Source organism: Knoellia subterranea KCTC 19937 (assembly GCF_000768685.1).
In the GTDB taxonomy this organism is placed as follows: domain Bacteria; phylum Actinomycetota; class Actinomycetes; order Actinomycetales; family Dermatophilaceae; genus Knoellia; species Knoellia subterranea.
This window is the reverse complement of sequence record NZ_AVPK01000006.1, coordinates 167658-223513: the sequence shown is the minus strand read 5'-3', so window position 1 is coordinate 223513 and position 55856 is coordinate 167658. Positions and strand designations below refer to the sequence as shown.

55 protein-coding genes and 3 tRNA genes (2 of these 58 cut by a window edge) are annotated in these 55856 nt (G+C 69.6%); 33 read left to right on the top strand and 25 right to left on the bottom strand.

The window, feature by feature from the left end; genetic code table 11:
- Both N803_RS11970 and N803_RS11965 read right to left on the bottom strand, forming a co-directional pair.
- A protein-coding gene (locus tag N803_RS11970; protein WP_156969766.1) for a sunset domain-containing protein crosses the window boundary here: on the bottom strand, window positions 1-241 show its start. 2276 nt of this gene lie to the left of the window's left edge; 241 of the gene's 2517 nt are visible here — the first part of the coding sequence; its start codon is at window positions 239-241; its stop codon lies beyond the left edge, outside the window.
- 86 nt (window positions 242-327) lie between these two features.
- Window positions 328-1941: an AMP-binding protein gene (locus N803_RS11965; protein ID WP_035905498.1), complete on the bottom strand. Its 1614-nt coding sequence runs from the start codon at window positions 1939-1941 to the stop codon at window positions 328-330.
- Between the two features lie 90 nt (window positions 1942-2031).
- Between N803_RS11965 and N803_RS11960 the strand changes: the two genes are divergently transcribed.
- From N803_RS11960 to N803_RS11940, 5 genes are all read left to right on the top strand, one after another.
- The gene (locus tag N803_RS11960; RefSeq protein ID WP_245617222.1) at window positions 2032-2943 is read left to right on the top strand and encodes a universal stress protein; all 912 of its coding nucleotides are present in this window, start codon (window positions 2032-2034) and stop codon (window positions 2941-2943) included.
- A gap of 106 nt (window positions 2944-3049) precedes the next feature.
- Window positions 3050-3505, top strand: a complete 456-nt coding sequence (locus tag N803_RS11955) for a hypothetical protein (RefSeq protein ID WP_052112213.1) — start codon at window positions 3050-3052, stop codon at window positions 3503-3505.
- 13 nt (window positions 3506-3518) lie between these two features.
- Entirely contained in the window at window positions 3519-5114 is a 1596-nt protein-coding gene (locus tag N803_RS11950; RefSeq protein ID WP_052112212.1) for a glycoside hydrolase family 3 protein, read from the top strand.
- Between the two features lie 125 nt (window positions 5115-5239).
- A complete protein-coding gene (locus N803_RS11945; RefSeq protein ID WP_035905712.1) occupies window positions 5240-6025 on the top strand; it encodes a PIG-L deacetylase family protein in 786 nt (261 codons plus the stop codon).
- A gap of 39 nt (window positions 6026-6064) precedes the next feature.
- On the top strand, window positions 6065-6691 hold the full coding sequence (locus N803_RS11940; RefSeq protein ID WP_035905494.1) for a class II aldolase/adducin family protein: 627 nt from the start codon (window positions 6065-6067) through the stop codon (window positions 6689-6691).
- Between the two features lie 49 nt (window positions 6692-6740).
- Here the strand turns inward: N803_RS11940 and mtnA are convergent, their stop codons facing one another.
- A complete protein-coding gene (mtnA, locus tag N803_RS11935; protein WP_035905492.1) occupies window positions 6741-7772 on the bottom strand; it encodes an S-methyl-5-thioribose-1-phosphate isomerase in 1032 nt (343 codons plus the stop codon).
- A 136-nt stretch (window positions 7773-7908) separates the two neighbouring features.
- Here mtnA and N803_RS11930 point away from each other — a divergent pair, with 136 nt between their 5' ends.
- From N803_RS11930 to N803_RS11915, 4 genes are read left to right on the top strand one after another with little or no spacing between them, the layout of a single operon-like run.
- The gene (locus N803_RS11930; RefSeq protein WP_035905709.1) at window positions 7909-9150 is read left to right on the top strand and encodes a pyridoxal phosphate-dependent aminotransferase; all 1242 of its coding nucleotides are present in this window, start codon (window positions 7909-7911) and stop codon (window positions 9148-9150) included.
- A gap of 22 nt (window positions 9151-9172) precedes the next feature.
- The gene (locus N803_RS11925) at window positions 9173-9583 is read left to right on the top strand and encodes a fluoride efflux transporter FluC (RefSeq protein ID WP_052112211.1); all 411 of its coding nucleotides are present in this window, start codon (window positions 9173-9175) and stop codon (window positions 9581-9583) included.
- Window positions 9583-9933, top strand: coding sequence for a fluoride efflux transporter CrcB (gene crcB, locus N803_RS11920; RefSeq protein ID WP_035905703.1), 351 nt, complete (start codon window positions 9583-9585; stop codon window positions 9931-9933). Before N803_RS11925 ends, crcB begins: the two co-directional genes overlap by 1 nt.
- Entirely contained in the window at window positions 9930-10379 is a 450-nt protein-coding gene (locus N803_RS11915) for an MOSC domain-containing protein (protein WP_035905490.1), read from the top strand. The genes crcB and N803_RS11915 overlap by 4 nt, the downstream gene beginning before the upstream one ends.
- Window positions 10380-10389: 10 nt before the next feature.
- Here the strand turns inward: N803_RS11915 and N803_RS11910 are convergent, their stop codons facing one another.
- A complete protein-coding gene (locus tag N803_RS11910) occupies window positions 10390-10770 on the bottom strand; it encodes an MmcQ/YjbR family DNA-binding protein (protein ID WP_035905488.1) in 381 nt (126 codons plus the stop codon).
- A gap of 281 nt (window positions 10771-11051) precedes the next feature.
- On the opposite strand from N803_RS11910, the gene N803_RS11905 reads away from it, so the two are divergent.
- Window positions 11052-11402, top strand: a complete 351-nt coding sequence (locus N803_RS11905; protein ID WP_156969765.1) for a hypothetical protein — start codon at window positions 11052-11054, stop codon at window positions 11400-11402.
- A gap of 12 nt (window positions 11403-11414) precedes the next feature.
- Here N803_RS11905 and N803_RS11900 read toward each other — a convergent pair whose 3' ends face one another.
- Together N803_RS11900 and N803_RS11895 are read right to left on the bottom strand one after the other, a co-directional pair.
- Entirely contained in the window at window positions 11415-12674 is a 1260-nt protein-coding gene (locus N803_RS11900) for an acyl-CoA dehydrogenase family protein (RefSeq protein ID WP_035905483.1), read from the bottom strand.
- Between the two features lie 28 nt (window positions 12675-12702).
- Window positions 12703-14025 carry an acyl-CoA dehydrogenase family protein gene (locus N803_RS11895; RefSeq protein WP_035905482.1) on the bottom strand — a complete coding sequence of 441 codons (1323 nt, stop codon included), beginning with the start codon at window positions 14023-14025 and terminating at the stop codon, window positions 12703-12705.
- A gap of 192 nt (window positions 14026-14217) precedes the next feature.
- Between N803_RS11895 and N803_RS11890 the strand changes: the two genes are divergently transcribed.
- Window positions 14218-14877: a hypothetical protein gene (locus N803_RS11890; RefSeq protein ID WP_035905480.1), complete on the top strand. Its 660-nt coding sequence runs from the start codon at window positions 14218-14220 to the stop codon at window positions 14875-14877.
- A gap of 103 nt (window positions 14878-14980) precedes the next feature.
- Window positions 14981-15148: a hypothetical protein gene (locus tag N803_RS18565; RefSeq protein WP_169743086.1), complete on the top strand. Its 168-nt coding sequence runs from the start codon at window positions 14981-14983 to the stop codon at window positions 15146-15148.
- Window positions 15149-15350: 202 nt separating this feature from the next.
- Here the strand turns inward: N803_RS18565 and N803_RS11885 are convergent, their stop codons facing one another.
- Both N803_RS11885 and N803_RS11880 read right to left on the bottom strand, forming a co-directional pair.
- Window positions 15351-16220, bottom strand: coding sequence for a dimethylarginine dimethylaminohydrolase family protein (locus tag N803_RS11885; protein ID WP_035905479.1), 870 nt, complete (start codon window positions 16218-16220; stop codon window positions 15351-15353).
- Window positions 16221-16289: 69 nt separating this feature from the next.
- Window positions 16290-17294, bottom strand: a complete 1005-nt coding sequence (locus N803_RS11880) for a hydroxyacid dehydrogenase (protein WP_035905701.1) — start codon at window positions 17292-17294, stop codon at window positions 16290-16292.
- Between the two features lie 43 nt (window positions 17295-17337).
- On the opposite strand from N803_RS11880, the gene N803_RS11875 reads away from it, so the two are divergent.
- Window positions 17338-18135, top strand: coding sequence for a sugar phosphate isomerase/epimerase family protein (locus N803_RS11875; protein ID WP_052112227.1), 798 nt, complete (start codon window positions 17338-17340; stop codon window positions 18133-18135).
- An 84-nt stretch (window positions 18136-18219) separates the two neighbouring features.
- Here N803_RS11875 and N803_RS11870 read toward each other — a convergent pair.
- Window positions 18220-18292: transfer RNA gene (locus N803_RS11870), tRNA-Arg, on the bottom strand.
- 168 nt (window positions 18293-18460) lie between these two features.
- On the bottom strand, window positions 18461-19006 hold the full coding sequence (locus N803_RS11865; protein WP_211253510.1) for a cupin domain-containing protein: 546 nt from the start codon (window positions 19004-19006) through the stop codon (window positions 18461-18463).
- Between the two features lie 60 nt (window positions 19007-19066).
- On the opposite strand from N803_RS11865, the gene N803_RS11860 reads away from it, so the two are divergent.
- A complete protein-coding gene (locus N803_RS11860) occupies window positions 19067-19405 on the top strand; it encodes an ABC transporter ATP-binding protein (protein WP_245617220.1) in 339 nt (112 codons plus the stop codon).
- 54 nt (window positions 19406-19459) lie between these two features.
- Here N803_RS11860 and N803_RS19110 read toward each other — a convergent pair whose 3' ends face one another.
- Complete coding sequence (locus N803_RS19110) at window positions 19460-19774, bottom strand: hypothetical protein (protein WP_156969763.1); 315 nt, start codon at window positions 19772-19774, stop codon at window positions 19460-19462.
- Window positions 19775-19790: 16 nt separating this feature from the next.
- Between N803_RS19110 and N803_RS19105 the strand changes: the two genes are divergently transcribed.
- The 6 genes from N803_RS19105 to N803_RS11835 all read left to right on the top strand — a co-directional run bounded on the left by N803_RS19105 (window position 19791) and on the right by N803_RS11835 (window position 27725).
- Complete coding sequence (locus N803_RS19105) at window positions 19791-19985, top strand: hypothetical protein (protein WP_156969762.1); 195 nt, start codon at window positions 19791-19793, stop codon at window positions 19983-19985.
- On the top strand, window positions 19979-20527 hold the full coding sequence (locus N803_RS11855) for an NAD(P)H-dependent oxidoreductase (protein ID WP_035905688.1): 549 nt from the start codon (window positions 19979-19981) through the stop codon (window positions 20525-20527). Before N803_RS19105 ends, N803_RS11855 begins: the two co-directional genes overlap by 7 nt.
- Window positions 20524-21045, top strand: coding sequence for a flavin reductase family protein (locus N803_RS11850; protein ID WP_035905477.1), 522 nt, complete (start codon window positions 20524-20526; stop codon window positions 21043-21045). Before N803_RS11855 ends, N803_RS11850 begins: the two co-directional genes overlap by 4 nt.
- Before the next feature lie 343 nt (window positions 21046-21388).
- Window positions 21389-23218, top strand: coding sequence for a phosphoenolpyruvate carboxykinase (GTP) (locus N803_RS11845; protein ID WP_035905475.1), 1830 nt, complete (start codon window positions 21389-21391; stop codon window positions 23216-23218).
- A 193-nt stretch (window positions 23219-23411) separates the two neighbouring features.
- Window positions 23412-24410 carry a hypothetical protein gene (locus N803_RS17585; RefSeq protein ID WP_052112210.1) on the top strand — a complete coding sequence of 333 codons (999 nt, stop codon included), beginning with the start codon at window positions 23412-23414 and terminating at the stop codon, window positions 24408-24410.
- A gap of 285 nt (window positions 24411-24695) precedes the next feature.
- Window positions 24696-27725, top strand: coding sequence for a M36 family metallopeptidase (locus N803_RS11835; RefSeq protein ID WP_035905474.1), 3030 nt, complete (start codon window positions 24696-24698; stop codon window positions 27723-27725).
- A gap of 127 nt (window positions 27726-27852) precedes the next feature.
- On the opposite strand, the gene N803_RS19030 is transcribed toward N803_RS11835, so the two are convergent.
- Window positions 27853-28437: a TetR/AcrR family transcriptional regulator gene (locus tag N803_RS19030; RefSeq protein ID WP_035905471.1), complete on the bottom strand. Its 585-nt coding sequence runs from the start codon at window positions 28435-28437 to the stop codon at window positions 27853-27855.
- Between the two features lie 140 nt (window positions 28438-28577).
- On the opposite strand from N803_RS19030, the gene N803_RS11825 reads away from it, so the two are divergent.
- The 4 genes from N803_RS11825 to N803_RS11810 are packed head-to-tail and all read left to right on the top strand — an operon-like array spanning window position 28578 to window position 34074.
- Window positions 28578-29798 (top strand): acetyl-CoA C-acetyltransferase, encoded by a 1221-nt coding sequence (locus tag N803_RS11825; protein WP_035905470.1) that lies wholly within the window; start codon window positions 28578-28580, stop codon window positions 29796-29798.
- 47 nt (window positions 29799-29845) lie between these two features.
- Entirely contained in the window at window positions 29846-32038 is a 2193-nt protein-coding gene (locus N803_RS11820; protein WP_035905468.1) for a 3-hydroxyacyl-CoA dehydrogenase NAD-binding domain-containing protein, read from the top strand.
- Window positions 32035-32880, top strand: a complete 846-nt coding sequence (locus N803_RS11815; protein ID WP_035905466.1) for a CoA transferase — start codon at window positions 32035-32037, stop codon at window positions 32878-32880. The genes N803_RS11820 and N803_RS11815 overlap by 4 nt, the downstream gene beginning before the upstream one ends.
- Before the next feature lie 27 nt (window positions 32881-32907).
- Window positions 32908-34074 carry an acyl-CoA dehydrogenase family protein gene (locus N803_RS11810; protein ID WP_035905464.1) on the top strand — a complete coding sequence of 389 codons (1167 nt, stop codon included), beginning with the start codon at window positions 32908-32910 and terminating at the stop codon, window positions 34072-34074.
- Here the strand turns inward: N803_RS11810 and N803_RS18355 are convergent.
- The gene (locus N803_RS18355; protein WP_156969761.1) at window positions 34023-34484 is read right to left on the bottom strand and encodes a hypothetical protein; all 462 of its coding nucleotides are present in this window, start codon (window positions 34482-34484) and stop codon (window positions 34023-34025) included. The genes N803_RS11810 and N803_RS18355 overlap by 52 nt on opposite strands.
- 171 nt (window positions 34485-34655) lie before the next feature.
- On the opposite strand from N803_RS18355, the gene N803_RS11805 reads away from it, so the two are divergent.
- The 6 genes from N803_RS11805 (at window position 34656) to N803_RS11780 (ending at window position 41314) form a co-directional block, all read left to right on the top strand.
- Window positions 34656-35390 carry a response regulator transcription factor gene (locus N803_RS11805; protein ID WP_035905462.1) on the top strand — a complete coding sequence of 245 codons (735 nt, stop codon included), beginning with the start codon at window positions 34656-34658 and terminating at the stop codon, window positions 35388-35390.
- Window positions 35387-36802, top strand: a complete 1416-nt coding sequence (locus N803_RS11800) for a sensor histidine kinase (RefSeq protein ID WP_035905460.1) — start codon at window positions 35387-35389, stop codon at window positions 36800-36802. Before N803_RS11805 ends, N803_RS11800 begins: the two co-directional genes overlap by 4 nt.
- 101 nt (window positions 36803-36903) lie before the next feature.
- Window positions 36904-39072, top strand: coding sequence for a glycosyltransferase family 39 protein (locus N803_RS11795; RefSeq protein ID WP_035905457.1), 2169 nt, complete (start codon window positions 36904-36906; stop codon window positions 39070-39072).
- Window positions 39069-40343: a bifunctional glycosyltransferase family 2/GtrA family protein gene (locus N803_RS11790; RefSeq protein ID WP_084764439.1), complete on the top strand. Its 1275-nt coding sequence runs from the start codon at window positions 39069-39071 to the stop codon at window positions 40341-40343. The genes N803_RS11795 and N803_RS11790 overlap by 4 nt, the downstream gene beginning before the upstream one ends.
- A gap of 4 nt (window positions 40344-40347) precedes the next feature.
- Window positions 40348-41028: a GOLPH3/VPS74 family protein gene (locus tag N803_RS11785; RefSeq protein ID WP_035905456.1), complete on the top strand. Its 681-nt coding sequence runs from the start codon at window positions 40348-40350 to the stop codon at window positions 41026-41028.
- Window positions 41029-41224: 196 nt separating this feature from the next.
- Window positions 41225-41314 (top strand) — tRNA-Ser (locus tag N803_RS11780).
- A 172-nt stretch (window positions 41315-41486) separates the two neighbouring features.
- On the opposite strand, the gene N803_RS11775 is transcribed toward N803_RS11780, so the two are convergent.
- The 7 genes from N803_RS11775 to N803_RS11745 form a co-directional block, all read right to left on the bottom strand.
- Window positions 41487-42122, bottom strand: coding sequence for a methylated-DNA--[protein]-cysteine S-methyltransferase (locus tag N803_RS11775; RefSeq protein ID WP_425402411.1), 636 nt, complete (start codon window positions 42120-42122; stop codon window positions 41487-41489).
- 191 nt (window positions 42123-42313) lie between these two features.
- Window positions 42314-43837 (bottom strand): LCP family protein, encoded by a 1524-nt coding sequence (locus N803_RS11770; protein ID WP_035905454.1) that lies wholly within the window; start codon window positions 43835-43837, stop codon window positions 42314-42316.
- A gap of 207 nt (window positions 43838-44044) precedes the next feature.
- A complete protein-coding gene (locus tag N803_RS11765) occupies window positions 44045-44248 on the bottom strand; it encodes a cold-shock protein (protein WP_009776543.1) in 204 nt (67 codons plus the stop codon).
- Window positions 44249-44571: 323 nt separating this feature from the next.
- Window positions 44572-44961, bottom strand: a complete 390-nt coding sequence (locus tag N803_RS11760) for a universal stress protein (RefSeq protein WP_035905453.1) — start codon at window positions 44959-44961, stop codon at window positions 44572-44574.
- Window positions 44958-45800 carry an ATP-binding cassette domain-containing protein gene (locus tag N803_RS11755; RefSeq protein ID WP_052112209.1) on the bottom strand — a complete coding sequence of 281 codons (843 nt, stop codon included), beginning with the start codon at window positions 45798-45800 and terminating at the stop codon, window positions 44958-44960. The genes N803_RS11760 and N803_RS11755 overlap by 4 nt, the downstream gene beginning before the upstream one ends.
- Window positions 45797-46819, bottom strand: a complete 1023-nt coding sequence (locus tag N803_RS11750; RefSeq protein WP_035905450.1) for an ABC transporter permease — start codon at window positions 46817-46819, stop codon at window positions 45797-45799. Before N803_RS11750 ends, N803_RS11755 begins: the two co-directional genes overlap by 4 nt.
- Before the next feature lie 3 nt (window positions 46820-46822).
- Window positions 46823-47914 (bottom strand): substrate-binding domain-containing protein, encoded by a 1092-nt coding sequence (locus N803_RS11745; protein WP_035905447.1) that lies wholly within the window; start codon window positions 47912-47914, stop codon window positions 46823-46825.
- A 143-nt stretch (window positions 47915-48057) separates the two neighbouring features.
- Here N803_RS11745 and N803_RS11740 point away from each other — a divergent pair, with 143 nt between their 5' ends.
- Window positions 48058-49083, top strand: a complete 1026-nt coding sequence (locus N803_RS11740) for a LacI family DNA-binding transcriptional regulator (RefSeq protein WP_035905674.1) — start codon at window positions 48058-48060, stop codon at window positions 49081-49083.
- Between the two features lie 67 nt (window positions 49084-49150).
- Here the strand turns inward: N803_RS11740 and N803_RS11735 are convergent.
- A tRNA-Ser gene (locus N803_RS11735) sits at window positions 49151-49235 on the bottom strand.
- Window positions 49236-49382: 147 nt separating this feature from the next.
- Here N803_RS11735 and N803_RS11730 point away from each other — a divergent pair.
- The gene (locus N803_RS11730) at window positions 49383-49742 is read left to right on the top strand and encodes a hypothetical protein (RefSeq protein ID WP_035905446.1); all 360 of its coding nucleotides are present in this window, start codon (window positions 49383-49385) and stop codon (window positions 49740-49742) included.
- Window positions 49743-49744: 2 nt separating this feature from the next.
- On the opposite strand, the gene N803_RS11725 is transcribed toward N803_RS11730, so the two are convergent.
- Genes N803_RS11725 through N803_RS11710 form a run of 4 tightly spaced genes read right to left on the bottom strand, consistent with a single transcriptional unit; the run spans window position 49745 to window position 54287 of the window.
- A complete protein-coding gene (locus N803_RS11725) occupies window positions 49745-51001 on the bottom strand; it encodes a lanthionine synthetase LanC family protein (RefSeq protein ID WP_035905444.1) in 1257 nt (418 codons plus the stop codon).
- Entirely contained in the window at window positions 50998-51909 is a 912-nt protein-coding gene (locus N803_RS11720; RefSeq protein ID WP_035905443.1) for a T3SS effector HopA1 family protein, read from the bottom strand. The genes N803_RS11725 and N803_RS11720 overlap by 4 nt, the downstream gene beginning before the upstream one ends.
- A complete protein-coding gene (locus N803_RS11715) occupies window positions 51906-52829 on the bottom strand; it encodes a phosphotransferase family protein (RefSeq protein ID WP_035905441.1) in 924 nt (307 codons plus the stop codon). The genes N803_RS11720 and N803_RS11715 overlap by 4 nt, the downstream gene beginning before the upstream one ends.
- A gap of 3 nt (window positions 52830-52832) precedes the next feature.
- A complete protein-coding gene (locus N803_RS11710) occupies window positions 52833-54287 on the bottom strand; it encodes a chymotrypsin family serine protease (protein ID WP_052112207.1) in 1455 nt (484 codons plus the stop codon).
- A 248-nt stretch (window positions 54288-54535) separates the two neighbouring features.
- On the opposite strand from N803_RS11710, the gene N803_RS11705 reads away from it, so the two are divergent.
- Window positions 54536-55856: the 5' portion of a S8/S53 family peptidase gene (locus tag N803_RS11705; protein WP_052112206.1), read on the top strand. Its footprint extends 320 nt past the window's final position; 1321 of the gene's 1641 nt are visible here — the first part of the coding sequence; the start codon lies at window positions 54536-54538; its stop codon lies beyond the right edge, outside the window.

The following is a 55856-nucleotide window of genomic DNA, read 5'->3' as shown; positions in this document are numbered from 1 at the left end:
CCTCGGCCTCCTGCCGGGCGTAGGCCGCGCGCTCGTCGGCCTGCTGGGCGAGGGCCGTCTGTCCGGCGAGGGCGGCGCCGCGCTCCTCGGCTGCGGCGCGGAGGCGGGCAGCCTCGAGACGCTGTTCGTCGAGTTGGCGCTGCTTCCCCCTGGAGAGGAACCACCAGACGAGGAAGAGGATGGCAAGGATGACAAGGGCACCGATGAGGTACTTCACGAGGTCTGCTCCTGGGATCGACATCGAGTGCCGTAGCACCCGCTACGCAGACCAAACTACCTGCCGACCTGCGGCTTCGGGGGTTCAACCCCGGATGGTCTCCGAGGGGCCTACAGGCCCATCTCGGCCACGGTGATCTCGCGCATCTCCACCTTGCGAACCTTGCCCGTGACGGTCATCGGGAAGTCCTCGACGATGCGGACGTAGCGAGGAATCTTGTAGTGGGCGAGCTTCCCCGTCGCGAACTCCCGGATCGACTCGGGCGTCAACGCCTCGGCGCCGTCCCGCATCCGAATCCACACCGCGAGCTCCTCGCCGTACTTGTCGTCGGGGACGCCGATCACCTGGGCGTCGACGATGTCGGGGTGGGTGTAGAGGAACTCCTCGATCTCGCGCGGGTAGATGTTCTCGCCGCCGCGAATGACCATGTCCTTGATCCGGCCGGTGATCTGGAGGAACCCGTCGTCGTCCATGACGGCGAGGTCGCCGGTGCGCATCCAGCCGTCGACGATCGCCTCGGCGGTCTTGTCATCCTGGCCCCAGTAGCCGAGCATCACCGAGTAGCCCTTGGTCCAGAACTCGCCGGCCTCGCCCCTCGGGAGCGTTTCGAGCGAGACCGGGTCGACGATCTTCACCTCGAGATGCGGACCCACCTGGCCGACGGTCCCGACCTTCTTGTCGAAGGCGTCGTCCGTGCGGGTCTGGGTCGAGACGGGCGACGTCTCGGTCATGCCATAACAGATCGTCATCTCGTCGATGCCGGCCGCGATGAGCTTCTTCATGAGCTCGGCCGGGCAGGGTGAGCCAGCCATGATGCCGGTCCGCACGGCGCTGAGGTCGTAGTCCGCGAAGTTCGGCAGGGCCCACTCGGCGATGAACATCGTCGGCACGCCGTAGAGGCTGGTGCACTTCTCCTCCGCCGTCGCCTCGAGCGTCAGTGCCGGGTCGAACCCGGGCGCGGGGATGACCATGCAGGCTCCGTGGGAGGTGGCCGCAAGGTTGCCCATGACCATGCCGAAGCAGTGATAGAAGGGCACCGGGATGCAGATCCGGTCCTCCTCCGTGTAGCGGCAGAGCTCTCCGACGAAGTAGCCGTTGTTGAGGATGTTGCGGTGGCTCAGCGTTGCGCCCTTGGGGAATCCCGTTGTGCCGGAGGTGTATTGGATGTTGATCGGGTCATCGGGCGTGAGTTGCGAGCCGATGGACCAAAGCGTCTCCTCGCTCACGTCATCGGCGCGGGCCACCAGGTCGGACCAGCTCTCCTGACCGATCACCCAGACATGTTCGAGGTCGGGACACTCGTCGCGAACCTCCTCGATCATGGCGACGTAGTTCGACGCCTTGAACGACGCGGCCGTGAAGAGTCCACGGATCCCGGCCTGGCCGAGGACGTACTTGAGTTCGTGCGACCTGTATGCCGGGTTGATGTTCACGAGGATGACGCCCACCTTGGCGGTGGCGAACTGGACGACGGTCCACTCGGCGCAGTTGGGCGCCCAGATCCCGACCCGGTCGCCCCTCCCCATCCCGGCGGCGACGAGCGCGCGGGCGAGGCGGTCCACTTCGGCGCCGAATGCGGCATACGTCCACCGCACTCCCTGGGCGCGGTCGACCAGCGCCTCGCGGTCGCCGTGCACAGCGATCGTCGCGTCGAGGTTGGCACCGATGGTCTGGTCCAGGAGCGCCGGCTCCTGAGGCCCTGCGGCGTGGGAGAGCGTCTGCATGTCCGTCCCTTCGACATCCGAGGTGGGCTGTGGGCAGCCCTGCCGACCGAACGTACCCCGCGGACGAGGGCCGTGGGTATGGTCGGGCACATGGACGAACGCGAAGGTGACGCCATCCCCGAAGGGGCCGTCGTCGTCGGGATCGGCAACAGCGATCGCGACGCCGAGACACTGACGTGGGCCGGCAACTCCGCGCAGCGCTCGGGGAGCCCGCTGCACATCCTCCACGCCCACGACCTCAGCGCCGAGCTCGCCGCGATCGACCCGGTCGCCGGCAACCCGATCTCGCTCGGCCCGGACGGTGACCTCGGCAACGAGGGCCTCCTCCAGGAGACGCTGACCGCGGCCCGGGAACGCTGGCCCGAGCTCTCGGTCACCGGCAGCGAACCCTTCGTCCGGCCCGAGCAGGCCCTGATCGACGCCTCCGTCGGCGCCCGACTCATCGTCGTCGGCGCGGCCCGCGCGACGGCGCTGCAACGCCTCGGACTCGGCCGCCCCTCCCTCGCGGCAGCGATGCACGCGGAGTGCCCCGTCGTCATCGTCCCGCAGGGTTCACGCGCCGACGCGGACGGTGGCATCGTCGTCGCCATCGACGGTTCGAGCCACAGCGCGGCCGCGGCCGAGCGCGCCTTCTGGATCGCCGACCTGCGCAAGGCGCCGTTGATCGCCATCACGACGTGGAACGTCGAGGTCGTCGACGGCATGGTCGTCACGACACCCGGAACGGACGCGTGGAACGCCACCGAGGCGAAGTACCGCGCCGTCGTCGACCCCATCGTCGAGCCGCTCCGCGAAGCCCACCCGGACGTCGAGGCGACGGTCGAGGTATTGCGCGGATCACCGGCCAAGGTTCTCGCCGAACGCTCGACCGACGCGGGCCTGATCGTCATGGGCACCCGCGGCCGCGGCGGATTCCGGGGCATGCTCCTGGGGTCCGTCAGCCAGCAGGTGCTCGAGACGGCGAGTTGCCCCGTGATGCTCGTGCACTCCCCCTCCGCCTGACGCTTCCCCCGGCCGGCCGTGTCCTTTCGGACCCGGCCCCCACGAAACCGGACGTGTACGGCATACCCCCTCGTGGTATGCCGGCCGGTCCGGGAAGGTGGGCCGCATGCGACAGCTGGGGAAGACTTCACGAACGCGGTTCTGGTGGCACTACGTCGAAATGGTGCTGGCGATGCTCGTCGGCATGGGCCTCTTCTGGCCGGTCTGGATCGGCCTGTTCGCGCTGCTGGGTCGACCCGAACTCATGGAGCGCGGCGACCTCGCCGCCGTGCGGATGGCCGTCAACATGACGGCCGGCATGGCGATCTGGATGCGGATCCGCGGGCACGGCGCACGGGACATCGTCGAGATGTCGGTGGCGATGAGCGCGCCGTTCTTCGTCCTGCTCATCCCCTATTGGATGGGGGCGCTGAGTGCCGATGCGCTCATGTGGGCGGCACACGGGCTGATGTTCGTGACGATGCTGCTCGCGATGTGGTGGCGGCGCGACGTCTACTCCGCCGACCACACGACCCATGGGCGCGTCCCCGCGCAGGGCCCGCGGGAGGGGGCCACTGCCTGATACGTTCCGGGCGATGAACGGCTCCGCGGACACCGCCCGCTCCTCGCACCGCTCCCCCGACCTGCGTGCCCTCGCCCTGGCCGTCGTCCAGCCGGGGTTCGTCGGGCTGACGCCGCCGGACTGGCTGCGTCGGGAGCTCGACGCAGGACTCGGCGGCGTGGCCCTGTTCGCCCGCAACATCGACACCCTCGAGCAGGTGGACGCCCTGACGACGGCGATCCACGCCGCTCGCCCGGGCGCGCTCATCGCCGTCGACGAGGAGGCGGGCGACGTGACGCGGCTCGAGCACTCGACCGGGTCGTCGTGGCCCGGCAACCTCGCGCTCGGGGTGGTCGATGACGAGGCACTGACGGAGGCCGTGGCGCGCGAGATCGGGGTGCTGCTCGACTCCGTCGGGATCGACCTCGTCTACGCGCCCGTCGCCGACGTCAACAACAATCCCGCGAATCCCGTCATCGGCGTGCGCAGCTTCGGCGCGGATGCGCGGCTGGTCGCGAGGCACACGGGGGCCTGGGTTCGGGGCATCCAATCGGCCGGGGTCCTGGCCTGCGCGAAGCACTTCCCCGGGCACGGCGACACCGCCGTCGACAGCCACCTCGGGCTGCCAGAGGTGGACTTCATTGCGCCCGATGACGCTGTGCTGCAACCGTTCCGGGCTGCGATCGAGGCCGGGACGGTGTCGATCATGAGCGCGCACATCGTCGTGCGCGGACTCGATGACCGACCGTCGACCCTGTCGCACCGAGTCCTCGTCGACCTGCTGCGTGGGCAACTCGGGTTCGGTGGCCTGGCGCTCTCCGACGGCATGGAGATGGGCGGCATCACCGGCGCGATGAGCCTGCAGCAGGGGTGCGTGCGCGCCATCGCCGCCGGCATCGACCTGCTGTGTATCGGCGGCGGCCTCGCGGACGAGGACACCGTGCTCACCGTCGTGGACGAGCTCGTGTCCGCCGTGCACTCCGGCCGTCTCGACGAGGCCCGACTGGCCGATGCGGCGAGTCGGGTGCAGTGGGCGGCCGAGGAGAGGCAGCGCCTGCGCGCCGCCGCTGAGGCCGGGACCGAGTCCGCGTCGACCGGTGGGGCAGGGGCCGAGGCCGTGCGGACAGGTGGGGTCGGGACCGAGTCGATCGTGAGCCCGCGAGCGCGCGCCGCCGTGCACAAGCCGGCAGGGCTCGATGCCGCGCGGCGGGCCGTCGTCGTGCGCGGCCCGGTGCGTGCGTTCGATCGCTTGACCGCACCGGTCATCGTCGAGCTCGTCGCCCCGAGCAACATCGCCGTGGGCCACGAGACCCGCAGTGGCATCTCCGCCGCTGCCATCGAGCACTGGCCCGGACTGACCCCGCTGCGCGCGGACACCGAGGAGGCCGTCGCGCGGGCCGTCGCCGGCACGAACCCGTCCGATCGTGTGTGGCTCGTCGTGCGCGACCCCCGTCGACGCGCCTGGATGGAGGCCGCGTTGGACCGGGTCCTCGCCGATCACCCCGACGCCGTCGTCATCGACACGGGTTGGCCCGGCTGGACGGCCCCCGAGGGAACGACCCACGTCGTCACGCACGGCGCGGCCCGGGTCACCGCCGACGCCGTCGTGTCGCTCCTGACCGAGGGCTGACCCAATGCGAGGAGCCAGAGGCTGATCGGGCACGAGCGCCGGAGGCTGACCGGGCATGAGTGCCAAAGGCGTCGCATATGGCCCTTCTGGCACTCACCGTCACAGCTCTCGCGGGAGAATCGGCCATGCCCACGTTCGCGGGCGTGTTCGCCCACCCCGACGATGACGCCTACGGGATCGCCGGCACGGTCGCGCTGCACGCCGACGACCCCGACTTCCGCTTCGTCCTCGTCCACGCGACCGACGGCGATCAGGGCGACATCCGGCCCGGGTTCCCTGCCACCCGCGACACCCTCGGGGCGGTGCGGCGAGCCGAGGACGAGGCCGGGTGGCGCGCCGTCGGTCGCTCCCCGGACCGCCACGAATGGCTCGGCCTCCCCGACGGCGGTGTCAGCGGTGTGCCGTTCGGCGCCCTCGTCGACGCCATCTGGGAGGTGCTGGCCGACGAGCGTCCCGACGTCGTGTGCACCTTCGGGCCGGACGGGATCTTCGGACACCCCGATCACGTCGCCGTGGGCGCCGCAACGGATGCCGCCTTCGCGCGCGGGGTGGGCGACGGCGGGCCTGGGTTCCGCAGGCTCGTCCACGGCGTCATCCCACAGACCGTGTTCGAGAGGTGGAACACCCAGCGAGCCGCCCTGGGACTGGAGATCTTCGACCCGTCGGCGATGTATCACATGCGCGGCGTGCCGGACGAGACCGTCGACATCTGGGTCGACACCAGCTCCGTGGCCGACAGGACTGTCGCCGGGCTGCTCGAGCACCGCAGCCAGCACCACGTGATCTTTGACGAGCCCATTGACGTCGACCGCTGGCGGCGGGTCGTCACGCGCGAATGGCACACCATCGCCTGGCCATCGCGCGATCCGGGCCGGTCGTTCCTCACCGACGTTTTCGATGGCCTGACCTGAGGCTGGGTGCCGCGCAGGACAGCCGTCCACAATGGCCGCATGGCAATGCATCAGGCCCTGCTCGACGAACTCATCTCTGCCGGGCGCTACGCCGTGGAACGAGGACTCGTCAACGCCTCCGGCGGCAACCTTTCGGCGCGGCTGCCCGACGGCCACGGCTTCATCGTGACCGGAACCGGCACGTGGCTGGATCGGTTGCGGTACGCAGACTTCGCCACCGTCTCCAACTCCGGCGAGCACCGCAGCGGGGCGAAGCCGAGCGGCGAGTGGCGGCTGCACCAGCGGACCTACGAGGTGCGTCCGGACGTCTCGGCCATCGTCCACCTGCACCCCCAGCACGCCGTCCTCGTCGACGCCCTCGGCGAGCCCATTCGGTGCCTCACCCTCGACCACGCGTACTACCTCGAACGGGTCGTGCGCATCCCGTTCCTCCCCTCCGGCACGGATGAGCTTGCCCGGGCCGCGGCCGAGGCGGTGGCCCGAGGCGACAACGCCCTCGTCCTGGCCCACCACGGATGTTCGGCCCTGGGTGACTCGGTGGGGATGGCGCTACGGCGGGCCGCCAACATCGAGGAGGCCGCGACGATGACCTACCGCCTCTTGCTGCTCGGCGACCGCACGACCGACTTTCCGGAGGAGTATCGCGGCCGCATCATCGACGTCTGACCGCCCGAACGGCCGGGCCGCCCAGCGGCAGCCCCAGGGCGAGACCAGCTCAGGCCAGGTCGGTGGGTCGCGTGCCGGCCGACGGTTCGACCAGCCCGCGCTCCGTGGCGATGAGCGACACGAAGCGCGCGGGAGTGACGTCAAAAGCCGGGTTGAAGCCCTGGCTGACCTCGGGCGCGAACCGCTCCCCGCCGATGACGACGACCTCGTCGCCCGGCCGCTCCTCGATCTCGATGTCCTCGCCCGTGGCGGTCTCGAGATCAACCGTCGACCACGGTGCGGCCACGACGAGCGGGAGTCCGGACACGTGGCAGGCCAGGGCCACCCCGAGCGTGCCGACCTTGTTGGCGACGTCGCCGTTGGCGGCGATCCGGTCGGCGCCCACGACGGCGAAGTCCACGAGCCCACGCACGATCGTCGACGCCGCCGCGCCGTCGACCTGGACCGAGTGCGCGATGCCTTCCTGCGCCAACTCGTAGGCCGTGAGGCGACTGCCCTGGAGCAGAGGGCGGGTCTCGTCGACGTGGACGTGCTCGAGCCGGTCACGTGCGGCCAGCTCGCGCAGGACGCCAAGCGCCGTTCCCCACCCCGACGTGGCGAGCACCCCGGCGTTGCAGTGCGTCAGGGCCCGCAGAGGCCGGTCACCGAACCGTTCAAGAAGCCAGTCGGCGGCGAGCCGACTGAGCTCCCGGTTGGCCGCGGTGTCGGCTTCGGCCAACTCCCGGGCCGCCGCGAGGACCGCATCGCGCCCGGCCGCGACCAGTGGCCGCACGCGCTCGACGCCCCACGCGAGGTTGACCGCCGTCGGCCGCGCGTCACGAATCCCATCGATGGCGGCGTCACGCTCGGCCTCGGTCCACCCCTTGCGCGCCGCCTCGTCCATCGCGAGGACGACTCCGAACGCGCCCGCAACACCGAGGGCCGGGGCACCCCGCACGGCAAGAGTCGCGATGGCCTCGACGAGCTGCGCGCACTCACCGATCTTCAGATGCTCGGTGGCACCGGGCAGCACCCGCTGGTCGAGCACGACCAGGCCTTCCCGGTCGTCCCACCAGATCGCCCGCAGCGCCTCGCTCGTCACCGTGCAATTTCAACATCAGATACTGAATTTGCACACCGAACTCGCAACAGCAACCTCCCCCACCGGACCACACCGCAAAGGTGAGATGGACGAAACACGTGCGCGGCCGGCATACCCCATCTGCAAATATGCGGACATGCGCCGCATCGTCCAGAGCAAGAAGCTGCAGCACGTCCGCTACGACGTGAGGGGGCCGATCCTCGTCGAGGCCCAGCGGCTCGAGGCCGAGGGGCACAAGATCCTCAAGCTCAACATCGGCAACACGGCACCGTTCGGGTTCGAGGCGCCCGAGGCGATCGTCGCCGACATGATCCACAACCTTCCCGACGCGCAGGGCTACAGCGACTCGCGCGGCATCTACTCGGCGCGCACGGCGGTCGCGCAGTACTACCAGTCGCGCGGGCTCACCGAGACGGTCGTCGACGACATCTACATCGGCAACGGCGTCTCCGAGCTCATCTCGATGGTGCTCCAGGCGTTCGTCGACGACGGCAACGAGATCCTCGTCCCGGCGCCGGACTACCCCCTGTGGACCGGCGCGGTGTCGCTGTCCGGTGGCACGCCCGTGCACTACCGCTGCGACGAGGCGAACGGGTGGAACCCCGACCTCGAGGACATCGAGTCCAAGATCACCGAGAACACCCACGCCCTCGTCGTCATCAACCCCAACAACCCGACCGGGGCGGTCTACTCGGAGGAGACGGTGCGCGGACTCGTCGACATCGCGCGCCGCCACAACCTCGTCCTCATGGCCGACGAGATCTACGAGAAGATCCTCTACGCCGACGGCGAGGGCGCGGACGCCGTGACGCCGGTGCACCACCACGTCGCCACGTTTGCCGCCGATGACGTGCTGTGCCTGACGTTCTCCGGGCTGTCCAAGGCCTACCGGGTCTGCGGCTACCGCGCCGGCTGGGTCATGGTGTCGGGTCCGAAGCATGTGGCCGAGGACTTCCTCGAGGGCCTGACGCTCCTCGCGAACATGCGCATGTGCGCGAACGTGCCTGCGCAGCACGCGATCCAGACCGCGCTCGGCGGCTACCAGTCGATCAACGAGCTCATCGTTCCCGGTGGCCGCTTCTACGAGCAGATCAAACTCGCGAACCGCCTGCTCAACGAGATCCCCGGGGTGTCGTGCGTCGAACCCCGCGGAGCGCTCTACTGCTTCCCGCGGCTCGACCCCGAGGTCTATCGCATCGAGGACGACCAGCAGTTCGTCATCGACCTGCTGCGCGCCAAGAAGATCCTCGTGACGCACGGGACCGGCTTCAACTGGTTCGAGCCCGACCACTTCCGACTCGTCACCCTGCCGGACACGGAAGTGCTCACCGAGGCCATCGGGCGCATCGCCGAGTTCCTCGAGACGGTGCGTCGGTGACGGTGCGTGACGGTCGCCTGACGTGAGCACCCCTGCGGCACAGCCGGATTCGACGCTCCTGCTCGGGATCGCCTCCGGTGGCGTCGTGGGTTCTCTCGGCCGGTATGCCGTCGGGATGGCTCTGCCGCATCCGCGCGGCGCGTTCCCGTGGTCCACTCTCGTCGTCAACCTCACCGGGGCGCTCGCGATGGGGCTGCTCGTGGCGTTCCTCGTCGCGAAGCCGGGGTCGCACCGGTTGGCCCGACCCGTCATCGGGGTCGGCGTGCTCGGGGGATGGACGACGTTCTCGGCGTTCGCGGTGGACGCCGTCACCCTGCTGGAGACGGGCCACGGCGGTGAGGCGGGCGCCTACGTCCTCGCGTCGTTCCTGGGTGCGGTGTTGGCCGTGTGGCTGGGTTCCGCTGTGGGACAGCGCATCTGGACGGCCGAGTGATGGCCGCGCTGCTCGTCGCACTCGGCGCGTCCGTCGGCGCCCCGTTGCGCTACCTCATCAACCACTGCCTCCGACTCCGGTGGGACACGACCCCGACGACGGGCACGCTCACGGTCAACGTCATCGGCTCGTTCATCCTCGGGCTGCTCGCCGGAGGGGCCATCGACGGGAACTGGATGGCGCTCGTCGGGACAGGGTTCTGCGGTGCGCTGACGACGTTCTCGACTCTGGCGCTCGAACTCCAGGACGCCTTCACGGACGAGCGCCCTCGCGACGCCGTCACCAACGTCGCCCTCAGCCTCGTCCTTGGAGTGGGCGCCGCCTGGCTCGGTTGGATCCTGACGTCATGACCGTGCCCGCCCCCGCGGCGCGAGTCGCGGCCATCCACATCGCTCCCGGAGTCCGGCTGCCGACGCGCTCGGTCGAGTCGGTCGTGGCCGAGGCAGGGGCGGGCCTGGTCGGCGACCGCTACCACGGCTCGAAGCACCGTCACGTGACCGTGCAGGCCCTCGACGACCTCGAGGCGGCGGCCGCCGAGTTGGGACGCCCCATCGACCCCGGTCTGACCCGCCGCAACATCACGCTGACCCACGGACCGATCCCGACCCGCCCGGGAGAGCGACTCCACCTGGGCGAGGTCGAGCTCGGGGTAGTGAGGATCGCAGCACCCTGCCGGCTCCTCGACGACGAACTCGGGTCCGGGGCGGTGAAGGCGCTCCACGCCCGCGCCGGCACGGTCTTCCGGCTACTCACGTCGGGGACGATCCGGGTGGGCGACGAGGCCACCCGGAACTGAGGTGTCGACGTCAGGTCGTCGCCGGCCGCGCGACCTGCTCAGCCAGAGCCGGTGGGGCCTGGATGCAATAGGACTCGGTGAGCAGCTCGCCCACTTCGTCCCAATCCGTGTCCTCATCGAGGAGAAGTCCGACGACGTTGCTCCCCCAGCTCGCCTTGAAGTACGGCGGGCCCATGTGCTGGAAAGCCATGACCTCGTCGGCCTCGGCCCGGAACGTGATGCGGAACAGCTGGTCCTCGCCACCGAAGACGTGCGCGATCGTCGCCGAGCGCACCTTCCACGCCATGCCGATCCACGCGTCGTGCTCCCGCACCTCGGGGAAGGCGGCCAGCATCGCCGAGAGCCGCTCGATCCACTCGCCCGGCACGTCGGGTCGCGTCACGGATGCCACGGCGCACCAGCCTAGGTCCGCCCACCGACACGCTGGGTCAGAGCCAGCCACAGACGCAGGTATGCCGGCCGCGCGAGGTGCGCGGCCGGCATACCGGATCGTTCTGGTCAGGACCACAACGTCACTGGACGACTCCCGGGGCGTTGACGATGCCGTCGCCGGAGAAGGAGTTGAAGTCCGCCGTCCGGACGCACGCCGCGTCGAACCTGCGGCACAACCTGGCGGCCCCCGCGCGTCGGAAAAGACGTCTGCAGTGACCAGATCCGCCTATGCTTCCCGGCATGCCCAAGCCCCGCCGGACCGGTCCGATGCCGGACGTCTTCGAGACGTTCGCCCACCGGGTCGACGAGGAGGACGCGCCCGGCGAGCCCATCAGGACCACCCAGATGGCCAAGGGCGCCGGCATCTCCCTCGGCCTCATGGTCCTCACCGCGGTGGCGTTCGTCCTCGGCTTCTGGACGGGCACGCAGAACGAACCCGACCTTGCCTATGACCACCTCGTCTGGGAGGGGATCATCAAGGTCGGGTTCGCCGCGCTGTGCGGTCTGCTCGCCGCCGCAGCGATCCTTGCGCTGGCGACGCTCGCGATCGGCATTCCCTGGGTGAGGAGCCAGCGCGAGCGCCGCCGCTGATCGAGCCGTCGACTACTTCAGCTGGCTCGAGCTCATGCCGAGCAGGCGTCGCGCGATGACGAGCAACTGGATCTGCTGCGTGCCCTCGAAGATGTCGAGGATCTTGGAGTCACGCGCCCACTTCTCGAGCAGGTCGCGCTCGGCGTAGCCCGTCGCACCCGCGAGCTCGACACATGCCAGGGACACGTTGACGCAGGTGCGTCCGGCCTTGGCCTTGGCCATCGAGGCCTCCATCGAGTTCGGCTTGCCGTTGTCGGCCATCCACGCGGCACGCAGAGTGAGCAGGTAGGCCGCCTCGTAGTCGGCCTCCATCTGCAGCAGCTTCGCTGCCGCAAAGGACTGGCCGTATGCCGGCCGGTCCCAGTCCACGGTCACGCCCGCCTTCGCGAGGATCTCGGTCGTGGCGTCGAGGCTGGCCCGGGTCAGGCCGAGTGCCATGGCCGCGACGAGCGGACGGGTGTTGTCGAAGGTCTGCATGGCGCCGCCGAAGCCGCCCTCGATCTTGATCTCCGGGTCGCCGAGGAGGTCCTCGGCCGGCACCCGGCAGTCGTCGAGGTGGAAGGCCGCCGTGTCGGAGGCGCGGATACCGAGCTTGTGCTCGAGCCGGACGAGCTTGAGGCCGGGGTTGTCGCGACGGACGACGAACGACTTGATGGCCTGCTTGCCGAGGCTCTTGTCGAGGGTCGCCCAGACGACGACGAGCTCGGCGCGCTCGCCGGAGGTGACGAAGATCTTCTCGCCGTTGAGGACGTACTCGTCGCCGTCCTTGACCGCGGTCGTGCGGATGGCGCCCGAGTCGGAGCCGGTGTCGGGCTCGGTGATGGCCATGGCGGCCCACTTGCCGTCGTAGCGCTTCTTCTGCTCGTCGTTGGCGACGGCGGCGATGGCCGCGTTGCCGAGTCCCTGGCGCGGGATGGACAGGGTGAGGCCGACGTCACCGCGGCAGGTCTCGAGGATCGAGAGGACCGACGAGAGGTTGGAGCCGTTGCGGACCTGCTTGGCCGCGGCGCGGTTGCGGCCGGAACCGACAGCCGCGACCTCACCCTCGTGGTCGTCGTCCTTGGCGCGGGTGGAGCTGGACGCACCTGCGCCCTGCCCGGCACCCGAGCTGCTCATGCCGTCGATGACGGCGGAGACGAGGTCGAGCTCGCGGGGGTACTCGTGCTCGGCGAGGTCGTACTTGCGGGAGATGGGGCGGAAGACTTCCTCGGCCATGCCGCGGGCCTGCTCGACGAGCGGGCGGAACTTCTTCGGAACCTCGAGATCGATCATGGTTCAGTCCTTAGAGAAGGTATGCCGGTCAGACGAGCAGGGTGCCCTCGAGGACACCCGCTCCACGGAGGTCGCGGTACCACCGCTCGTTGTCGAACTCCTTGACGAACCCGTGCCCGCCGAGAAGCTGCACGGCGTGCGAGCCGATCTGCGCGGCATACGTCGCGGTGAGGGCGCGCGCCTCCGCGACGACCTGTGCCGCGTCGGAGTCGGAGTCGAGGCGGGCAGCCGCCTTGAGCACGGCGAGACGGAGCCCGTCGAGCTCGATCGCGATGTCGGAGATCATGAACGCGACGGCCTGACGCTGCCCGATGGGCTCGCCGAAAGCCTTGCGCTCCTGGGCGTAGGTCGTGACTTGGTCGAGCACGGCCTGGCCGGTGCCGACGGCGGCTGCGGCCCAGGCGAGGCGGCCACGTCGAACGGCATCGCGGTGGTCGTCGGCCGTGCCGAGCAGGTTGGCCTTCGGGACGGTGACGTCGGTGAGGACGACGCGGCCCGTGTGCGCGGCGCGGACACCCATCGCCGGGTCGTCCTCGATCGTCACGCCGTCGGCATTGGCCTCGACGACGACGAGGCGAGCGGCGCCCTCGACCATGGCCGAGACGATGAACAGCTCGGCCCGATCAGCGTTGGCGACGATGGCCTTGGTGCCGTTGAGGACGAGCGAATCACCCTGTGCCACAGCGGTGGTCGTCAGGGCGAACGGGTCGAACAGCGGCTGCGGCTCCTGGAGGGCGAGGGCAGCGGCGGCCACCGGCTCGTCACCGGTGAAGTGCGGGAGGTACGTCGCCTGCTGGTCGGCGTCGCCGTAGAGGGCGAGAGCCGTGGCGACGGCCGCGGTACCCATCTGCGAGACGGCGATGCCCATGTCGCCCCGGGCGAGCTGCTCGAGGACGAGGACGCCGGCGACGGCCGAACGCTCTTCGGCGATACCGCCGAGCTCCTCGGGGACACCGACGAGCGCGAGGCCCATCTCGTCCATCGCCTCGCGGACCTCGGCCGGGACGGCGCGCTCGGCGTCGGCCTGCGATCCGGCGGGGCGGATGACGTCGTCGGCCAGCTCGCGGGCCGCCTGCTGCAGCATCTGCTGGTCCTCGGTCGGCGTCAGGTCAAAGACGCCGCGGGGCTTGGCCGAGGCCGGCCGCGTGGCAGAACCCGATCCGTTGGCCTTCTTGAACGCGCGACCGACGGCAACCTGTGCCTTGAAGCCGCCGTGGGCGCCGCGGTTGAGGATCTTCTCGACGCGGCCGCGAACCTTGGGGTCGGCCATGACGGGCAGTCCGCCGGCCTTGGAGATGAGACGCAGACCGAGGCGCTGGCCGCGGTCTGCGAGGGTGGGCGTCGTCGTCATGGTCGTGCTTCCCTTTCGAGGGGTACGTCGTGGTGGGGCACTGTTAGGAACCAACTTATCCGGTACCGGCGGTGCCGTATACCCACGATAGCGCAGAGTTGTCACTCGGTAACCACATGTGACGCATCCCGCGCCCGCTCCTCACGTCGCGGCCCCTGCGGCGGCGGGCGCAGGCTGGGCAAGATTGGTCCCATGAGCGACTCCGCCGACGCGTCCGCCCTGAGCCTCGACGAGGCCATCGACCTCACCCGGACCGGTGACGTGTGGATCTTCCGCGGGCGGTCGGTGGCGGACCGCGCCATCCAGACGGCGACCAACTCCCCCGTCAATCACGTCGGCATGGCCGTCGTCCTCGAGGACCTCCCACCGCTGATGTGGCATGCGGAGCTCGGCAAGTCGCTCCAGGACATGTGGACCGGCGACCACCACCGCGGCGTGCAGCTCCACGACCTGCGGGCCGCAGTGACGAGGTGGCAGGACACCTATGACCAGCGCGCCTGGCTGCGCCAGCTCAGTCCCGAGGTGAGCGAGGAGCAGGAGGACGCGGTGCTGCGTTGCGTCGCCCGGCTCGACGGCGTCTCGTTCCCGTCGACGGGGCGACTCGCATGGCGCTGGCTCTCGGGGCGCGATGCCCACGTCTCGCGCAAGGACCTCGACCTGCGCGCACTCCGACCCGAGGTCGCCTATTGCGCCGAGGTCGTGGCGCTGACCTACGAGGAGATGGGCCTCCTCACGCCGGATGCGCCGATGAACTGGTACGACCCGGGCAAGTTCTGGAGTGGCGACGACCTGCCGCTCGTGGCCGGCTGGGAGCTCGGCGCCGAGATCGCCGTCCGACCGGAGGGAAGCTGAAGGGTCCGGAGGGCACATAAGCCTCCGGACCCCTCACGTTCTCTCATGGGGAGCAAAAGTTGAGGCGGTGCGGGGGCGCGGGCGGACGGCATACGCTCGAGACATGGAGTCGAACTGGTGGAAGGTGCTGGGGCTGGCGGGCGTCGCGTCCGTCGTCGCGACCGGCGCGGTCATCGCCCGCAATGAACGGCAGCGGCGCGCCTACCCCCCGGATGAGATCCGCGATCGCCTCCACGCCCGCCACGCCAAGGCGCAGCAGAACCGTCCGTAACTCGCCAATTCCTCCCCTCCGGGACGGTGAAGTCGCAACGTCCCGGAGGGGAGGAATTGGCGAGTTGGGGACAGAGGCTCAGGTCCCGAATCCCTCAGATCCAGTTCTTCTGATGATCTGACTCCGCCCACGCAGAGCGTGGGACCCGGGGGCTCCGGGCCTCGGTCGCTGGGGCTCCCTCGTGTCCTCAGCCCTGTCGTCGTCAGATCCAGAGCGACGTGCAGCGGATGTAGCCGCCGCCCTTGGCGAGCTCGTCGACGTGCGGACGGATGGTGCGCAGGCCCGCGCTCTCGATGTCGGCGCGCAGCTGCGGGGCGGTGTCACTCATCACGACGGTGGACCCGGTGGACACCAGGTTGCAGGCGAACGAGTTGCGCGCCTCCTCCTCGGAGATCTCGATCGTGTCGACCGCGTCGAGCGTGGCCAGGATCTGGCGCGACTCGGGAGTGAACGCCTCGGGGCAGTAGGCGATGAGGCCCTTGCCGGTCGAGTCGGGCTCGCGCAGGACCGAGAGCGTGAGGTCGATGTCGTACCAGTAGCTGTCCGGCCAGCCACTCACCTCGTTGATGACGGGCTGACCGTTGGCGTCGAGCTGGGGCAGCGTCTGGAGCTGGATCCGGGTGAGGCCGAAGCGGTCGGCGGCGTAAGCGAGCGCGGCCTCGTCGGAGCGGTAGCCCGCCCCACAGAAGACCAGGTCGCCGCAGACCAGGGCGTCGCCCTGGCCACTGAAGCGCCACGGCTCCGGCAGCTCCTCGATCGTGTAGCCGAGGTTGCCGAGCTGCGTGCGCGCCCAGTCCTCCTCGGACTTGCGGCTCGGCGGGAGGACGGCCATGAGGGCGACGCGGTCCCGGACGAGCGCCCAGTTGGCGGTGTAGACACCGTCCTGACTCGTCGGCGGGGCATCGACCGTGACGATCTCGGCACCGGCCTCCTGCAGCGCGGCCTTGATGCCGTCGTGCTCGACCTCGGCCTTGGCCGTGTCGACGGTCTCGCCGTCCTCGTAATAGGGGTTCAGCTTGTGGTCGTTGCCGAAGTAGTGGGCCGACGACATGAGCAGCGTTGAGTTCAACACCGTCAGACTCCCGATCAGGGTGAAGGGCGCGCCTCACGGAAACGGAGACTCGAGGGCACGCTACTCCGTTCAGGCCGATGATCCGAGCCGGGTGGGGTCGACGGGAGTCGAAAAGGTCCCGTCGGTGATCCACCGCTCCAACTCGTCGAGTGCGTGGTCGACGAGGCGCTCGAGCTCGCCACCCAGCGACCCCGCGACGTGCGGCGTGAGAAGCACGTTGGGGAGGCCCCACAGAGGCGAGTCCGCGGCGAGTACCTCGTCGACGGTGACGTCGAGGACGGCGTGGAGACGCCCCGAGACCAGTTCGTCCGTGAGTGCCTCCTCGTCCACGAGCGCACCCCGAGCCGTGTTGATGAGCACCGCGCCGTCACGCATCAGCGACAGGCGGCGACGGTCGATCATCCGCTCGGTCTCGGGGAGGCTCGGTGCGTGGATCGACACCGTGTCCGCCGCAGCGACGAGCTCGTCGAGGTCGACCAGGGCCGCGCCGATGCTCTGCGCCTCGGTCGCGTCGACGAAGGGGTCGGCGAGCAGCACGTCCATGTCGAACGGTCGCAACAGTTCGATGACCCGCCGACCGATCCGCGAGGCGCCGACGATGCCGACCGTCCTGCGGTAGTTGCCGACGAAGGGGTATGCCGGGGAGCCGCTTCGCTTGTCTCTCCGGTTCGCGTAGTCCCGACTCGCCTCGATCACGCGCTTCTGCGCGAAAAGGATTGCGGCGAGGGTGAATTCGGCGACCGGGACCGCGTTCTGCTCCACCGCCGAGGTCACCGCGATGCCACGGTCCCAGCAGTCCTGGGTGATGTGGTGCTTGACCGACCCGGCCGTGTGGATGATCGCGCGCAGCCTCGGCGCGCGGTCGAGAACTGCGGCGTCGACGGGTGGGCAGCCCCAACCTGTGAGGAGGACGTCGACGTCGGCCAGATCGGGCACATCGGCGAGGTCCTCGATCGGCGTCGGCGTGGCGATGCGGGCCAGGTCGCCGAGCCGCTCAAGCGTCCGCGCCGCCCCCATCTCTGCCCACGCCGCCGACGACATCGCCACGAGGACCGTGGGTCGGGTCGGGCTCATCGGCATCTCCGTTCGTCGTCGACCCCTGACATCATTCGATCCTATGAGCCGAACCACCGACAGCCGCCGGGCCGACGAGTGGTTGCAGCATGTTGGGCTCTGCTCGGTCACTCTGAGACACCTGTCCACGCACGCCGTCGTCGACGCGGCTCGCACAGCGGGGCTCCGTCGCATCGAGTGGGGCGCCGACGCCCACGCGCCACCGCACGACCCCGGCGCGGTCACGAATGCGCGCGAGCTGACCGAGGCCGCCGGCCTCATGGTTGCGTCGTACGGCAGTTATTGGCGGGCCGGGGTGTCGCCGGCCGACGAGGTGCTGCCCATCGTGCGGGCGGCCGCCGCGCTGGGCGCCCCCCGCATCCGCGTGTGGGCCGGCGACGTGGGCACCGACCGCGCCGACGACGACACGTGGAATCGCGTGGCCGCAGCGTTGCGGGAGGCATGCCGCATCGCCCGCGACCATGGCGTCGAGCTCGCCCTCGAGTTCCACCCCAACACCCTGACGGATTCCGTCGACAGCACCCTGGAACTCCTCGACCGGGTTGGCGACTCGACGCTCCGGACCTATTGGCAACCACGCATCGACGAGGAGGTCGCGCCCGCCGTCGAGGGTCTTCGCAGGCTCCTCCCCCACGTCGCCGCGGTTCACGTCTTCTCGTGGTGGCCGGGTGCGGAGCGCCTCCGACTGCACGAGCGCACCGATCTCTGGGCCGCGGTCGCGGACGCCCTCATCGTCGCGAAGGAGCCTCGCGACCTGCTCCTCGAGTTCGTCCCCGGCGACAACCCGGCGCTCCTCCCCGACGAAGCTGCCACCCTGCGCCGCCTTCTCGGCTCGGGCTGAGTCGCGACGACCCGAGCCCCGGACAGAGCAAGGCCCCGACCGCGTTTCCGCTGTCGGGGCCTGTCCTTCTGTCTCAACACAGAGTGCGCCCGAAGGGATTCGAACCCCTAACCTTCTGATCCGTAGTCAGATGCTCTATCCGTTGAGCTACGGGCGCCTGTTGCACCGCGTGGCGCAACGATCGGAAAGCATACGCGAGCACCCGGCATACAGAGAAATCGGCGGCCACCACCGCCCGAGGCGAGTGCCGAACGCGTCATATCTGACCCCTTTGGCACTCATCCCGGAACACCCATCGGGTGTGCCGTCCGCTCGCCTTCCGCGGTCAGCACCCGTCGGCGTCCCCGGCCTTGGCCGACAGGTCCACTTCGGACCAGTCGAGGCGGTCGAGGTTGACGACGATGGCCTCCTGGGTGGTGAGGGCGATGACGACAACCGCCTCGTCGTCGGGGTCGGGGTTCTCCTCGCGGTGCGGCACCCAGGGGGGCACGAAGACGTAGTCGCCCGGGGCCGTCTCGACGCGTCGCTCGACGGGTTCGTCACCGTCGACCTCGAGGAAGACGAAGACGGGGTTTCCGGACACGACATAGATCGCCGTCTCCGAGGCTCCGTGGTGGTGGTTGCCCGAGTTCGTCGAGGCCGGCACGTGCGTCTGGCCCATCCAGAGCGACTGTGCCCCAACGGTTTTGCCGCTGATCGCCTCACGTCGTGACATCCCCGTGGTCTGGCTCGTCTGGGTGATGAGCCCACTGGGCGCGATGTGGTGCAGCGCCCGGTGGAACGGGTCGATGACGGCCGGCACGAGCACGCCACTGGGGGTGCGGATGAACTCGTCGTCCGTCGAGTCAGCGGGGACGTGGATGGCGGGCATGTCAGGCTCCTTCGGCAAGGGCGATGGCGAGTCGGGCGGCGAGTCCGGACGACGTGCTTGATGTGGTCGGCAGGAGGGGACGTCGTCATCCTCGACGAGCCGGTGAGCGCCCTCGACGCAGCCAACAGGGTCCACGTCCTGCGGATCCTCGAGGAGTTCAAGGCCGCAGGCATCGCCCTCGTCTTCGTCTCGCACGACCTCGGCTCTGTCGCCGGCATCCCCGACCGCATCGCCGTGCTCTATCGCGGTGAGCTCGTCGAGGTCGGGCCGACCCGACAGGTCCTCACCGAGCCCACCCACCCCTACACCCGCCTCCTGCTCCACTCCGCGCCCACTCTGCGGGCGGGCGCAGCCGACCGCACCGAACGCGCGGCCCTCAGGGCCGCACTGACCGCCTGACCCAGCCACCCGGCATACCAACGAATTCGCTTCTCCCGAAAGGCAACTCACATGTCACGCAAGATCCACCTCGCACTCCACCCCGTCGGCGTCGGCGGCCCCGGCCAGCACGGCCTCTGGAAGGACGCCCGCGTCCCCAAGAACACCAGCATCGACATCGACTTCTACATCGAGCAGGCCAAGATCGCCGAGGCGGCGCTCTTCGACGCGCTCTTCATCGTCGACAGCCAGTTCATCAACGAGACCTACCCGGCGCACTACCTCAACCGGCTCGAGCCACTCACGCTCCTGTCGGCCGTCGCGACGCACCGCGGCGCTGGGCGGAACCCCCGACGCCGCAACGAGGGACCTGCCGACGCTCGTCCTCATCGGCGACTCCGACCCGTTGGCGGACCACGTTGCGCTCAGGGCGCTGACGAACAGGTCACCGCGCAGCCGTCTCACCGTCGTTCGCGGTGCCCGACACGACGTCCTCAACGACCTGCAGCACCGGTCCGTCGCGGCCGAGGTCGTGACCTTCCTCGAGTCCCTCCGGGAAGGGCTCCGGCTCGTCCTCACCGTGGAGTCGAGCGCATGGTGAGCCTCCACCCGGAGACCGACATCGCGGTCATCGTCGGGAACCCGAAGCCGGCGAGTCGCACATTGGCCGCCGCCACCCACGTGGCGCGCGAGCTCGCCGGGGCCGAACCCGACCTCGTCGTCGACCTGGCCGACCTCGGCCCGCGTGTCCTCGACTGGAGCGACCCGGAAGTGACCGCTCTCGTCGCACGCATCGGCGCCGCTCGCCTCGTCATCGTCGCCAGCCCGACCTTCAAGGGCACCTGCTCCGGCCTGCTCAAGGTCTTCCTCGACCGTTTCGCCGGCGGGACGGGACTGCGCGGCCTCGCAGTCCCACTCCTCCTCGGCGCCTCACCCGCCCACGCCCTCGCGCCCGAGCTGAGCCTGCGCCCCGTCCTCACCGAGCTCGGCGCCACCGTCCCCGGCCGCGGTCTGTACGTCATCGACCGCGACCACGACAAACCCGGGTCGTATGCCGCGTGGCTCGCTTCCGCTCGCCCGTTCGTCTCCGCAGTCCTCGGCGCCACGGCCGCAGCCACCCACCCGTCAGAAGCACTCGCATGACCGACCTTGCTGCGGCCCCGGCCGTCTTCCCCACCAACCAGGACCTCGATCCACGTCGGCTCCGGCAGGCCTTCGGCATCTTCCCCAGCGGTGTCGTCGCCGTCGCCGCCGAGGTCGACGGTCAGCTCGTCGGGCTCGCCGCCAGCTCGTTCACGACGGTGAGCCTCGACCCGCCACTCGTGTCCTTCTCCATCGCCAACACGAGCAAGACCTGGCCGGACCTGCGCCGGTCCGCCCACCTCGGCGTCACGGTCCTCGCCCACCACCACGGTGCCGTGGCTCGGCAGCTCGCCGGACCGGTGGGCCAGCGGTTCGACGGTGTCCCCGTGTCGACGACGGCCGACGGTGCGGTGACGCTCGACGATGGTCTTGCCCTGTTCGACACGACCATCCACGGTGAGGTGGAAGCCGGCGACCACACCATCGTGCTCCTGCGGCTGCACGCCGTCGCCGACGCGGACACGGATCTGCCCCTGGTGTTCCACCGCAGCCAGTTCGGGCTGAGAACCCCGGCCTGACCGACGGAACCCTCGACCGGAAGGGTGCGACCCGCCGCGGTGACGGGCACACGGGAGGCGAGCGGACGGCATACCCGCAGGTAGGTCTGCGTGTGAGGGATCCCATAGGTGCGGAAAGGTTTCCACGCCCACACCGGCCGTGGCGACCTCCTACGGTGGGGAGGCGGACCCTCTCGGGTTCGCCACTCATGCTTTTCTCATCGCGAACAGACCCGTCTCACGATGCGAGTAGCGTGAACCCAATCAGCAGGTCAGTCGTCGGAGCGCCTCCGAGGTGGATCCGGCGATCGACCGGGCCACAAAGCCGGGCTCAACCCCGGAATCGGAAGGACAACGGACGCAGATGACCGCCCCCGCCGCACCCGTTCAGGGCACCACGCACGCAGGCCTCCAGGCCTGGGTCGACGAGGTTGCCGCGATGACCACCCCCGACGAGGTCGTGTGGGTCACCGGGTCCGACGAGGAGTGGACCCGCCTCACCGACAAGCTGGTCGCCGCCGGCACCTTCGTCAAGCTCAACGAGGAGAAGAAGCCCAACAGCTTCTACGCCGCCTCCGACCCGAGCGACGTCGCGCGCGTCGAGGACCGCACCTACATCTGTTCGGTCGACGAGAAGGACTCCGGGCCCACCAACAACTGGATGGACCCGAACGAGATGAAGGACCTCATGCGCGGGCTCTACGCCGGCTGCATGAGGGGCCGCACGATGTATGTCATCCCGTTCGTCATGGGTCACATCGAGGCCGAGCACCCGATGTTCGGTGTCGAGATCACCGACTCCGAGTACGTCGTCGCGTCGATGCGCGTCATGGCCCGCTGCGGCACCGAGGTCCTCAACCGGATCGAGGAGCTCGGCGAGGACGCCAAGTACGTCCCCGCGCTGCACTCGCTCGGCGCCCCCCTCGAGGAGGGCCAGCAGGACGTCAAGTGGCCCTGCAACCCGGAGAAGTACATCGTCCAGTTCCCCGAGGAGCGGATGATCTGGTCCTACGGCTCGGGCTATGGCGGCAACGCCCTCCTCGGCAAGAAGTGCTACTCGCTGCGCATCGCCTCGGTCATGGCGCGCGATGAGGGCTGGATGGCCGAGCACATGCTCATCCTCAAGCTCACCTCGCCGGAGCAGCAGGTCTATTACATCGCGGCCGGCTTCCCGAGCGCCTGCGGCAAGACGAACCTCGCCATGCTCAAGCCGACCATCCCCGGTTGGAAGGTCGAGACCCTCGGCGACGACATCGCCTGGATGCGTTTCGGCAAGGACGGTCGCCTGTATGCCGTGAACCCGGAGTTCGGCTTCTTCGGTGTCGCCCCGGGCACGAACGAGCACACCAACCCCAACGCGATGAAGACCATCAACAAGGGCAACTCGGTCTTCACCAACGTTGCGCTGACGGACGACGGCGACATCTGGTGGGAGGGCCTGGAGAACATGCCCGAGCACGCCACGTCGTGGAAGGGCGAGGACTGGACCCCCGCCGACGGCGAGGCCGGTGTGCTCTCGTCACACGCCAACTCGCGCTACTGCACCCCGATCAAGCAGTGCGACATCCTCGCCCCGGAGTACGACGACCCGCAGGGTGTGCCGATCTCGGCGATCTTCTTCGGCGGTCGCCGCAAGACGACCGTCCCGCTCGTCACCGAGTCGCGTGACTGGACGCACGGCACGTTCATGGGTGCGACGCTCTCGTCCGAGACCACCGCTGCCGCCACCGGTCAGGTCGGCGTCGTCCGTCGCGACCCGATGGCCATGCTCCCGTTCATCGGCTACAACGCCGGCGACTACTTCCAGCACTGGATCAACATCGGCAAGGACGCGGACGCGACCAAGCTGCCGAAGATCTTCTACGTCAACTGGTTCCGTCGCGACGAGGAGGGCAACTTCGTGTGGCCCGGCTTCGGCGAGAACGCTCGCGTCCTCAAGTGGGCCATCGAGCGCATCGAGGGCAAGGCTGCCGCGGTCGAGACGGCCATCGGTCACGTCCCGACGCCGGAGTCGATCGACACCGAGGGTCTCGACATGGACCCGGACGAGCTCGCGAAGGCGCTCACCGTCAACAACGACGAGTGGAAGGCCGAGATCCCCGAGATCGAGGAGTGGTTCGCGAAGTTCGGCGACAACCTCCCGACCGCCCTCCAGGTCGAGCTCGACGGTCTCAAGGCCCGACTGGGCATGTGATCCACCGCTGACGCTCGCGAGGCGCCGGTCCCGTCAGGGTCCGGCGCCTCGTGCTTTGCCCGGGGCACCGTGAGACGACCACTTGGGCTCGAGACGACCACTTCTGGGTGGTCGACTCGCGCAGAAGTGGTCGTCTCGTGGTCGCCTGTGGATGACCGCCGGGTGCCGCTCGGCTTTCCTGCCACGATCAGGTATGCCGTCCGCCCGCCCCGATCCGTTCGCGCCGGACCTGCTTCGTCCCACCCGGGACCTGCGCAGGTTCGGTGAGTCGGTGCATGACCTGGACGCATCGGGCAGGCCCAAGTGGACGGTCGTGCGGCGCGGGATCGTCGTCGCGTCGGACACGTGGAACGGCCTCACGCCGGAGCAGCGTCAGGCCGGGCTGGTCCACGCCACCTCTCTGCAGATGACCGGCACCAAGCCCCAGCCCTTCTCGCACACCTCCGCCGGGGCAGTGTGGGGCCTGCCCCGAGTGAGCGCCTGGCCCCGGAGGATCGACGTCTCGGTCTTCGGCCGTTCCGCGCATTCGTCGGGTCTAGTGCGACGTCACTGCCTCGATGCCGACGACGCCCTCGACCCCGACGATCCGGATGCGTTCGAGATCGTCGATGGGCTACTCGTGACGCCTCTGGTTCGGACCATCGTGGACCTCGCGCGCACGGAGGACCCGCGCGACGCCGTCGCTGCCGCCGACCACGCCCTGCATCACGACCTGTGCACGACGGCCGATCTCACGACGGAGTTGGCCCGCGTGCCTGCCGGGGCGAGGGGACGCGCCAAGGCGGCATTCGTCGTCCGCTTTGCCGAGCCCGGCGCGATGTCGGTCGGCGAGTCGCTGTCCCGGGTCCAGATGTATCGCCTCGGGCTGCCCCGACCGCAACTGCAGGTGCCGGTGGCCGACGCCGACGGCGTCATCGGCATCGGAGACTTCTGGTGGGAGCGCGAACGCGTCGTCGGCGAGTTCGACGGTCGCAAGAAATACAAGGTCACCGAGGACATGACGCCAGAGGAGGCTGGGCAGACCCTCTGGAACGAGAAGCGTCGTGAGGACCGGATCCGGGCGACGCATCGGCGCATGGCGCGATGGGGCTGGGACGACGCGATGAGCCCGATGCGCCTCGTAGCGCGGCTTGCCGACCAAGGAGTCCAGCGCCCAGCGCGGTTGCGGGACACGTGGTTCGACGCGGCCTGAGCAAGTGGGAACCCCACGCCCGACCCGGCGCCTGGCCGCTCAGTCGACCAGTTGTGCTTGAGACGACCAGTTCTGCTTGGTCGTCTCGCCCAGAACTGGTCGTCTCACGGTTCGAGGCTCCCCGAGCGGGTGGGCAACGTGCGGCGCGGCTCGGAACTTTGCCAACTACTGACTCGTAGCAGGTACCCCCCTTGACCGGACCGTCGCTTGGCTGGTGATTCGGCGTCATATCGAACGGCACGGTCCGTGACCGTCGGGACGCCGTGGGAGCAAGGGGAGTCACACATGACGCACGGAGGAAGACGCTCGGGGATCACCCTCTCCGCAGCGGCGCTCGCAGCAGCCGTGGCCGTGGCAACGGCCACCTCAGGAGCCGCCTTCGCGGCATCCGAATCCGCCCCGCCGGGCGTTCCGGCAGCCGGCGACGCACACGACCACCTGCCTGACCTCGACACCCGCAAGGCATCGGTCGCACCGTCCGCCGCGCAGAAGTCAGCCGCCACTTCGGCGGCGGGCAAGGGACAGCGTGGCACCCAGGCCGGGACGATCGCCTGGAACCGTTTCGGCTCCGTCGCCACGGTCACCCCCTCGGGGACCACTCCCCTGGCGACCGGACTCGGCTCCGACCCGGTCGCGGCGGCCCGGGCGTACCTGACCCGCAATGCCGCCACCTTCGGCCTGGCCGCGGCGGACATCGGGTCGATGGAGCACGTGACGACGAACCGCATCGGCAACACCGATGTCGTCATGCTGCGCCAGGTCATCGGCGGTGTCCCCGCCGGCATCGACGGCCTCGCGGTCATCGCCGTGGAGAAGGGCAACGCGCGCTACGTCAGCACGACCCTCGCACCGCTCCAGGGCGACAGCGCACAGCGCCGCGCCGCCGCCACTGTCACTCCAGAGCAGGCCCTCGCCAAGGCGGCGGCCAACGTCGGCGCCAAGGCCTCCGACGTCACCCGCAAGGACGACTCGAAGTCCGACCCGGACAGCAAGAGTGGCGTGGCCAAGGAGTCGGGCACCCGCACGGCCTGGACCACCTTCACCGCGAAGGGCCTGGTCGGGGACCAGCAGGTCACGCAGGTCGCGGTGCCCGTCCCGGGAAGTGACGCGCGCACGGCATACCAGGTCGTTCTTCGCGACGCCGCGGACAGCGGCTACTCGGTCTACCTCGACGCGGCGACCGGGGAGGTCATCGCCCGCGAGTCGCTCGTTGACTTCGACAGCGACAACCCGCGGTGGAAGGTCTTCACTGGGACGCCATCCGGCGACCACAGCTCGACCGACACTCGCGTCGAGTGGTGTTGGACGACGGCCGAGGGCTGCGGCGAGACCGTCGCGAACCCCGCGTCTCCGAAGGCGTGGGACATCGACCACGCGACGAACCTCAGCACGACGACGACCAGCGGCAACAACGCCTACAGCGGCGAACGGTGGCGCGGCACGGGAGCCGTGACCCCGGCGCCGCTCACGAGCGACCGCAACTACACGTATCAGTGGACCAACCAGTGGTTCGAGAGCAAGTGCGACCCGGCGAACTACACGAGCCCGACGCGCAATGACATCGACGCTGCGACGACGAACCTCTTCGCCATGCACAACCGGATGCACGACTGGGCCTATCAGCTGGGCTTCACCGAGACGGCGTGGAACTTCCAGCGTGACAACGCCGGCAAGGGCGGTCTCGGCAACGACCCGGTCCTCGGCTACAGCCAGTCCGGCGCGCAGGCCGGTGCCCGCAACAACGCGAACTTCGGCACCCCGCCGGAGGGCTCGAGTGGCTACAGCAACATGTACCTGTGGCAGCCGCTCGCGGGTGGGTTCTACGCCCCCTGCGTCGACGGTGACTTCGACATGTCGGTGATCGGGCACGAGTACGGCCACGGCATCAGCAACCGCATGGCGGGTGGGCCGAACAGTGGCCTCTCCGGCCTCCAGGCGGGCGCGATGGGTGAGAGCTGGTCGGACCTCATGGCCACGGAGTACCTCCAGGAGTGGGGCTACGTCCCGGTCAGCGCCACGGCCATTCCGATGGCGTCCTACGCCACCGGCAACGAGAACCGCGGCATCCGCAACTACAACTTCAGCAAGAGCCCGCTCAACTACAGCAACGTCGGCTACGACCTCACCGGTCCGCAGGTCCACGCGGACGGCGAGATCTGGTCGGCGACACAGAGCGACGTGCGTGGTCTCTTCATCAACCGATACGGCGCGGGCGACGTTGCGACACAACGCAGTTGCGCCACAGGTGCCACGGCGGCGACGAAGTGCCCCGGCAACCGTCGGTGGATGCAGCTGGTGTTCGACGCGTGGCTGCTCATGCCGAGCGGGTCGGTGAGCATGGTCGACGCCCGCAACGCCATGCTCGCGGCGGACCTGCTCCGTTTCGGTGGCGCCAACCAGGACATCCTCTGGAACGGCTTCGCCGGACGCGGCCTCGGTGAGGGCGCCACGTCGGTCAACAGTCAGGACTCGGACCCGACGCCGTCGTTCACGTCGGCCTACGGCAGCCCGGCCACGTTGCGGTTCAACCCGACCGACGAGGACGGACGTCCGATCGTGGGCGCCCGCTTGTTCGTCGGCGAGTACACCGCCCGGGCCACACCGATCGCCGACACGGACGCCACGAGCTCTCGCTCGGACACGTTCAAGATTCTGCCCGGCGAACGCACGTACACGGTGACGGCACCCGGACGGGCCCAGACCGCCGTGACGTTCACGGCCAAGCCGAACCAGACCCGCGACATGCCGGTCAAGGTGCTGACGAACCTCGCCAGCAGCCAGGGCGGAGCCACGATCTCGGGTGAGGGTGTGGACGTCGGCGCGCTGATCGACGGTGACGAGGGGTCGACGACCACCACGGTCGCCGCTCCCACGGCGGCGCAGAAGCAGTTCACCGTCGACCTCGTCGGCGGGCGTCAGGTCGTCCGTCGGGTGCAGGTGAGTGCCCTGCCCGAGCCGGGGGCTGCCGGCCGGTTCCAGAACCTGCGGCAGTTCACGATCTATGCGTGTGACGCCAAGGGTCGGGTGCTGTGCGACCAGGACGCCGACTTCCGACCGGTGTTCACCTCGGCGCCGGACGCCTTCCCCGGAGCGGCGCCCCGCCCGGTCGCTCCCGAGCTGAAGATGCGGTCGTTCGACATCCCGCAGACGGCAGCGACGCACCTGCGCATCGGTCTCGACAAGAACCAGTGCACCGGTGGTCCGGAGTTCTCGGGTGAGTTGGACAACGACCCGAACAACCCGACCGACTGCACGACCGGGTATGCCGGCGCGCAGCTGATCGCGGTCTCGGAGTTCCAGGTCCTGCGCAAGTAGGTCACGCGGACCCACCAGACGACCAGTTCTGCTCGAGACAACCACTTCTGGGTGGTCGTCTCGGGCAGAACTGGTCGTCTCGGCGCGTGCCGCCGCCGACGGCAGCCAGGGCTCGGGCTGCCGGTGGTCAGGTGTCGGTGTGCTGTAGGCGGACCTTGACCGTGGGCACCTCGGACGGAGCCTCCGCGAGGGCCCACAGGCGCCCGAGCGCCGGCTGCAGGAGGAGCGTGCCGAGCTGCCGGACGAGGACGGCGACGGCCTGCTCCTCGACGGGGATCCGACTGCGGGCGATGCCGTGGTCGCGCAACGTCTGCGTGCGCCGGATCGTCTCCTCGACGAGCAGCCGCGCGAGCCCTTCGGAGCCGGGATCAGGTGTGACGACGGCGCGCCGGAGATAGTCCACGGCGTCCGGGTTGGCGTCGAACATCTCCGCAGCCGCACGGTCGCGCGCGGCGACGACCTCGTCCGCAGGGCCGTCGAGCGGGACCGTGTCGACGGCCTCGCGGAACAGGTCCACGACGAACTCGTCGACGGCGGCGCGCAGTCCGTCCTTGCCGCCGAAGTGGTGGACGACGAGCCCCGGGGCAACGCCGGCCTCGCGCGCGACCTCGCGCAGGCTCGTCGCCGCACCGCCCTGCGCCGCGAAGAGCCGCAGGGCGGTGTCGCGGATCCGCGTGCGCGAGTCGGTGCTGCGGGAGTCGAGGCTCGTCATGGTGGGTGACAGTCAACACACATCGGCGACCATTGCACAAGTGTTCAACGCGTGCGTATCGTGCGAGGTGAACCACGCTGCGCACCGCACCGGTGGCGCACCCATTGCACCCATCGCACTCCATCGAAGGAGCCGGTCCCATGCCCGAGCAGCCCCAGGCCGTCATCTACGACGCCCTCCGCACCCCACGAGGCCGGGGCAAGTCGTCCGGCTCGCTCCACGAGGTCAAGCCGATCGACCTCGTCGTCGGCCTGCTCGACGCGGTCCGCGAGCGCAACCCCGGCCTCGACTCCGCGCAGATCGACGACATCGTCCTCGGCATCGTGTCGCCCGTCGGCGACCAGGGAGCCGTCCTTCCGCGCGTCGCCGCGATGTATGCCGGCCTGCCCGAGCCCGTTGCCGGCGTCCAGGTCAACCGCTTCTGCGGTTCCGGCCTCGAGGCCGTGAACCAGGCCGCCTCGCGCGTGCGCTCCGGGTTCGAGGACCTCATCCTTGCCGGCGGTGTCGAGTCGATGTCGCGTGTCCCCATGGGCAGCGACGGTGGCGCCTGGGCGATGGACCCGGCCACGGCACTCGCGACGGACTTCGTCCCGCAGGGCATCGGCGCCGACCTCATCGCCACCATCGAGGGCTTCGACCGCGCCGAGGTGGACCGCTTCGCCGCGCAGTCGCACGAGCGCGCCGCTGCCGCTTGGGACGCCGGCCACTTCGAGAAGTCGGTCATCCCCGTGCGCGACCAGAACGGTCTGACGATCCTCGACCGTGACGAGACCATCCGCCCCGGCACGACTGCGGAGTCCCTCTCGGCCCTCAAGCCGTCGTTCGCCGCAATGGGCGAGCAGGGCGGGTTCGACTTCGTCGCCACCGAGAAGTACCCGAACGTCGACCGCATCAACCACGTCCACCACGCCGGCAACTCCTCCGGCATCGTCGACGGCGCCGCGCTCATGCTCATCGGCAACGAGAAGGTCGGCAAGGAGATGGGCCTGACCCCGCGCGCCCGCATCATCTCGACGGCCATCATCGGCTCCGAGCCGACGATCATGCTCACGGGCCCGGCACCCGCCTGCCGCAAGGCGCTCGACCGGGTCGGCATGAAGGCGTCCGACATCGACCTGGTCGAGATCAATGAGGCGTTCGCCGCCGTCGCCCTCAAGCTCATGCGCGACATGGGCTGGAGCGAGGACCAGACCAACGTCAACGGTGGCGCCATCGCGATGGGTCACCCGCTCGGTGCGACCGGCGCGGTCATCCTCGGCACCCTCGTCGACGAGCTCGAGCGCCGCGACCTCGAGCGCGGCATCGCGACCCTCTGCATCGGCGCCGGCATGGGCATCGCCACTGTCGTCGAGCGCGTCTGATCGCGCCCCAGATCTCACCTGAACCACGGACAGGAACCCAAGAACCCATGAGCGAGAACATGATCCGGTACGAGCGTGACGACGAGGGCATCGTTACCCTGACGATGGACGACCCGAACGCGGGCGCCAACACGATGAACGCGACCTACAAGGACGCGATGGCCGAGACGGTCGAGCGACTCGAGGCAGAGAAGGACGACATCACCGGCGTCGTCCTCACCTCGGGCAAGAAGACCTTCTTCGCGGGCGGCAACCTCGCCGACCTGCAGAAGGCCACCCGGGAGACCGTCGGTGACGTCTTCGCCGAGGTGGAGCTCATCAAGTCGCAGCTGCGTCGTCTCGAGCAGCTCGGCAAGCCGGTCGTCGCGGCGATCAACGGGACGGCCCTCGGCGGCGGCCTCGAGATCGCCCTCGCGTGCCACCACCGCATCGCGGTCGACGACGCCAAGGTCAAGCTCGGCCTGCCCGAGGTCACCCTCGGCCTCCTCCCGGGCGGTGGCGGCGTGACGCGTCTCGTCCGCATGCTTGGGATCGCGCCGGCCCTCATGGACTGGCTCCTCCAGGGTCAGCAGCGCACCCCCGCCGAGGCGCACGCCAAGGGCGTCATCGACGAGCTCGTCGCCACCCGCGACGAGCTCGTGCCCGCGGCCAAGGCATGGATCCTCGCGCACAAGGACGACGCAGCAGCCGGCACCAAGGCGTGGGACGTCAAGGGATACAAGATCCCCGGCGGTACCCCGACGACGCCGGCGTTCGCCGCGAACCTCCCGGCCTTCCCCGCGAACCTGCGCAAGCAGCTCAAGGGCAGCCCCGTGAAGTCCCCGCGCTCGATCATGTCCGCCGCGGTCGAGGGCGCGCAGGTCGATTTCGACACGGCGAGCCGCATCGAGTCCCGCTACTTCGCCGACCTCACCGCGGGTCGCGAGTCGACCGCGATGATCCAGGCGTTCTTCTTCGACCTCCAGTCGATCAACTCTGGGGCCCTCCGCCCGGCGGGCGTCGAGCGCCGCGCCAGCGCCAAGGTCGGCATCCTCGGCGCCGGGATGATGGGCGCGGGAATCGCGTACTCCGCCGCCATGTCCGGCATCGAGGTCGTCCTCAAGGACGTCTCGGTCGAGGGCGCGGAGAAGGGCAAGGCTTACTCCGAGAAGCTCCTCGCCAAGCGCGTCGCTCGCGGCAAGAGCGACCAGGCCAAGGCGGACGAGGTCCTCGCCCGCATCACGCCGACGGCCGACTACGCCGACCTCGCCGGCTGCGATGTCGTCATCGAGGCGGTCTTCGAGGACTACAACCTCAAGAAGCAGGTCTTCGCCGAGGTGGAGGCCGTCGTCGGCCCCGACACGCTCCTCTGCTCCAACACGTCGACGCTGCCGATCACGAGCCTTCAGGGCTTCTCCTCACGACCGCAGGACTTCATCGGCCTGCACTTCTTCTCGCCCGTCGACAAGATGCAGCTCGTCGAGATCATCCGCGGCGAGCAGACCTCCGACGAGGCCACGGCCCGGGCGATCGACATCGTGCAGCAGATCCGCAAGATCCCGATCGTCGTCGGCGACGGTCGCGGCTTCTACACCAGCCGGGTCTTCGGCACGCTCATCGACGAGGGCGCACAGCTCGTCGCCGAGGGCGTGGACCCGCACGTCATCGAGCGCGCCGCGACGTCCGCGGGCTTCCCGGCGCCTCCGCTGGCGATGCTCGATGAGGTCTCGCTGACCCTCACCCAGCACATCCGTGGCGAGGCAGCCAAGGCGGCGAAGGCCGAGGGCCGTGAGGTCACGCGCACGCCGGGCGAGGAGGTCATCGACACCCTCGTCGAGCTCGGTCGCAAGGGTCGCGCCGCCGGTGCCGGCCTCTACGACTACCCCGAGGGCGAGCCCAAGGTCCTGTGGCCCGAGTTGCGTCAGCGTTGGTCCAAGGACACCGAGATCCCGCTGCGCGACCTGCACGACCGCTACCTCTTCCGGATGGCGCTCGAGACGGCCGCCTGCTTCGAGAGCGGCGTGCTCACCGACACCCAGTCCGCGAACATCGGCGGCATCTTCGGCATCGGCTTCCCGCCCCACACCGGTGGTCCGGCGACATTCATGACGAATTACGAGGGCGGTCTGCGTGGGTTCGTGGCGCGCGCCAATGAGCTCGCCGACGCCTACGGCGACCGATTCCGCCCGTCGGCGTGGCTCACCGAGCGCGCCGCGATCGGCACCCTCGTCGACGCCACCCCCGAGGCCAAGGCGTCATGACCGGGCCTCTCGAGGGCGTGCGCGTCGTCTCGATCGCCATCAACCTGCCGGGGCCGGTCGCCGTCGCGCGGCTGGCCTCGCAGGGGGCGACGGTCACGACGGTGCTCCCGCCCTCGGGCGACCCGCTCCAACAGTTCTCGCCCGCCTACTTCGACGAACTGCACGTCGGGCAGAGCATCGAGCACGTCGACCTCAAGAGCGACGACGGTCGCGCACGCATCGATGAGCTGCTGGCCGACGCCGACGTGTTCGTCACGAGCTCTCGAGCATCGGCGCTCACCCGGCTCGGCCTCGATCACGCGTCGGTGAGCGGACGGCATACCCAGGTCTGTCAGGTCGACATCGTCGGCCACCCCGGCGACGACGCGGACATCGCCGGGCACGACCTCACCTACCAGGCGGGGTCCGGTCTCGTCAGAGACGGACGTATGCCGGCCACGACCGTTGTCGATCTCGCCGGCGCCGAGCGCGCGGCCGGGGAGGCGTGCGCGGCCCTCGTGGAGCGCGCCCGCACCGGTCGCGGCTCACGCCGCGAGGTGGCCCTCTCGGACGTCGCGACGTCCATGTCGGACCCGGTGCGCCACGGCCTGACCGCCTCCGGCGGCCCGCTGGCCGGAGGACTGCCCGTGTATGCCGTGTACCCGGCGTCCGCAGGTCACGTCGCCCTCGCGGCGCTCGAGCCGCACTTCGCCGTGCGGCTGGCGGCGGCGATCGATCTCGCCCCCGAGGAGCTGACCCACGAGCGGCTCGGCGAACTCTTCGCCACGCGCACCGCCGCCGAGTGGGAGACGTGGGCGCTCGAGCGCGACATCCCGCTCGTGGCCGTGGCCGAATCTGCCTGAACCACCACTTTCACAGCAGGAGCAACGATGCCCGAGATCCTCCCTCCCGCGACGTACGTCTCGCCGTGGATGGACGGCGAAGACGTCGCAGACGTTGCCGCCCTCGCCCGCACCTTCTTCGCGCGCGAGGTCACGCCGCACCTCGAGCGCTTCGCCGAGCAGCACCAGGTCGATCGTGAGACGTGGCTGGCCGCCGGCGAGGCAGGGCTGCTGTGCATCTCCGTGCCCGAGGAGTACGGCGGTGGAGGCGGCACCTTCGCCCACGAGGCAGCGGTGCTGTGGGAGCAGGGCAGGGCGGGCGACGACGCCTTCGGCTACTCCGTGCACTCCTCGATCGTGGCGCACTACCTCCTGGCCTACGGGTCCACGGAGCAGAAGCAGCGCTGGCTGCCACGCATGGCCTCGGGCGAGCTTGTCGGTGCCATCGCCATGACCGAGCCCGGCACCGGATCGGACCTTCAGGCGATCCGGACGACGGCGCGGCGCGAGGGTGACGAGTACGTCATCAACGGCGGCAAGACCTTCATCACGAACTCGTCCCACGCGGGCCTCATCATCATCGTCGCGCGCACGGGCGGCGAAGGGGCACAGGGCATTTCGCTCATCGTGGCCGAGGTGGACGACCTCGAGGGGTTCGAACGCGGACGGGTGCTGCGCAAGATCGGCCAGCACGGGCAGGACACGCGCGAGTTGTCGTTCACGGACATGCGCGTCCCCGTGGCCAACCTCCTCGGCGAGTCCGAGGGGCAGGGGTTCTACCAGCTCATGCTCCAGCTGCCGCAGGAGCGACTGGCCATCGCCGTGGGCGCAGTGGCCTCGGCCGACCTCGCGGTCGAGCTCGCCCTCGCCTACTCGAAGGAGCGCCAGGCGTTCGGCAAGCCGATCTCGACCTTCCAGAACACGCGGTTCACCCTCGCCGAGGTGAGCACCGACGTGCTCGCCGCCCGAACCTTCCTCGACCACTGCGTCGGGCTGCACGTCGACGGCCGGCTCGACGCGGCCACGGCATCGCGTGCGAAGTACTGGACCACCGACATGCAGTGCGAAGTCATCGACCGCTGCCTGCAGGTGTTCGGCGGCTACGGCTACATGCTCGAGTACCCCATTGCGCGCCTCTATGCCGGTGCCCGCGTGCAGAAGATCTACGGCGGGACCAACGAGATCATGAAGGAGCTCATCTCCCGCACGCTGTGACGGGTCAGGTCACCGTCGCCGACGTGGGTGCGGTCTGCCCCTGCTGGCTCTGCTGCCCCGGAAGCTGCTGTCCCGGGAACTGGCCCGTACCCCCCTTGACCACCCGGACCACCCCCGCCACCGGGGAAGCCAGCGCGACCGTCCTGTGGAGTCGTCGAGGCACCCCGCTCGTGGGCCGCGGCCACGCCCACGGCGCCGACCGTCGACAGGCCCAGGGCCAGAGCAGCGGCGACGGCAGTCTTCTTGCCGGACCAGCGCACAGGGTTCACAGCCGGTGCCGTTCCTGCGCTCAGCGCGGTCGGTGCCGCCTCGGGGGAGGGCGCCATGGAAGCGTCGGAGGCGACGCCCGTGTTCGGAGTCGTCTCGGGCCATTGCACGGACGTGTCCTGGGGAGAGTTCTCAGTCGTCATGACAGCGACCGTGCTGGGCGGACCTGTGGCGAACCTGTGGTGAGCGTGTGGTGAGGGTGTCGACGAACTGGGGCACCCGGCATACCGACGCTCCTGACTCCGCACGCGCTCACAGGAACCGCACAGCCAGCACATGGGGAACACTGAAGGCATGAGGATCTACTGGGTGTCATGAGCACCGCACCGACCTCCTCCGCCAAGCTGCAGCGGCCCGACGGCAGCCCCGTTCGCGTCCTCGTCGTCGACGACGAGTCCAACCTCACCGAGCTGCTGACGATGGCGCTGCGCTACGAGGGGTGGGAGGTCCGCTCGGCCGCCACGGGGATCAAGGCGGTCAAGGCTGCGCGTGAGTTCCAGCCGGACGCCGTCGTGCTCGACATGATGCTTCCCGACTTCGACGGGCTCGAGGTGCTGCGCCGGATGCGTGCCGACAACGAGGCCGTCCCGGTGCTGTTCCTCACCGCCAAGGACGCCGTCGAGGACCGGGTCGCCGGACTCACGGCTGGTGGCGACGACTACGTCACGAAGCCGTTCAGCCTCGAGGAGGTCGTCGCCCGGCTGCGCGCCCTCATGCGTCGCACCACGGTCGTCGCGGACGAGTCGTCGTCGGTCATCGCCGTCGGTGACCTCACGATGGACGAGGACAGCCACGAGGTGACCCGTGGCGGCGACGAAATCCACCTCACCGCAACGGAATTCGAGCTGTTGCGCTACCTGATGCGCAACCCCAAGCGCGTCCTCTCCAAGGCGCAGATCCTCGACCGTGTGTGGAACTACGACTTCGGTGGCCAGGCCAACGTCGTCGAGTTGTACATCTCCTACCTCCGCAAGAAGATCGACGCCGGCCGCACCCCGATGATCCACACGATGCGCGGCGTCGGCTACGTGCTCAAGCCGGCCGAATGAGGCACCCCAGCACCTGGTCGCTCACGACGAAGCTCGTCGCTGCCGTCGTCGGGCTCTTCCTCGTCATCACTGCGGCGACGTCGACCTTCACGGTCCTCGCTCTCCAGAACCACCTCGTCAACCAGATCGATCAGGACGTCACGTCGCAGGTCTTCCGCGCAGGCGGGCCCCGAGGCCCGATCGGCGGAGGCGGGCCGATCCCCGGCGGCGGAGGTGAGTCGCTCATCGTCGTCCTCAGTGACGGGGAGGTCGCGGCCAACCGCGTCGAGCACGGCCGCACCATCGAGCAGCTCTCGGACACGCAGATCGCCGAGCTCCAGAGCGCCGGCATCGGCACGACGCCACGCACTGTCGAGGTCGAGGGTCTCGGGTCGTACCGCGTTGCCAGCGCCCGCTCGACCGCCGGCGACACCGTCATCGCGGGCCTGCCGATGACCGGCGTCAACCGCATCGTCGACGCCATCATCAGCCTCGTCGTGGGCACGACGATCGCCGGGCTGGCCCTCGTCGCCCTCGGCGGCCAGTGGCTCATCCGACGCAACCTCGCGCCGTTGTCGCGCGTGGCCCACACCGCCACCCAGGTCAGCCGGCTCAAGCTGGACTCGGGCGATGTGGCACTGGCACAACGGGTTCCGTCCGCCGACACCGACCCGCGAACCGAGGTCGGCCAGGTCGGGCTCGCGATCAACAACATGCTCGACAACGTCGAGGGGGCCCTTCAGTCGCGGCACGAGTCCGAGACCCGGGTCCGGCAGTTCGTTGCCGACGCCTCGCACGAGCTGAGGACGCCGTTGGCGTCCATTCGGGGGTACGCCGAGTTGTCCCGTCGCGATCCGGCTCCCGTTCCGCCGTCGGTCACCCACGCGTTGACCCGGGTGGAGTCCGAGGCACTGCGGATGCAGGGGCTCGTCGAGGACCTCCTGCTGCTGGCCCGGCTCGATGCCGGTCGGCCGTTGGATCGGGAGCCCGTGGACCTGTCGCTGCTCGCGATGGACGCCGTGTCCGATGCGCACGCGGCTGCGCCCGACCACCGGTGGGAACTCGACCTGCCCGACGAGCCGGTCGAGGTCATCGGCGATCAGGCCCGGCTCCACCAGGTCGTCGCCAACCTGCTGGCCAACGCCCGCACGCACACGCCCGAGGGGACCCGCGTGGTGACGTCGCTGCGCTCGTCCGACGGGTGGGTTCGGCTGACGGTGACGGACGACGGTCCCGGCGTGCCAGAAGCGTTGCAGGAGAGCGTCTTCGAGCGCTTCACCCGCGGCGACGAGGCCCGGACCCGCACTGGTGGGTCGACGGGCCTCGGGCTGTCGATCGTCGATGCCGTCGCGAAGTCGCACGGTGGCCGGGTCGCGCTCGAAAGCACCCCGGGATCGACGACGTTCACCGTGCACCTCCCCCACACCGACTGACCCCGCACTGATTGCGCTGACTGGGGCGCCCTCTCGAGCTCATCCCGGCGCGACAGTCGCGTCACAGCAACCGCACAGCGGCGGGCCGGAGCGTGGTTGTCATGAACGCGCTGACCTTCTCCCCCGGGCCGGACACACCGGCCACCGCCAGTCTCCCCGTCACACCTCGGGACTCCTCCGACGACCCCGCCACCGATGGCGACTCCAGCATCGACGCGGGGACCACTGGCCGCTCCCGCCTCCAGCGGTTCCTCCGCGGTGACGCCCACGACCCGACCTGGGCCCGCCCGGCCCTCTTCGGGCTGCTGCTCGCGACGGCCCTCCTCTACACCTACGGCCTGACGAGCAACGGTTGGGCGAACAGCTTCTACTCGGCCGCGGTCCAGGCCGGCAGCGAGTCGTGGAAGGCATTCTTCTTCGGCTCCTCCGACGCGGGGAACGCGATCACCGTCGACAAGCCCCCGGCGGCCCTGTGGGTCATGGCACTGAGCGTCCGCCTCTTCGGGCTCAGCTCGTTCTCGATCCTCTTCCCCGAGGTCCTCATGGGCGTGGCGACGGTCGGCGTCGTGTACGCGACGGTCAAGCGCTACTGGGGCGCCGCCGCCGGTCTCATCTCCGGTGCGGTCATGGCGCTCACCCCCGTCGCCGTGCTGATGTTCCGGTTCAACAACCCGGACGCCCTGCTCGTCCTCCTCATGGCCCTCGGCGCCTGGGCGACGATGCGCTCCATCGAGCGGGGCTCCGCGAAGTGGATGGCGATCGTCGGTGTCTTCATCGGCCTCGGCTTCCTCACGAAGACCCTCCAGGTGCTGCTCGTCGTCCCCTTCTTCGGCATCGCCTACCTCGTCGCCGCCCACACGTCCCTGCGCCACCGGATCATCGGCGCAGCCGTCGGTGTCGGCGCCATGGTCCTCTCGGCCGGCTGGTGGGTCGCGATCGTCGAACTCGTCCCGGCGAGCATGCGCCCCTACATCGGCGGCAGCCAGACGAACTCCTTCCTCGAGCTCACCTTCGGCTACAACGGACTCGGCCGGATCAACGGCAACGAGACCGGGTCCGTCGGTGGCGGCGGCGGCTGGGGTGAGACCGGCCTCGGCCGCATGTTCAACGCGAGCATCGGCGGCCAGATCTCGTGGCTCATCCCGAGCGCGTTCATCCTGCTCGCCGTCGGCCTCTGGCTGCGTGGCCGCGCGCCGCGCCACGACGTCCGCCGGGCCGGCTACCTCGTCTGGGGCGGATGGCTCGTCGTCACGCTCCTGACGTTCTCGCTCATGGCGGGCATCTTCCACGAGTACTACACCGTCGCCCTCGCCCCCGCCGTCGCCGCCCTCGTCGGCATGGGCTCGGCCGAGGCGTGGGAACGCCGCAGCTCCTGGCTCGGCGTCGGAGCCCTCTCGATCGCAACGCTCGCGGCCGCGATCTGGAGCTTCGTCCTCCTGAGCCGCACCACGGCGTACGGGGATTGGCTTCGCGTCTCGATCCTCGCGCTGGGCATCACCGCGGCTCTCGGGTTCCTCGTCGTCGACCGCCTCCACCGTCGCGCCGTGCCGGCCGTCATCGCGGCCGCACTCGTGACCGCGCTCGCCGGCCCGACGGCCTACAGCCTCACGACCGTGAACTCGAGCTACACCGGATCGATCATCACCGCTGGACCGAGCACCGGAGGCTTTGGTGGTCCGGGAGGCGGCCGTATGCCGGGTGGTGGCGGTATGCCGGGCGGCGGCACCTTCCCGGGTGGTCAGCTTCCCGGGCAGGGGCAGATGCAGGGCCAGGGCCAGGGCCAGGGCGGCACCCCGCAAGGTCAGGGTCAGGCGCCCACCGGCGGCGGAGGCGGCATGGGCGGTCTGCTCGACGCCAGCGCTCCGAGCACCGAGGTCGTGGCGGCCCTGTCCGAGGACGCCAGCAGCTATCGCTGGGTCGCGTCCGCCATCGGCTCGCAGAACGCCGCCGGGCTCCAGCTCGGCACGGAGCTCCCGGTCATGGCGATCGGTGGGTTCAACGGCTCCGACCCGAGCCCGACGCTCGCGCAGTTCCAGGAGTACGTCGACCAGGGCCTCATCCACTGGTTCGCCGGGAGCGGCGGCGGCATGGGTGGTCGCGGCGGCGGCCTCGGTGGCAACGGCACCGCGTCGGAGATCAGCGCCTGGGTTCAGGAGAACTTCACCGCGGTGACGATCGACGGCTCGACGTTCTATGACCTGACGCAACCGCTGGGCAGCACTTCGTCGACCGGCACGTCGTCCACGACAACCACGGCGACGGCGGTATGAGCACCGCCGGCGCCACCACCGTCCTCGACGTCGTCGTGCCGGTGTTCAACGAGGAAGCCACGGTGGGCGCGTGCGTGCGCCGGCTCCATGCGCACCTCGTCGCGACGTTCCCCTATCCGTTCCGGATCACCGTCGCGGACAACGCGAGCACCGACGCCACGTGGGCGACGGCCCAGGCGCTCACCGACGAGCTCACCGGCGTGCGCGCCGTGCACCTCACGGAGAAGGGACGCGGTCGCGCGCTCAAGCAGGTCTGGCTCGCTTCCGATGCCCTTGTCCTCGCATACATGGACGTCGATCTCTCGACCGACCTCGACGCCCTGTGGCCGCTCGTCGCGCCGCTCATGTCGGGCCACTCGGACCTCGCCATCGGGTCGCGACTGGCCCGCGGTGCGCGCGTCGTCCGCGGCGCGCAGCGGGAGGTCATCTCCCGCTGCTACAACCTCGTCCTGCGCGGCGCGCTCGGGGCACGGTTCACCGACGCCCAGTGCGGTTTCAAGGCGATCCGCGGCGATGTCGCCCGGGAGCTCCTCCCGCTCGTCGAGGACACGTCGTGGTTCTTCGACACCGAGCTGCTCGTCCTCGCCGAACGCGCCCAGCTGCGCATCCACGAGGTCCCCGTCGACTGGTACGACGACCCCGACAGCCGCGTCGACATCGTCCGCACCGCGCGCGATGACCTGAGTGGCGTGTGGCGGATGCGGCGCACCCTCACGTCGTCGTCCGCCCCGGTCCGCGCGATCGCGGACCGCATGGGACGGCGTATGCCGGGTGGTCCCCTCGCGCGCCAGGCGGCGAGCTTCGCGGTGATCGGCGTGGCGTCGACGGTGGTGCATCTCGGGCTGTTCGCCCTGCTCCGGCAGGGGCTGGCGTCGGCGACCGTGGCCAATGCTCTCGCGCTCTTCATCGCCACCGTCGCGAACACCGCGTGGAACCGGCACTGGACTTTTGGTGTGCGCGGACGCGACGGCGCCGGTCGGCAGCAGAGTCAGGCACTCGTCGTCTTCGTGCTGACCCTGGCGTTGACGACCGCCGGCCTGGGGCTGCTCCACGGCGTGGCTCCGGCTGCGCCCACCTGGGTCGAGACCCTGGCCGTCGCCGTGATGACCGTCCTCTCGACGGTGGTGAAGTTTGTCCTCATGCGGACATGGATCTTCGCTCCCGCGGGCACCATCGAGGCAGGTGAAGCCGAGGTGGGGCGGGTCCTCCGCGAGGGTGACCCCACTCCCTCCGAGGAGGGAAGCGAACGGTGGGCGGCCGGCATACCGTGAAGGCATGCTCATCGCCGAGGAACTCCTGTTGCAGGCAACCCTGCCTGATGGTCGCGTGACGTCGCCGGCCTCCTCCGGCCTGGATCTGGGCCTGGCCGGTGCCCTGCTGAGCGAGCTGGCACTCCTCGAACGGGTGACGCTCACGCCCAACGGTCGCCTCCTGACCCAGAGCCGCGCGCCCATTGGCCAGCCGACGCTCGATGCTGCGCTCGCCGTCTTCGACCAACACCAGGGCAAGAAGCCGAGCAAGGTGCTCGGCAAGGTCGCCAAGGGATTACGACAGCAGCTCTACTCCGGCCTCGCGGCCGCAGGTGAGGTGCGGCCGCAGGAGGCCAAGCGGTTCGGCATCTTCCCCACGACGCATTGGGTTCCCGACCCGCACGGCCGACGCGAGCAGACGCGAGACGCCGTCGCACAGGTCCTCCTCGGCACGGCTGCCGCCGACGCCCGAAGCGGCTCGATCACGTCACTGCTGCTCGCCATCGGCGCGATCCCGTCCCTCTTCGAGGGCCTGGGTGCACTGTCGGGCCGGGAGCTCACCCGACGCGCCAAGGTGATCTCTGAGGGGAACTGGGCCGGCGCCGCGGTCAGCAAAGCCGTCGCCGAGGTGCAGGCCGCCGTCAACGCAGCCATCATCGGCGCGGTCGTCGCGTCCACGGCGAGCGCCGGCGCCTCGAGCAGCTGATCACCAGCGCGGGCCCGACGCACGAGATGGCGGTGGCGCTGACCTCATGCGGAAGGGCTCGCCGGCGGGCGGCGCGACACTGCTGATGAGGGCCTCTGGAGCGGGGTTGGGACGACGGCTCCATGTGGCCCGGCGAGGCCGAAACGGTGGCCGCTTTGCTCGGCGCGTGGCCGGACGGTTACCCTGTTCCGGCTGAGGAGGCGTCGCCTAGTCCGGTCTATGGCGCCGCACTGCTAATGCGGTTTGGGTTTATCGCCCATCGAGGGTTCAAATCCCTCCGCCTCCGCACATGGAATTGCCCCGGGGAGCTTGCGACCCGGGGCTTTTTCATGTGTTGAGGCGGGGGGATGCCGGGAGCGGGCGTGGGCCGGCGAGGCACGAGCCGGGACGGCTCGCTCCGGGCTGATAGTCGGCCGGTAGAGGTCGGGTGAGCTGCCGGTCAGGCGAATGCCCAGGGATCAGAAGAGGCGGGACTCGCTGACCTCGCGCGGCTCCTCGATCTCGAGCAGTCGGGCCTTGCGTTCGAGCCCGCCGGCAAAACCCGTGAGTGACCCGTCGGCGCCGACGACGCGGTGGCACGGGATGAGGATGCTCACCGGGTTGTGGCCGACGGCCTGCCCGACCCGCTGCGCCAACCCGGCGTTGCCGAGTTCGCGGGCGATGGTCCCGTAGGTCGTCGTGGTGCCGTACGGAATCGTCATGAGCAGGTCCCACACCCGCTCGGAGAAGGCGTCGCCGTGAGTCACTGTGGGCACCGAGAAGGTGGTGCGCTCGCCGTCGAAGTACTCCGCGAGTTCGTCACGCGTCGTCTCGAAGAGTCGGTCCCCGCTCGCGGACACGGCGCTGCCGATCGTGCCGACGGCCGGCGGGTGCCAGTGACCCGGGAAATACAGACCCGCGAGCGCGTCCCCCTCGGCCACGGCCATGAGGTCCCCGAGATCGGTCGTGAGCGTCGTGTGCCGGCGCGGCGGTCGAGCCGGCGTGGGCTTCACTGCCGCGCGGCTCGGCGTCAGGGCCTCCGGTGGGGTCGCCGGCAGCGCTGCCGACGCGTCCGTCGGCGGGTCCATCGGGCGAGAGGGCTGCTGCGTCGTCATCACGACCATTCAACGCCACGGGGCCGACAGGTGTGAGTACCGCCGGACATGCAGTGCGCGGCTCAAGGTTCCGAGAAGGACTCTCACGGTGCGTGGGCACCCGTCCCCACCGGCTCGGGCAGCCCTGGCCAGCCTCGTATTGCATGTCCGCCGGTACGCACCGATCCCGTCCGTGCCGGTGAACGAGCGGCTCAGGAGCAGATGTCCGCGTCTGCCTTGCGCGTCTCGATCGTCCCGCTGATCGTCGGCGTCGCCGTGAGCGTCGGGGTGGGGATCGGCTCGTCCCCGATCCGGTTCGGCACCTCGACCACGTTCGGAGCACCAGAGCCGAGGATGACCCGCACCTGCGAGCCCATGCCCTCGACCTCCTTGAGCGTGGCACCGGGGAACGCCGCGGCAACGGTGCGGGCCGAGTCGGCCTTCTCCGGGGAGTGCTCGATGGTCACGCCGCTGGCGACCTCGGTGCCGTTGCTGGAGGTGGGGCTGGGGAAGCCCTGCACCTGGAGCGCCTCGACGGCCTGCTTCGCGAGTCCCGTCACGCCCGCGTCGTTGACGACCTCGACGTCAATCTCGTCGGGAGTCACGGTCAGCGGCTCGGTGTCCGTCGGGCTCGGCTTCGGCTTCGGGGTGGACAGGTCGCGGTCGGTCCGGATGGCCTCCCACAGGTCCTGCGCCGCCGGGGCCCACTGGACGCGGTTCTCGTCCCCCGTATAGGCCTCCGTGGGCACGGTGACGAACTGGATCTTGTCGACGCCGATCCCCTTGACGCTCTCCGCGACGTCCTTCATCGCAGCGACTCCGAAGTCTGGGTCCGTGGTGAGCGACTGGGTCGCAGCGTCGAGGAAACGCAGGAGCTTGTCGGGGCGCAACAGGAGCGAGGACTTCGTCGCTTCCTGGGCGACCGAGGCCATGAATGCCTGCTGTCGCTTGATCCGCCCGATGTCGGAGCCGTCGCCGATGCTCTTGCGGGTCCGGACGTAGCCCAGCGCCTGCTCCCCGTCGAGGGTGTGACGCCCCGCGGACAGGGTGAACTTCGCGTGGCTGTCGTTGATGTCCGTGGGCGTGCACACCGGCACACCGCCCAGCGCGTCCACCATGTTCTTGAACCCGCCGAAGTCGACGACGGCGAAGTGGTTGACGAAGACGTCAGTGTTGCCCTCGATGGTCCGGATGAGACACCCCGGGCCCCCGGTGTTGAAGTTCTGGTTCCACTGCGTGACCTCCCAGTCCGCCACGGGAGCTTCCGCGTCGCAGTCCACCGGCGCCGGGACCATCGAGTCGCGCGGGATGGACACCATCGTCACGGACTTCCGGTCCCCCGAGATGTGCATGAGGATGTTGGTGTCCGAGTGCTGCCCCGGCTCCCAGTCTCCGTCGCCGTAGCTCTCGTTGCCGTCACCCTGACGCACGTCGGAGCCGACCAGCAGGATGTTGAGCGGGCCGCTCGCGACATTGCCGGCAGGCGTGGGTCGGTCTTTGCCGAGCATGCCCGACACATCGAGACGCGAGATGTTGCCGTTGAGTCGGATGTAGGCCGCCACCATGGCCACGACGAGCACCGAGGCCACGGCGCTCATCACGACGAGCCCGCGGCGCCGGCGAGCGCGCCGACGGGCATGCACGGCGTCGGCCCGTTCCCCGCGCGACCGGACCCGCAGCTCACCGCGTTGGGGCGCGACGAGATCGACATCGGTGTCGTCAGGCGCGTCGTGCACGAAATCCTCTTCGTCCCGGGGGCATCGAAACGCGGCGACCGTCCCCTCCCGGCACCGCGCCGATCGAGTGTAGAGGTCGACCCTGAGAGGCTCCTGAGCGCTCCCCCGGCGTGTCCGCGGACAGGGGTGAATGAGCCCGAACGTGACGAGGCCCCCTCCGCCGGTGGCGGGAGGGGGCCTCGCTCAAAGACTGTGGGGAGTCCTCGATCAGAGGGGGCGGACCTGCTCGGCCTGCGGACCCTTCGGACCCTGGGTGACCTCGAACTCGACCTGCTGGTTCTCGTCGAGGCTGCGGTAGCCCTGGGTGTCGATGGCGGAGTAGTGAACGAACACGTCCGGGCCGCCGCCGTCCTGGGCGATGAAACCAAAGCCCTTTTCAGCGTTGAACCACTTCACGGTGCCCTGTGCCATGGGGTAACTCTTTCCTGTGTGTAGCACTCGGACGCAGCAGAATCGCGGCGCCCATGGCTGCACGCAACCAAACCCCAATCACGACCGGAAACCGGGCTCAGACACATCAACGCCCGCCTTCTGTGGAAGCCAGACGGGCGCGTATTGCGACCTGCGAGGAACTGCTGTTGTGCAACCACTCACAAATTTAGCAGCAAACGCGCAGCTCAGCCTCACGAGCGACTCAGCGACACCAAGTGTTCACGGACTGAGAAACGACAAAAGGCGGGGTATGCCGGGTGGCGGGCACCCGGCATACCCCGCCTTTTGCGTGTGGTCCCGCCTCAGGCCTTGACCGCCAGGACTGGGCACATGGCATCGAGGAGAACCTGCTGTGCGGTGCTGCCCGTGACGAGTTTGCCCAGCGGTGAGCGCTTGCGGACGCCGATGACGATGAGGTCGGCCCCGACCTCCGCCGCCACCGAGAGGATCTCGTCCGCCGGGGCCAGGCCACGGGTCATCTGGCGCACGTCGTGGTCGAGCCCGCGGGCCGTGAGTTGCGCGTCGAGCGCGTCGAGGTCCTTCGGGTCGGCGAAGCTGGGTCCCGAATAGTCGCCCAGCACACCGGAATTCACGACAACGAGCTTCTCGCCACGGCGTTCGGCCTCGGCGATGGCGGCCTCGACGGCGGCGAGTCCCTGCGGGTTGGGGACGTAGCCCACGACGACGGTCATGCCGGCGCCGCGAGCTTCTTGGCGCCGGTCATGATCGCCACGCCTTCACCCATGTCGTGCGTCTCGGGGGTGATGACGCCGGCCCGGCCGCCGAGGCGCTGGATGTGGATGCGGTCGGCCACTTCCCACACGTGCGGCATGTTGTGCGAGATGAGGATGACCGACAGCCCCTTGTCGCGCAGCTGCTTGACCATGTCGAGGACCATCCCCGACTCCTTGACGCCCAGCGCGGCCGTCGGCTCGTCGAGGACGACGACCCTGGACCCGAATGCGGCGGCCCGGGCGACGGCGACGGCCTGGCGCTGCCCGCCGGACAGGGTCTCGACGGCCTGACCCATGTTCTGGATCGTCTGGATGCCGAGGTTCTGGACCGATTCCCCGGCGCGGTGCTCCATGCCCTTCTTGTCGAGCATGCGCAGGACCGACCCGAGCGGACCCTTGCGGCGCTCCTCGCGACCGAGATAGAGATTGCTCGCGATGTCGAGCGCAGGGATGACGGCGAGCTGCTGATAGACCGTCTCGATGCCGGCGTCGCGGGCGTCCTGCGGCTTGCGGAACGACACCGGCTGCCCGTTCATCGTGATCGTGCCCGAGTCCGGCACGTAGGCACCGGTGAGGCACTTGATGAGCGTCGACTTGCCGGCACCATTGTCGCCGATCACCGCGAGGATCTCGCCCGGGTAGAGGTCGAGGTCGACCCCGTCGAGGCCGACGACCCGACCGAACGTGATGACGAGGTTGCGTGCCGACAGCACCGGGGCCTGCGCGTAGATGTGTTCCTTGCCGGCCGGGATGCCGCCATGGGCGACGTCCAGGTGCTCGGTTGCTGCGGTGCTCATGACTTCACCTTCCGGATCCACTGGTCGATGGCGACCGCGACGATGACGAGGATGCCCGTGGCGAGCACCCGCCACTGCTGGTCGACCCCCATCTGCGAGAGACCGAACTGCAGTGTCTGGACGATGAGCGCACCGATGAGCGTGCCGATGAGTCGGCCGCGTCCACCGAAGAGGCTCGTGCCACCGATGACGACGGCGGTGATGCTCTGGAGGTTCGCGTCGGGCACGGCGTTGGGCGTGGCGGCACCGGCACGGCCAATCAGGATCCAGGCGGCGAGTCCGTAGACGAGGCCCGCCACGGTGTAGACGGCGAGCAGGACCCGCTTGCTCGGCACACCCGAGAGGCGAGCGGACTCCGGATCGTCGCCGACGGCATACACGTATCTGCCCCAGGCGGTCTGGGACAGGACGTAGGCCATCACCGCATAGATGAGGATGACGACGACGATGCCCCACGTGATCCGGAACTCGCCGATGCCGAACCCCTCGCCGAGGAAGTTGAGCAGCCGCGGGAGGTGCTCGGCCTGGATGCTCGAGCCGCCGGAGTAGAGCAGCGCGATCGCGGTGAAGATGCTCAGCGTGCCGAGGGTGACGATGAACGGCGGCAGGTTGATCCGGGTCACGAGGAGCCCGTTGAGGAAGCCGGCGCCGACGGCGAGGGCCACTCCGATCAGGAGGGCGAGGATGCCGGGCATCCCGTCGTCCTTGGCCAGAGTGGCCATGACCATCATCGACAGCACCATGATCGCGCCGACGGACAGGTCGATTCCGGCCGTGAGGATGATGAGCGTCTGGCCCACCGCGAGGGCCGCGACGATGGCCGTCTGCTGGAGCAGGATGCCCATCGAGTTGGGCGTGAGGAATGTCGGCGTCGCGATGAAGAAGCCGATGAAGGCCGCTACCAGGAGGAACAGCGGGCTGAGCCACGGCCTGCGGTGCAGTTGGTGCTGCACCCGCTGGAGGGGCGACTGCTGCCGCCGAGCGAACTCGGCGGCAGCAGAAGTGACGTCAGTGCTCATCGGTCAGTTGCCCCAGCAGATCTTCGAACCCTCTTCCGAGGTGATGCTCTCGACCCCGTCGGCGGCCTTGTCCGTCACGAGGGCGACCCCGGTGTTCTTGAAGTCGAGGCCGGCGTCGGGGGTGGGCTTCTCACCACCGCGCGCCACCTTGGCGATGGCCTCCATGCCTTGCGTGGCCATCTTCAGCGGGTACTGCTGCGACGTCGCGCCGATGACGCCGTCGGTCACGCTCTTGACCCCGGCGCAGCCGCCGTCGACCGAGACGATGACCGCCGTCTTGTTCGCAGCCTTGAGGGCGGCGTTGGCGCCGACCGCGGTCGGCTCGTTGAGGGTGTAGACGAGGTTGATGTTGGGGTTCTTGGCGAGGCACTTCTCCATCGCGGTGCGTCCACCGTCCTCGGCGCCGTTGGCCGCCTCGTTGCAGACGATGGTGTAGTCGCCACCGCCGGCCGCGGAGTACTTGCCCGTCTTGGCCTCGTCACCGTTCTTCTTCGGGTCGTTGACCGGGATGCCCATGCCCTCGAGGAAGCCCTGGTCGCGGTTGTAGTCGACCGACACGATCTTGTCGGCGAAGAGGTCGAGCAGCGCGATGGTCGCGGGCTTGCCCGCCATCTGGGTCGCGGCCCACTGCCCGATGAGCTTGCCGGCCTCGCGGTTGTCGGTGGCGAAGGTGATGTCGACGGTGTCGGCCGGGTCCGGCGGGGTGTCGAGCGCGATGACGTAGAGGCCGGCGTCGCGGGCCTTCTTGATCGCGGCGTTGACGCCGGTGCTCATCGGCGTGATGAGGATGCCCTTGTCGCCGCGGGCGATGGCGTCCTCGATGGCGGTGATCTGGCCCTGGTCGTCACCCTCCTGCTTGCCGGAGGCGACGGTGAGCTTGACGTTGTTCTTCGTGGCGTCGGCCTTGGCGCCCTCCTGCATGGCCACGAAGAACGGGTTGGTCGAGTCCTTGGTGATGAGCGCGACACCGACCGCGGCCTCCCCGTCTCCCCCGGACTCGGAGTCGCTGGAACGGTTGCAGGCGGCGAGGGTCAGGGCCGTCGATGCGGCGACCGCACAGACGAGGGCGCGAGAGGCGCGGGACGTGGTGCGCATGGAATAGCTCTCCTTTGAGTGTCCGATGACAACGTTGTCAAGGCCATGTATAGGGCCACCTTGCGCCGAGGTCAAGGCATGCCGTACAACTCGTGACGTGATAGTGACATCGTTGTCTGCGTCGCCGGAAGGCGGTGACCCCCGTGCCTGAGCGGTCCGGGCGAGCCACGATGCGCGATGTCGCAGCCCTCGCGGGCGTCAGCATCAAGACCGTCTCGCGGGTCGTCAACAACGAGGCCGGAGTGGCGGAGGGCGTGCGAATTCGGGTGCAGGAAGCCGCTGCTCGCCTCGACTACCGCCACAACCTCGCGGCAAGCAACCTGCGCCGGGGTCGCGGCCTCAGCGGCCTCATCGGCGCCCTGCTCCAGGACGTGAGCAACAGCTTCTCCGCCGCCCTGCTCCGCTCGCTCGAGGACGCCGCCCGTGACCGCGGATCGGCGATCCTCTCGGCGAGCCTCGATGAGGAGCCGGAGCGCGAACGCGCACTCGTCCACGACCTCGTGACGCGTCGCGTTGACGGCCTGGTGCTCATGCCGTCGACGGACCGCCAGGACTACCTCTCGTCCGAGGTACGCGCCGGCCTGCCCGTCGTCTTCGTCGACCGCGAACCGCGGGGAGTGGCCGCCGACTCCGTCACCGTCGAGAACTTCGAAGGCGCCCGAATGGGCGTCGAACACCTTCTCGCACAGGGACATCGGCGCATCGCCTGCCTCACCGACCTCGACGAGATCTACACGGCCCGACGCCGACGCGAAGGCTACGTGGCCGCCTTCGAGGCACGCGGCATACGCCCCGATCCGGCGCTCACCATCTCCGGCGTGCGCGGCGCGGGGGCGGGCGAAGCGGCAGTCGCGGACCTCCTCGACCGGGCCGATCCACCAACCGCCCTCTTCGCCGGGCGCAACGACCTGGCCCAGGGAGCCATCCGGGCCCTGCAGCGCCGCGGGCAGAGCGACGCGATCGCTCTGGTCGGCTTCGATGACTTCCCGCTCGCCGACCTGGTCTCGCCTCCGCTGACCGTCGTCCGCCAGGACGTCGCCCGGATCGGACGCCTCACCGCGGACCTGCTCGTCGCTCGACTCGACGGCGACGACTCTCCACCGCATCGCATCGTCGTCGAGCCGACCCTCGTCGTGCGCGGCTCCGGCGAAATCCCCCCACCCCACTGACCACTTCTTGCGCTGTTGGGACACATCTGCGTGTCCCAACAGCGCAAGAAGTGGGGTGAAACCGCGGCGGCGGGTGTGGGATTTGAACCCACGAGAGCTCTCACTCTGGTCGCTTTCAAGGCGACTGCACTCGGCCACTATGCGAACCCGCCCGGCTCACCGGACGTGCCGGTGACCGATCCACAGGGTATGCCGTCCGCTCCCCGTTCGCGGAACCCGGACTCGCGCTGCGCGACAGACTCCAGCGGCGGACCCGCGACAGGTAGGGTCGGGGGCCAGAACGGAAGGGACCACGCCCCATGCCCAAGATGAGTTTCATGGTCGGCCTCGCGGCCGGCTACGTCCTCGGCGCCCGCGCCGGCAAGCAGCGCTATGCCCAGATCAAGGAGGTCTCGGGCAAGGTCTGGAACAGCAAGCCGGTGCAGAAGCAGGTCGCCGTCGCCAAGGAGAACGCCCGCACCAAGGCCGCCCCCGTCGTCGCCGACTTCGTGGCCGATGCCGCCCGCTCCACCGGCGAAAAGCTGCGCGCCTCCCGCACGATTCCGTCGCAGGTGAGCGACGGACGCGACCGCACCACGGGCGGCGACCCCTGGGTCGTGTCAGGCTCGACGCGCGGCGAGGACCCCTGGGCCAGCGCCACTCGCCATACCGGCAGCTGATTTCACCGGCCGAAGCCGAGCAGCACGACGGGCGGGACCGTCCCCGGGAGGGCGAGATCCGCGAGCAGCATCGCCGTACCCGCTACGCCGTTGGCGAGGGACACGTCGCCGTCGGCTCCGCGCAGCCCGCACGGCCACTCCTCCGGGTCGAGCGGGACACTCCGAACGAACGTGGCCGCGGCGGCCAGCGCCCGCTCCCGATGCTCGGGCACATCGAGCACGTCCGCCGCGAGCGCCACGACCCCCGTGGGGCCTGCGACTCCATGACAGAGGGACCAGCCCGCGGTGAGACCGAGAGCGCCCTGCGTGGCAACGGTGGCGGCGGCCTCGGACATCGCCTGACCGCAGCGCTGCACGGCCATCTCGGCTTCGGCGCGGGTCGTGTCGAGCGACCACGGCAGGTCGAGCCCGGACCCGGCCAACTGCAGCAGGCGGAGGCGGACCGCACCGGCCCCCGCGGCACCGTGGCACCAGAGGTCCGGCCAAGTCGGATCGCCCTCGCGCAGGTCCGGCCACCCACCCCGGGCAGGGTCGGACCACGAGGCCTCCCAGGCGAGCGCGTCGGCTGCAAGGTCGAGAGCGGCAGGCGCCAGCCCCGACCAGACAGCGGCGGCCTCGGCGAGCGCCCAGGCGATGCCCGACGCTCCGTGCGCGAGTCCGCACAGTGGCCGCGCGGCACCACCGGACAGGCGGTGGTCGGGCCAGCTGCGGCCCCATGGTTCGACGCGGGAGCGGTGACGCAGTTCGGCCACGATCGCCGCTGCGTGGTCCTCGTGCCGACGGGCCCGGGCCAAGCCGAGCAGGATCCCGGCGAGGCCGTCGGTGATGTCACTCCCGTCGGCCCAACCCGGGGCGGTTCGGGCGCCGACCCGCGCGAGCAGGTCGACGCCGGCCTCACCGACGAGGAGTCCTGCAGGTGCGTCCGGGCCGGTCGGACGCACCTGCAGGAGTGTGGAGGCACCGGACGCCGCGAGCTCGGCGGCGTCCGGGCGGTTCAGGGCGGTGCCGAGGTGGGTCAGAGCCCACACCACCCCGGCATCGCCGTCATAGAGGGAGCGTCGACCGGCGACGACTCCATGGGCTCGACCGTCCGGGCCGAGTTCCCAGGCGGGCCACGTCGGGCCGCTGCGATCGAGGATGGCCGTTCGGACGAGCAGGTCCACCGCGCGGTGAGCAGCATCGAGGACCGCCGTGGCGTCCTCAGCGCCGCGCACGAGTTGTTCGGGTTCCGGCACCAAGCCCTCCAGTACGGCAGTCACGACGCCACCAAGTCCTTCCCCGTGGTCCGGTGCGGCTGTGCCGGATCGATTCCGCGAGAGGCGAATTCACGCGCAACCGCGTCGAGCCAGTCGGCGTCGGTCGTCGCCTGTGCGTGCCCTTCAACCGCCGCGTATGCCGTCGCGATCGCCTGACAGCGCACCTCGCCGAAGCTCTCTCCCGTGCCGGGGTCGTCGGCCCACCCGACGCCCTCACCGAGTCGGCACGTGAGGGGTGGCGGGTCGCCGATCGACAAACCTGCAGCAAGGACGGCGTCGGCCACGGCAGCGCGCGCGGCATGACGGTTGGGTCCGGCGACGTAGGCGACGACGGCATCCGGACGGTCGAGCAGCTCCGGTCGGGAGGCAACCTTGACCAACCACGAATCGTGGTGTGCCAGAGCGCTGGTCACGGTGCGGATGAGTTCGGCGACCCTCCCCTGGGCGGGTCTGAGGTAGACGCGGATCGTGTCCGCAGGTGGGCGGCGCTGGTCCCAGCCCGCACCCCAAGTGCGCCACCACCCGTCCTGAACGACGGCACCGCGACGCTCGATCACCCGCACCCGGTCGCCCTCTCGTGGCGGGAAGCCGGGTCGACCGCTCGTCGTGACGTACTCACCCCTCGTCAGGGCCCGGCGGCCCGTCGCCGTGTGCACGACCACGACACCGGCGATGCCCGTGGCGATGACCTCCACGTCCTCTTCACCCCACGCCGATGCCGCTGCGTGGGCCACCCGGGCCAGCGAGGCGATCGGTGGGTCCCAGGGACGGGACGGGCGTGCGGAAGGTGGGCGGACGGCATACCAGTGTTGATAGAGACGCTCGCTCGGCGAGGTTCCGTCCGAAGGTTCGCGGAGGACGTCCCGCGCGGCGAGCAGTTCGCGCGCGTGTTCCGCCGAGAACGTCTTCACGACGCCACCTCGACTGCTGCTGCCGTGGCGCGGGCAAGGAGGCGTTCGACGTCGAGGGCGCCCTTCTCGCCCAGCGTCAGGGCGACCTGCCACGCCGTGAGGAGCGCTCGCACGCACCGCCATGCGGCCGTGTGGGAAGCCGGCCCGCAGGCCGTCCAATACGCCTCGAGACAGAGCTGGGCGAGGTCCGACCCCGGCTGGGACAACTCGGTCAGCATGGCGGCGGCGGACGCGAGATCCATTTCAGGAGAACCGTGCCCACCGAGTTCGAAGTCAATGAGGCCAACGCGGACGTCCCCCGCAGGCGAGGTGGTGACCATGACGTTGCCGGGCGAGATGTCTCCGTGGATGAGGTGGGTCGGGCGCCACTGCGCGCGCGCCGCCTCGAGTGCGCGGCGGATCACGGGCGACTCGAGCGCGTCGAGGACGGGCTTCGCGTCGGGGCGGTCGGCCCCGCCCTCCATCGAGGGCGGGAGCTCGTCGAGCAGCGGCCACGGCGTCGGCGCCTTGGGGACACCCGGACCCACCGGGTGGCGGTGGAGGCGCGCCAGGACGCGACCGAGTTCGACGGCGGCGGGTCGCAGCAGCGCCGGGTCCTGCACCACGGACAGTTCCTCACCCGGGAGGGCGGTCATCCACACCGACCCCGGTCCCCCCTGACGGACCGGGGTCGGTGCGAGATTCAGGGACGCGATCGCGTCCAGGAGGGCGGCCTCGGCGCCGACGGTGTCGTCACCGTCGAGCCGGGCCGCTGCCCCAGCCTGCTTGACGTAGCCCACCGGCGCCCCGTCGTGCTCGATGACGTGCACGGCGTTGCTGCGGGAGACGGGTCGCACGCGGACCCGCCCGGCGCGGACGTCTGCCGCGGGAACGAGCCCGTGACGGACGGCCGCGCCGAGCAGGCTGGGGGACGAAGCCACGGCTCAGGCCCCTCCGCCAGAGCCGGAGCCGGAGCCAGTGCCCTCGGAATCCAGCGCGTCGAGCTCCTCCAGGGCGGCGAGGTAGCCACCCCAGTAGGCCTCGTCGGCTGCCGCTTCGACCTCTGTGGCCGAGGTGCCATAGCCGAACCCGCCGCCACCGCGGGACCACTCCTCGATCGGCGGGCGCTCGAACTCGCCACCGCACGCACGCGTCGGGAGGGTGCACCCGGGGCGGGTGAACTCGAGGTCGCAGATCGGGATCTTCGTGACGGCACACGTCGCCGGCCGCGTGACGAAGTCACAGATCGCCGGCTTGGTCACGAGGGTCGGACAGAGCGCCGGGATCTTCGTCTTGATCGTCATGCACCCGATGTCGGTGCGGGTCTTGAGACAGACCGTGATCCGGGTGTTGAAGCACGACAGGATCGGACGGGTCACGGTGAGAACCGGTGCCGTCAGCAGGTCGACGTCGAGTTCGTCGAGGGCGGCCTGGATCGGGTTGGCGAAGGTCATCGACCCGTCGTTGCTTCCGGCGAAGAGGAGGCCGACGACGTTGCGGGACATGTCCTGCACGACCGAGCCCGAGTCCCCGTGGTCCGAGAACCGCGGGTTGCGCGAGGTGTCGGTGTCGATGCGAATCTGGTGCCGCAGCGTCCGCGAGCCCACGTCACTGCCGTAGTTGACGGTGACCGTGAAGTCCGTCGAAGCGACCGTGCCGAACGTGTGCTCGGTCGTGCGGCCACGCTTCTGAACCGCCATGCCGACGGTCGCTGCCGTGCTGCCGGCGACGCCACCGATGCCCGTGACCGTGGCGGTCCACGGCTCCGAGGCGTCCACGGTGATGACGGCGCCATCGATGTTCTCTGAGAGCGCGGCCCGCGTCAGCGACCCGAACTCTCCGGTGGGGGCGCCGCCGTCGACGAGCGACGGCTGCACCTGGCGGTCGCCGACGCTCCACGTGTTGTTGACGCAGGCGACGTGGAAGTTGGTGAGCGCCATCGTCGCGCCACTCGTGCGGTCGCGCACCATGGCGCCGAGCGTGCCGACGAAGACGTAGTTGCCCGGAGCGGGCACGTCCGGCGGCGAGAGGAAGACGCTGCGGCGCGGACCGATGCCGATGCCGCCGGCCAGCGTCGGGTAGTCGCCCGTGTCGACGAGGAGCTCGGCCGCGTCGACCGGCTTGTAGGCCGGCTGGAGCTCGATGACGAGTTCCTGGACGTCGGTCTTGATGCCGTCGATCTCCCTGGGGATCGCGGCCCCCTTGGACAGCTTGGACGTCGGCTTCTTCTGCTCGACGAAGACGACGATGCTCTGCTCCCCCGTCTTCCTGCCGTCGGTCTCCTTCTCGGCGATGTCGACGGCGACGACACCGGGCTTGGCCAGGAGCTCGTCCTCGACGGACTCCTTGACCGGCCTGATGGCCGCGCGCTGCGCTGCCTGCTCGTGCTGTGTTGCCATGACGCACTCCCTTGGATTGGGTGCGAGGCCGCCCCTGCACGGCCCCGACATCACCCAAGGAGCGGCGGGGGCCGGGCCAGATACGTCTCGGCCCAAGAAAAATCTCCGACCGATCGCAAAAAGAGGTGTGCGAGAACGTATCTGGCCGGCTTCCCCGAACTCCTTTCCCGTAACCCACCCCAGTACCTAGGCTGGATCGACGGCATCGGCCGCCAGGGGTTTCGGATTCGAGCTCATGGAAGGCGCTCATGAACCACGACGAGGTTGCACAGGGCCAGGACGGTCGAGAATCCCGACCGCGACTCATCCCTCCGGTTCTCCTCCCGGAGACGGCCGTCCGTCGGCTGAACGTTCGGGTTCTTGACCCGTCGACCGCCACGGTGACCGTGCATCCCAAGGATCGCGAGACGCCGTTGCGGCCCGAACCCACGGCCTACGTCGGAGACGTTCTCCTCCTCCCCGGCGTCATCGGACGGTCGGCCGACCGCAGCCGTGACGCCTTGGCGTCCGTGGCCAAGAACCTTGGGTATGCCGTCCGCCCACTGGAGGATCCTTCCCTCGCCTTCGCGGAGCGCAACGATCTGATCGACGAGCTCGATCGGGTGGGGTTCACGGCGATCCGGTTCGAACCGGTCCGCACGCTGGATCAGGAGGGTTCACCCATCAAGCCCGCGGACGCATGGGAGATCCTCCAGACGGTGCGGCTCTCGGACCCCGAAGCCGTGACCGGTGTTGGCCTGTGCCACGTGATGACGGCCAGTGGCTACGGGCAGGGGGTGGGGTACGGGCAGGGTGTTGGGTACGGACAGGGGGTCGGCTACGGCCAGGGCGTCGGTTATGGGCAGGGCGTCGGTTATGGGCAGGGCGTGGGTTACGGCCAGGGCGTGGGGTTCGGTCCCGGAGGCCGCATGCCAGTGGTCTGGAGCGCCGACGCACCCGAGCGACGCGAGGGTGGTCCCGTCGTGGCAATCCTCGACACGGGTCTGGGGGAGCACGAGTGGTTCACCGACGACCGCACCCACGAGCTCCCGGGACCGGTGAACATGCCCCGGGAGAGCTCGGGAGTCACCATCGATTTGGTCAACGGACAACTCGACCCCCTCGCAGGGCACGGCACCTTCATCGCCGGCGTCGTGCGGCAACACTGCCCCGACGTGCGTATCCTCTCGGCTCCCGTCATGTGGGGTGACGGGGTGGCGGATGAGAAGGACGTCGTCTCGGCGCTCACGGCTCTGCACCTCCGTCAGGTGGCGGCGCTTCGCCACGGAGCGGACACGGGTGAGGCCATCGATGTCGTCTCGTTGTCGCTGGGCTATCGGCACGAGACGCCCGGTGCCTTCGACGACGAATCGGCCCTGCTTCGGGTCCTCAAGGGTCTGACCGAGAACGGCGTGACGGTGGTGGCGTCGGTGGGCAACAACGCCAGCGACGTCGAGTTCTATCCCGCGGCCTTCGCGAACCACTTCCCCTCGGGGAGCGGCGACACGGCCCCCCTGGTGAGCGTCGGCGCCCTCAACCCCGACGGCCGCACGGTGTCGATCTATTCGAACACCGGGCACTGGGTGCAGA

Excerpts from the sequence above, each read along its gene's own strand:
- N803_RS11965 (WP_035905498.1), bottom strand. The coding sequence starts at position 1,941 with ATGCAGACGCTCTCCCACGCCGCAGGGCCTCAGGAGCCGGCGCTCCTG.
- N803_RS11960 (WP_245617222.1), top strand. The coding sequence starts at position 2,032 with ATGGACGAACGCGAAGGTGACGCCATCCCCGAAGGGGCCGTCGTCGTC.
- N803_RS11955 (WP_052112213.1), top strand. The coding sequence starts at position 3,050 with ATGCGACAGCTGGGGAAGACTTCACGAACGCGGTTCTGGTGGCACTAC.
- N803_RS11950 (WP_052112212.1), top strand. The coding sequence starts at position 3,519 with ATGAACGGCTCCGCGGACACCGCCCGCTCCTCGCACCGCTCCCCCGAC.
- N803_RS11945 (WP_035905712.1), top strand. The coding sequence starts at position 5,240 with ATGCCCACGTTCGCGGGCGTGTTCGCCCACCCCGACGATGACGCCTAC.
- N803_RS11940 (WP_035905494.1), top strand. The coding sequence starts at position 6,065 with ATGGCAATGCATCAGGCCCTGCTCGACGAACTCATCTCTGCCGGGCGC.
- N803_RS11930 (WP_035905709.1), top strand. The coding sequence starts at position 7,909 with ATGCGCCGCATCGTCCAGAGCAAGAAGCTGCAGCACGTCCGCTACGAC.
- crcB (WP_035905703.1), top strand. The coding sequence starts at position 9,583 with ATGGCCGCGCTGCTCGTCGCACTCGGCGCGTCCGTCGGCGCCCCGTTG.
- N803_RS11915 (WP_035905490.1), top strand. The coding sequence starts at position 9,930 with ATGACCGTGCCCGCCCCCGCGGCGCGAGTCGCGGCCATCCACATCGCT.
- N803_RS11905 (WP_156969765.1), top strand. The coding sequence starts at position 11,052 with ATGCCCAAGCCCCGCCGGACCGGTCCGATGCCGGACGTCTTCGAGACG.
- N803_RS11900 (WP_035905483.1), bottom strand. The coding sequence starts at position 12,674 with ATGATCGATCTCGAGGTTCCGAAGAAGTTCCGCCCGCTCGTCGAGCAG.
- N803_RS11895 (WP_035905482.1), bottom strand. The coding sequence starts at position 14,025 with ATGACGACGACGCCCACCCTCGCAGACCGCGGCCAGCGCCTCGGTCTG.
- N803_RS11890 (WP_035905480.1), top strand. The coding sequence starts at position 14,218 with ATGAGCGACTCCGCCGACGCGTCCGCCCTGAGCCTCGACGAGGCCATC.
- N803_RS18565 (WP_169743086.1), top strand. The coding sequence starts at position 14,981 with ATGGAGTCGAACTGGTGGAAGGTGCTGGGGCTGGCGGGCGTCGCGTCC.
- N803_RS11880 (WP_035905701.1), bottom strand. The coding sequence starts at position 17,294 with ATGAGCCCGACCCGACCCACGGTCCTCGTGGCGATGTCGTCGGCGGCG.
- N803_RS11875 (WP_052112227.1), top strand. The coding sequence starts at position 17,338 with ATGAGCCGAACCACCGACAGCCGCCGGGCCGACGAGTGGTTGCAGCAT.
- N803_RS11865 (WP_211253510.1), bottom strand. The coding sequence starts at position 19,006 with ATGCCCGCCATCCACGTCCCCGCTGACTCGACGGACGACGAGTTCATC.
- N803_RS11860 (WP_245617220.1), top strand. The coding sequence starts at position 19,067 with ATGTGGTCGGCAGGAGGGGACGTCGTCATCCTCGACGAGCCGGTGAGC.
- N803_RS19110 (WP_156969763.1), bottom strand. The coding sequence starts at position 19,774 with ATGAGGACGAGCGTCGGCAGGTCCCTCGTTGCGGCGTCGGGGGTTCCG.
- N803_RS11855 (WP_035905688.1), top strand. The coding sequence starts at position 19,979 with ATGGTGAGCCTCCACCCGGAGACCGACATCGCGGTCATCGTCGGGAAC.
- N803_RS11850 (WP_035905477.1), top strand. The coding sequence starts at position 20,524 with ATGACCGACCTTGCTGCGGCCCCGGCCGTCTTCCCCACCAACCAGGAC.
- N803_RS11845 (WP_035905475.1), top strand. The coding sequence starts at position 21,389 with ATGACCGCCCCCGCCGCACCCGTTCAGGGCACCACGCACGCAGGCCTC.
- N803_RS17585 (WP_052112210.1), top strand. The coding sequence starts at position 23,412 with ATGCCGTCCGCCCGCCCCGATCCGTTCGCGCCGGACCTGCTTCGTCCC.
- N803_RS11835 (WP_035905474.1), top strand. The coding sequence starts at position 24,696 with ATGACGCACGGAGGAAGACGCTCGGGGATCACCCTCTCCGCAGCGGCG.
- N803_RS19030 (WP_035905471.1), bottom strand. The coding sequence starts at position 28,437 with ATGACGAGCCTCGACTCCCGCAGCACCGACTCGCGCACGCGGATCCGC.
- N803_RS11825 (WP_035905470.1), top strand. The coding sequence starts at position 28,578 with ATGCCCGAGCAGCCCCAGGCCGTCATCTACGACGCCCTCCGCACCCCA.
- N803_RS11820 (WP_035905468.1), top strand. The coding sequence starts at position 29,846 with ATGAGCGAGAACATGATCCGGTACGAGCGTGACGACGAGGGCATCGTT.
- N803_RS11815 (WP_035905466.1), top strand. The coding sequence starts at position 32,035 with ATGACCGGGCCTCTCGAGGGCGTGCGCGTCGTCTCGATCGCCATCAAC.
- N803_RS11810 (WP_035905464.1), top strand. The coding sequence starts at position 32,908 with ATGCCCGAGATCCTCCCTCCCGCGACGTACGTCTCGCCGTGGATGGAC.
- N803_RS18355 (WP_156969761.1), bottom strand. The coding sequence starts at position 34,484 with ATGACGACTGAGAACTCTCCCCAGGACACGTCCGTGCAATGGCCCGAG.
- N803_RS11805 (WP_035905462.1), top strand. The coding sequence starts at position 34,656 with ATGAGCACCGCACCGACCTCCTCCGCCAAGCTGCAGCGGCCCGACGGC.
- N803_RS11800 (WP_035905460.1), top strand. The coding sequence starts at position 35,387 with ATGAGGCACCCCAGCACCTGGTCGCTCACGACGAAGCTCGTCGCTGCC.
- N803_RS11795 (WP_035905457.1), top strand. The coding sequence starts at position 36,904 with ATGAACGCGCTGACCTTCTCCCCCGGGCCGGACACACCGGCCACCGCC.
- N803_RS11790 (WP_084764439.1), top strand. The coding sequence starts at position 39,069 with ATGAGCACCGCCGGCGCCACCACCGTCCTCGACGTCGTCGTGCCGGTG.
- N803_RS11785 (WP_035905456.1), top strand. The coding sequence starts at position 40,348 with ATGCTCATCGCCGAGGAACTCCTGTTGCAGGCAACCCTGCCTGATGGT.
- N803_RS11775 (WP_425402411.1), bottom strand. The coding sequence starts at position 42,122 with ATGACGACGCAGCAGCCCTCTCGCCCGATGGACCCGCCGACGGACGCG.
- N803_RS11765 (WP_009776543.1), bottom strand. The coding sequence starts at position 44,248 with ATGGCACAGGGCACCGTGAAGTGGTTCAACGCTGAAAAGGGCTTTGGT.
- N803_RS11760 (WP_035905453.1), bottom strand. The coding sequence starts at position 44,961 with ATGACCGTCGTCGTGGGCTACGTCCCCAACCCGCAGGGACTCGCCGCC.
- N803_RS11755 (WP_052112209.1), bottom strand. The coding sequence starts at position 45,800 with ATGAGCACCGCAGCAACCGAGCACCTGGACGTCGCCCATGGCGGCATC.
- N803_RS11750 (WP_035905450.1), bottom strand. The coding sequence starts at position 46,819 with ATGAGCACTGACGTCACTTCTGCTGCCGCCGAGTTCGCTCGGCGGCAG.
- N803_RS11745 (WP_035905447.1), bottom strand. The coding sequence starts at position 47,914 with ATGCGCACCACGTCCCGCGCCTCTCGCGCCCTCGTCTGTGCGGTCGCC.
- N803_RS11730 (WP_035905446.1), top strand. The coding sequence starts at position 49,383 with ATGCCCAAGATGAGTTTCATGGTCGGCCTCGCGGCCGGCTACGTCCTC.
- N803_RS11710 (WP_052112207.1), bottom strand. The coding sequence starts at position 54,287 with ATGGCAACACAGCACGAGCAGGCAGCGCAGCGCGCGGCCATCAGGCCG.